Origin of the sequence: Comamonas sp. JUb58 (genome assembly GCF_004364775.1) — a bacterium.
In the GTDB taxonomy this organism is placed as follows: domain Bacteria; phylum Pseudomonadota; class Gammaproteobacteria; order Burkholderiales; family Burkholderiaceae_C; genus Comamonas.
This window is the reverse complement of sequence record NZ_SOAL01000008.1, coordinates 56,592-114,262: the sequence shown is the minus strand read 5'-3', so window position 1 is coordinate 114,262 and position 57,671 is coordinate 56,592. Positions and strand designations below refer to the sequence as shown.

Genomic DNA, 57,671 nt, shown 5'->3' with positions numbered 1-57,671 from the left:
CAACATCGCCCACGACCTGCACGACGGCCTGGGTGGCATGCTGATCGGTAACATCACCACCTTGGAGCGCACACGCGGCTCGCTGCCGCCCGACCAGGTGCTGGGCATGCTCCGAGGCATGCGCGATGACCTGCGGCTGATCATCGACCTGGCCTCCGCCCAGCACTATGGCGAGCTGTCGCTGGGCGAGCTGCTCGCCCCCATGCGCTACCGCATGAGCCAGCTCTTCGAGGTACATGACATCGAGGTGCATTGGCAGCTGAGCCATATCGACCAGCTCCACCTGCCCACCAGCGCCAGCCTGGATGTGCTGCGGATTCTCCAGGAGGCCCTGACCAATGCCTTCAAGCACAGCCACGCCAAACGCGTGGACGTGGTGCTGGCCCGCGAGGCCGGCCAGCTGCTGCTGCAGGTACAAGACAACGGCGTGGGCCTGCCTGCGGCCAAAGCGGCCAACAGCCCCACGCACGGCACCGGCCTGCGCAGCATGCAGGCCCGGTCGCAGCGGCTGGGCGCTCAGTTGTCGGTGGGGTCACAAGGGGGGCTGACAACGGTGGTATTGCGCGTGCCGCTAGCGGCTGAGACGGAAGTCCGAGACATATCCGAGGTCTGACACCCCTGCGTAGTCAGCTATTTGAGATACGACTGGATTAGACTAAGAAATCATTCAACAAATTAGAAGAATCGCTCGCTACCAATGTCCCGCGCATCAAAAACGTTTTTAAGCTCCATCGAAGACGCAGCCACGCTCCTCGCGTTTCGACGCACTCAATAAACAAAACGCGGAATCCGCAGAGGTTCTAAAACGAGCGGGTCTGGTGATGGCACTCACCGCATGGGAGACCTATGTAGAAGATCGTGCTATCGAAGCTGTGACCGCCAGATTAAAAGCTGTGAACGGCAGTCCAATCGGGGATTTTGTGAACAACAAACTCACGGAGGAATTGAAGCGCTTTCACAACCCCAATGCGGAGAAGACCAAAAGGCTGTTCCTGGATTATTTGCAGGTCGATGTGACTGCAGGGTGGGTATGGCTTCACTACGACACTGCCTTAGCCAAAAAGCCACTGGATCATCTCATCAGCCGCCGTGGAGATGTAGTTCATCGCTCGAAACAAGTAACGGTCGGGGCACCGCTCCCTCATTTGGTCAAGCGCGACGACTTAGATAAGGCCATTCGTTTTTTAACTGGCTTGGTCAACGCCACGGAACATGCTCTTGAGGGTGAATGACGGCCCAAGCTTCATAAAGACTAACGGCTGACCTAGCATTCACTGCCAAGCCAGCCGCGCTCATAGGGCCGGTCACCCTGCCCTCCTGCACCACCTCCACCTCTGCTTATTCACAACATCTCGGCGCCAGGCACCCGCAATGCAGGGTGGCCCGGCATCCCACGACTCAATCCGCCTTGCGCGCCACCACACGGCGCCCGACCAAGCCCATCCCGCCCATCAGTGCTGCCAGCAAGGCCAGCGCCCAGCCCGACAGCGCAGGGACCGCAATCGGGTTGGTGCCGCCGTTGCCCGGAGGCGCGGTGACGACCACTTGCGACGGGGTCAAGGTCACAGCGCTGGCGTTGTTGGTATCGCCGCTGTAGCTGACGGTGATGGAACGCTCGCCCTGGGCCAGTGCGGTGGTGCTGCAACTGGCGGTGGCGGTATCGCCCACAGTCACCAGGGCCACTGGGCCGCCGCAGAGCACGTTGGGGCCATCGCTGAAGGTGACGGTGCCGCCAGGGGCGCTGCCGATGACCGTGGCGGTCAAGATTACCGCTTGGCCCTGCTGCACTTGCTGCGGGCTGGCCTCCAGGCTGACTTGCGCGCCGGCTTGGCCGACAGCAAAGCTGGCGCTGGTGTTTTGCAACACGGCCGGCTCGGCCAGGTTGGGGTTGAGCGCCAGGCTGGCGACCAGGCTGTGGCTGCCGGCTTGGGCAAACTCCAGATCCTCAAACACGGCGGTGCCGGTGGCGGTGGCCAGGTCTACCGATACCGGCGTTTCGGCCAACACCAGCTTGGCCAGGCGGCCCGTGCCCGGGCCCTGGGCCAGTTGCACGCTGCCCAGCGAGGCGAGCGTAGCCAGGTCTGGGTAGCTACTGCTGTTAAAGGCGCGGCCGTTTTCTTGCACGGTCACTTGCGGCGCTGGCAGCATGGGCGTGTTCAGCTCCATGGCCAAAGGCTGAACGCTGAACTGCATCGCATAACGGCTTTGCACGGCGCCCGCGTCCACACAGGATGCGGGCACCAGGCCGTTGGCCGCATAAGGGCGTGCGGCGCCGCGCTGGTCTTGCGTAGACACCGTCACCCCAGCCGCGCTGGCCACGCCCGCGCAAATGCTGCGCGAGCCCGGCAGCGCCAACAGGGTTTGGGTATTGCCGCCGTAGTTGCCCAGCGGTGCCAGGCCGGGGTCGATGGTCGTAGGCGTGTCCTGGGTAAAGACATTGCCATCGCCGTCGCTGACGGTCAGGCCCGCGCTGCGGATGTCTGCCACTTGCCCAGCGCCGCCGCTGTTGCCGGCCACGATGCTGTTCACCAGGGTCAGGCTGGGGGTATCGCTGCCGTCGGCCGCCCCACTGATACCACCGACATTGCCACTGCTATTGCCTGCCACCGTGCTGTTCACCACCACCAAACGGCTCAGGCCCTGGCTGAACAGGGTGCCACCTTGGCCGGCCGCATTCGGGCTGGCATTGGCGCTGAAGCTACTGTTCTCAATCTGCACCACACTGCCCAGGTTGGCCAGCGCACTGCCGCCCAAGTCGCCCTGGTTGTTCACCCAGGTGCTGCCGCGCAAGGTGGCAGTGTTGCCCGATGCCACCAACAGGCCGCCGCCCAGTTGCGCAGCGCTGTTGTTGTCGAAGGTGGAGCCTTCCATCTCCAACGTGCCCGTGCCATCCGAGTACACCGCGCCGCCCGAGCCGGCCTGGGCCAGTGTGGCATTGCCACCGCTGTAGCCAGCAGGCGTGGCGGCATTGTTGGCCAGCACCAGGTTTTGCAGCTGCACCAAGCCGCTGGAATGGTTGAGCACCGCACTGCCGCCGTTGGAGCTGCCTTGTGCCAGGGTCAGGCCCGCCACGCGCACCGGTTGGGCAGCGGCCTCGATCTGCAACACACGGCTGATGCCGCCACCACTGATGGTGACTGCATCCGCGCCCGGCCCTTCAATGGTCATGCTTTTGGCCAGGCTGATCTGGCCGTGTGCCAGGGTGATGGTCTGCGGTGCAGCAGCGCTGAACACGCTCGGATCAAACTGGATCACCGGCGCGCCGCCCAGCATATTCGCCTGCAGCACCGCATCGCGCAAGGTGCAGGTCTGGGCATTGCCTTGGGCACAGGCTTGCGGATTGCTGCCATCGTTGTCGCCGGGGTTGTTGACGACATAGCTGGCGGCAAAGAAGTGCAGCACGCTGGCTGGCGTGATCGGGCTCATGCAGTTGGTCGCCGGCGGAGCCACATAGCAGCCCTCGGTAAATACCTGTACTGCTGCATCGTTGCCAGCCGTACCGTCGGGCGCCTCAAAACTGAGCGAGGTGGGCGTCACGTTGAAAGGATCGATATAGGTAAACCCAGCGAATTGCACGCGGGCCGTGGCATCGAAGTTGCTGCCGGTCACCGTCACCACCGTACCGCCGGCGGCATCGGCCAAGGCGGGCGTCAGGCCTGTGACGGTGGGCGGCAACAGCAGGACCTGGGTGCTGGCCGAACCTTGGATGACAGGGTTGGTCACGCTATCCGCCACGGTGATCTGCTGGCTGCCGATCGCGCTTAACGTGGCATTAAAGCTGCCTTCACCGGCGGTCAGCGCGGAATCTGCAGGCAACAGCGCGCCACCATCACTGCTGCTGAAGTGCACCGTGCCACTATAGCTGGGCATGGGGTTCCCAGCGATATCGAGTGCACTGACAGAAACATTGAACGCCTGGCCCGCAGCCACTGGTGTCGGCAAGCTGATACCAAAGCTACCCAACTGCTGAGCGGCCACGGTAAAAGCCGAGCTGGTCGCAGATGCCGCACCCAGGAAAGCGCTCAAGCTGACACCGGTGACCGGTGTTGCGCCTGCCAATGTGAAGGTGACCGTGCAAGCAGCCTGCCCGCTAGCATTGCTGGGCGCGCAGCTGGCCGTAGCGCTCAGGCCCGCATGTACGCTGGCGCGCAATGCGGGGGTGACACCCGCCAGTGGCTGCTCCCCACTTTGCACACTCACCGTCACCGGCAATGCTGCGCCCGGTGCCACTTGGCTGGGGAAAGGCGAAGGGCTGGCAATGGTCACGGTATAGCCCTGGCCTTGCACGGCACCTGCGTCAATGACCGCACCCACGGTTGATGGGCGCGGTGCACCGACCTGGTCAAGGTCCAACTCGCCTGCCACAAAGCGGCCCAAGGCCAGTGCTGGCGAACCCGCCAATGGAGGCATCGTGGGCATGGTGCCGCCGTAGGCGCCCAAAGGCGCCAAACCCGACAGCACTGCATCTTCCATCCGAACTACGTTGACAAAGCTGCTTTGTACGACGAATGACGAGCCCCCTGCAACATCGGGATAGCTATTGGTAAGTGCAGTGTTGCCACGAATGATGGAGTTGACCACCAACGGGGTACTGCTTGCCTCTTTATAAAAGCCGCCGCCCCAACCGCTAGAGGCCCGATTGCTACTGATCGTGGAGTTGTGGATGACTATGCTGCCGCCCGAGCTGCTATTTATGCCACCACCCTGGCGAGCCGTATTGTTGGCAATGGTGCTGTTCTGGATCACCAGCGCCGTGGCTGATGGATCATTCTGGATACCGCCGCCATAGCCGAAAGATGCATGATTGGCGACGTTGTTGGACACCGTGCTGTTCAGCAATGTCAGGCTGCCTCGGTTCTGGATACCGCCACCATTGCTTGCGCTAGTGTTGGTGTTGCCATCGATCCAGCAACTGTCAACCGTGAGCTTGGCTGCGCTGTTGATACCCTGGCGGGCGCCGCTGATGCGAAGCCCCGCAAGGCGAACCTCCAAGGTGCTTCCCGTACCACTGGCACCTTGTCCAGCGCTCATCAAAAACATGGTCTGTGAGCTGCTGCCCCTGAGGGTCAGCAGATGCGCACCCGGGCCCGCAATGTCCACGCTGTACCGTGGTACCAATTGCCCCACCACAATGGTCTGCGGAGACGAGAACAAGCCTGCATCGAACTCGATGCGCGCCGCCACGCTGCTGTTCGCATCTGCATTGAGCGCCAGAATCGCATTGCTGAGGGTGCAATTGCCAACGTTGCCAGCATCGCAGCCAGACGCATTGACTGTGGAACTGGTCACCGCATTCACCACATAGGTCTTGGCCTGCGCCGCCAACGGCAGTGCCGAAGCGACGACCAAGCCACCCAGCAAGACCAGCCGACGCAAGCCACTGCCAGCCGCTCTGTGCGGCTTGGCGTCTTCAATCTCCGTCCGCAGCCCCACCCCGCTGCATTGATCCCACTGGTCGGCGTTACCAGCGCTACTAAATCTAACCATAGTTACCCCCAGTCTTGTATTGAGGGCAGACTAAAGGGGCAAGCGGGTTTTGCCATCCCGTAAATTAGTGATTCGACTGCAGATGGCCGAATTCAGGGAGATGGCATTGAATGCAGAAGGCTTGACGGCCACGGCGCCGAGATGTCGTCGGGTCTGCACATCCTTGCTCGCCCGACTCAGGCTTACTTCAAATCAAAGGTAGTGACCTTGGAAATCTCCCTTTGCGTATGGGTCTCGGGCTCACCTTCACGCTGCGACGTAATGTCATATTTCAGGATGAGGCCGCGGTAGGGAGCAGTAGCTGCGACCCACTGCGTTAGGCTGCTTGAAATAACGCGCTGCGTCGGCTCGTCTAGCCCAAAGGTGGATTTCCGATTGATCTGGAAACGACAGGCTTCAAAGCGGCCCAGCGCAGTCTCCACTATTTCACGCCCTACATAGGTTTTTTCAGCTTCGGAGCGCGTTTTTCCGTAGGGCGTATCAGGCGCGATATTGTCATACGTGTTGGAAATGGTGTCTGAGCGGAAGACGTCACCGACTTGCATTCGGTTGGGACGACGCACAGGAGGAGTAATCCATTGCGTTGCAACATCTCCGAAAGTGGCGCCGTGCTCCACAACAAAGTCTTGCTCTACGCTGTACAAAACTGCAGGGTTTCGGTCTAACAACAGACCTGTCCAGTACTGCACCATAGGCACTGAACTGCGCGTCGACGTGTATGGCTGTACGGTGATGATCACCTCTTCACTTTCGCCAGCGCTACCCACATTGACATACTCGACGAACGTCCCCGCGGTATAGAGAGCCTTGTTCACGCAAGCTTCAGAATCGGCTTGAACCGGTGCGGGTACAGAAGGGTTCGTCTCGTCGCCGCCACCTCCGCCGCCGCAGGCGCTAAGAAGTGCTGACCCCAAAACACTGGCAATCACTGTTAGATGTAATTTTTTTTGACTCATATAAAACTTAACTGCTATTTAAGCTGATGCAGTAAAAGGCAAGACTCGGCCGTATGGGAAAGATTTTTAACGACAGGTCACACCTTCTTTGGTGGCCTGGCGGTCGAAAAGCCGGCAGCAGTTTGCCTGAATTTCTTACCTCCAACTACATTTGTTGCGAAATAGCAGCATCAGTCCATCACGATGCCTGGTCGTCAAGCATCCCGAAAAAGCGGCCCTTGGCACCGGGGCAAAGCGTTCATTGACAAGCAACGCAATGAAGCCTTCGGATGGTTCGGCCTCCAAAACGCCAAGACCATCAGACCATCAATCGCCATCTTTATTGGTTGACAAACTGCCCTCAGTCGGTGGTCCGGACCTTTGCGATAAACGCTGTGTCAGCTCATCAATCTTGGCGTCGATCAAGGACAAACGCGCATGGTCGCTGGTACCTGGCGCTGGCCTGCGGGCCAGCAGCTCGGCGCCTTCGTCTCTCAGCGCAGCCAATCTTTGTGCGACATCCTGGTGGTCTGCATCAGCCTTAGACATTTGGTTTTTTGCAAGCTTGTTTGGAAAATTGACTTTACATATTTATTTGACGAAATCTATCTAAGATTTCAAAAACTACAAAATGAAGCGATTTGCGCTTACAAGAGGCCCGTGCAAGCGGGTTGAACTTTGCATGCACTATGCACTCTCCTAGCTCCTCTTCTGCATAGAAGAATCCAATGCCCTGCCATCTGTCTGAGGCTGGGATGCGCCAAAACAGCAGCGGCATGCAAGCTGGGCGCTGACAGCCAGCCGCAAAGCACAGGCCTACGCTCAGGCCATCCGTTCTTCCAATGCACAAAGGCCGCCAACATGGTCAGACCCCAGAAGCCGCTGGCTTATGTGACAGATGCCTCGCCCGGTTGGCAGCGCGTCAAACGCGGCGATGGCTTTGCCTACCAAAACCAGCGCGGGCAGGCCATCCGCAATCCACGCCAGCTGGAGCGCATACGCCTGTTGGTGATTCCGCCCGCCTATACCGATGTGTGGATATGCCCCGATCCGCAGGGCCATCTGCAGGCCACCGGCCGCGATGCCCGGGGGCGCAAGCAGTACCGCTACCACCCGCTGTGGCAAGAGCAGCGCAAGCAGACCAAGTTCGATCGCATGGCGGCCTTTGCGGCCAAGCTAGGCTTGATTCGCCGACGCATCCAGCGCGATCTCAAAGCGGGAGATACCACGCAGACCTCGGTCGCGGCGGCTGTGGTGCGCTTGCTCGACACCACGGCACTGCGCATTGGCAACGACAGCTATGCGCGCGAGAACGGTTCGTTTGGACTGACGACCCTGCGCAACCGCCATGTGAAGATGCGTGCCTCGCGCATCCGGCTGGCGTTCAAAGGCAAGAGCGGCGTGGAGCAGCAGGTCGAGCTGGAAGACCCGCGCGTGGCGCGCATCGTGCGGCGCTGCCAGGATCTGCCGGGCCAACGGCTGTTCCAGTACCTGGATGACGAGGGCGAGCGCAAGCAACTGCGCTCCGAGCATGTGAATGCCTATCTACATGAGATTGCCGGTGAAGACTTCAGCGCCAAGGACTTTCGCACCTGGCATGCCAGCGTGCTGGCCCTGTCGCTGGCGTTGCAGTCGCGCGGCAGCGATACGCCGCTGACGGGGCCTGACATCGTCAAGCAGGTCGCCCAGCACCTGGGCAATACCGTGGCAGTCTGCCGCAAGTTCTATATCCACCCGCTGGTGATGGAAGTCTGCGAAGGCCCCGAAGGCGGGGCGCGCTGCGATGCCTACGCGGGCAGGCTGCGGGGCAGCACGGGTTTGCATGCGGCCGAGCGCACATTGATGGCGTTTTTGACAAGCGGCAAACGCAAGCGCAAGAACTAGCTTTTAGGCAGCGTACCCTGCAGCGCCCCTCGCCCAAGCAGGCCATGTCACCTGCTTGCTGCAGGGCCCGCGTATCCGTCTTTACACTACGGCCTCCGATCCTATAAGCGTCTGGCCCCGCCAGCTGTCAATGCATAACAAACTTGGTTTCACCATCGCTGCTCTGGCGATGGCCATAGCGTTTCCTGCGTCTGCGGCCCCTAAAACTTCTGGCAACGCTGTCTCTGCACGAGATCTATGGGTAGAGCCGCCCACCCTCAAATCGATTGGCGTTGAATGGCGCATCGACGGAGACAACAACCGCAATGCCCAGGTTGAGGTGCAATACCGCGCCAAGGGCCAAAGCGACTGGCGCCCTGCGCTGCCACTGGTGCGCTCGCAGGGCGAGCGCGTGGGCAACCTGGTGCCGCCGCGCGCCAACTTCCACCCCGATCCCAACCGCTACACCAACCCCAATATGTTTGCGGGCAGCATTTTTGATCTGGAACCGGACACGGCCTACCAGGTCCGCCTGCGCCTGACGGACCCGGATGGCGTGCGCGGCACTGCTACCCGCACGGTAGAGGTACGCACCCGCCCCGAGCCCATGCCCGCGGCCGGTGGCAAGGTCTACCATGTCTACCCCATCGACTGGACCGGCCCCAAGGAAGAGCCCGCCTTTACCGGCCTGATGGATGCCTACTACGAAGGCTCGGCGAGTTCCGACTTTCAGGGCACCTACCCGGCCCGCGTCAAACCCGGTGATGTGCTGATGGTGCATGCCGGCGTGTACGAATCGGACCGGGTGAACTACCTCAACGGCCTGCCCAAGCCCGGCTACAAGGCGCTGAGCACCCTGTTTGACGGCACCTACTACCTGACGGCCAGCGGCACGGCCGAGCGCCCCATCGTCATCAAGGCGGCGGGCGATGGCGAGGTCATCTTTGACGGCGCCGGCGCGCAGACCTTCTTCAACCTGATGGCTGCCAACTACAACTACTTTGAAGGCATCACCTTCCGCAATGCCAACCTGGTGTTCCTGCTGGGGCTGAAGAACATCGCCGGCGCCAGCGGCTTCACGCTCAAGCATTCGCGGCTGGAGAACATTGGCCGGGGCGTGCAGGATGACTGGTCGGGCTCCAAGAATTTCTACATCGCCGACAACGTCTTCATCGGCCGCCATGACCAGCAAAAGATGATGGGCTGGCGTGGCGCCGAGTGGGAAAAGCTGCCCGGCTTTCCTGAGAAGCTCGGCGGCCCTGACGGCTCCGAATACGCGATCAAGCTCTATGGCCAGGGCCATGTGGTGGCGCACAACTATGTGGCCCATTGGCACGATGGCATTGACGTCGCCACCTACGGCGACCCCGACGCCGATGAGAACGGCCTGGAAAAGCGCGACCGCGTGCCCGTGTCCATCGACTTCTACGGCAACGACATCTACAACATGGGTGACAACTGCATCGAGGCCGATGGCGGCGCGCACAACATCCGCGTGTTCGACAACCGCTGCTTCAACAGCATCAGCGGCGCTTTGAGCGCCACGCCCTTGCTGGGCGGCCCGGTCTACTTCTTCCGCAACCTGGTCTACAACACTACCACCGAAGGCGTGATGAAGGTCGGCACCGCCGCCAATGTGCTGGTGCTGCAGAACACCTTTGTTGGCGAAGTGCGCATGGATGCGCCCAACCAGACCGTCATCAACAACCTGGTGCTGGGCGTCAACCGCAAGGCACCGCTGATGCGCATCAACAGCTACAGCAACTACTCGGTGGCGGAGCACAATGCCTACCGCTTCAACCCCGAAGCGCCGCATGCCTATGAGTGGGACACGCCCGCACTGGACATCGGCATGGACTGGACCAAGCCGACCGAGAAGCGCAAGTTCAAATCCTTGGCCGAAGTGCAGGCCGCTGTGGGCCAGGAGCACGGCAGCATCCAGGTGGACTACCAGGACCTGGTCCGTGCTTCGTCGCCCGTGCGTGAAGATGTACAGCGCCTCTATAAGCCCGAGGACTATGACTTCAGCCCGGCCCCCGGCTCGGCGCTGATCGATGCCGGCAAGCTGCTGCCCACCATCAACGATGGCTACCAGGGCAAGGCACCGGACATTGGCGCCCTTGAGGCCGGCGCAGCACCCAAGCAGTACGGCCCGCGCGGCATGCAGGCGGCCAAGCAGTAAGGTTTGGGTGGCGGGGATAGCACCGTATCTAAGTGCTTTCCCCCTCCCCTGGCTTGACTCAGCTTTGGATGGAGTCGTTACACTCACTCACAACCAAAGAAAGGGAGACCGTGTTCAGGCCCGTCATCTATCTGCTGATCGCATTAGCCGCATGGACGGTGTACAGCCGCTATGAGCAGCAGCAGGCTGCATCGCTGCGGGATTCCGAGCCGGCTCTCTCCGAGCCCGAGCCACCCGAGGCAACTGCGAACAGTGCGCCCAACCCGCTTTTCAAATGCGATGGCCGCACCCACTGCTCGCAGATGACCTCCTGCCAGGAGGCCAAGTTCTTTCTGAAGAACTGCCCGGACACCAAGATGGACGGCAACAACGACGGCATCCCCTGCGAGCGGCAGTTCTGCAACGTCAACAGAAGACCATGAACCAAGAGCCTGCGCTGCAGGCTCTTTTTTCGTCTAGAACTTGCCGTTCAAGGTCAGCATCGCATTGCGTGGCAGCGCCTGCATATTGCCGTTGTAGACCGAGCTGACGGTCTGGTAGTAGGTCTTGTCAAAGACATTGTTCAGGTTCAGGCTCAAGGTCCAGGTCGGGTCAAAGCGGTACTGCAGCATCAGATCCCAGGTCGCATAACCGCCCTGTGTGAACTTGTAGGGCTGGCTCTCGCCGCTGCTGCTGGTGACCGAGCCGCTCACATACTGCGTGCTCTGGATACGGCCACTGCCACCCACGCGCCAGTTAGACAACGCACCCGGCAAGGTATAGACGGTGGACAGCTTGAACAAATGCTTGGGCGTGATGCTGCTGAAGACCGTGCCTTCGGTCTTGTCCCGCGTCTGGTTGAAGGTATAGCCCGCCGCCAGCTGCCAGCCGCTGGAGACCTCGCCCCCCACTTCCACATCAAAGCCCCGGCTGGTGACCTTGCCCTGCGGCAGGTAGCAGCAGCTGGCACCCCAGAGGCTGTAGTTCTCCGCATAGCGCTCATCCAGCACTGCGGTGCCGGTGCGCTCCACGTTGAAGACGCTGAAGGTCGCGTTCATGCGCCCATCCATCAGCTCACCTTTCAGCCCCGCCTCATAGCTCTTGCCCTTGATGGGGTTCAGTGGCGTACCCGGCTGCGGGCCCGCCAGGTTGAGCGCCTGGGGTTTAAAGATCGACGAATAGCTGACATAGGCCGACCAATGCGGGTCCAGGTCATAGATCACACCGCCATAGGGCGTGAGCTTGGCGCTTTCCTTGAACGATTTGGCAGACCAGGGGCTGGTGTTGCCAGCGGTGTCGATGATGTCGGACATGGTCTGCGTGAACTCATAACGCGCCACGCGGGCGCCAGCAATCACATGCAGCTTGTTGGTCGGGTGCAACCGCACAACACCATAGGCGCCCAGCTGCTCCTGGCCCCAGGGGCCGTAGCGCTCGCTGAGGTTCAGGTTGAACTGGTCAAACGCCGGGTTCCAGGGCTGGATGTCAAACACATTGCCGCCCACCGTGCCGCTGTCGGCAAAGCTCATGTTCTGCCAATGGCTGCGCACCCGCTGCCAATCGGCCCCAATGAGCAGCTCATGGCTGCGGCCCAGCAGCGAGAAGGGGCCGCTCAGGTTCAGATCCACCATGTCCTGGGTGTTGGACGAGTCCAGCACACCGCCGCGCCATACCGGCCCGGTCAGGGTTTGCGGGTTGACCGCGCCGGATAAGGTGCTCCAGCGGCGCTGCTGCTCGGTACGCGCATGGGTGGCGTTGAGCTTGAACTTCCAGTGGTTGTCAAAGCGGTGCTCCAGCTGGGCAAACACCTCCTCGTTCTGGTAGTGGAAGTAGGCCCAGGGGTTGGAGAAGGCCGTGCTGCGCGGCAGGCCCAGGCTGCGGCCATCGGCAAAGCGTGGCAGGCCGGCATAGTCGCCCTTCTGCCGCACTTTGCCGTAGGAGCCACCAACGGTCAGCAAGGTGTCGGCCGTCAGGTCGGCCTCCAGCACGCCATAGAGCGAGGGCTTTTCCTGGCTGATGTAGTCAAAGTAGGAGTCGCCCTTTTGGTAGCTCAGCACCGTACGGCCCCGGATGCGGCCATCCTGCGTCAGAGAGCCGGTGGCATCGACCTCGGTACGCTGGTTGCCCCAGCTGCCCAGCGATTGCGACACCTCCACCTGTCGCTGCGCCAAAGGCTTTTTGCGCACCAGGTTGATGATGCCGCCCGGGTCGCCCACCCCGCCCAGCAGGCCGGAGGCACCACGCATCACCTCCACCCGGTCGTAGGAGCCCATGTCCTGCTGGGGCTGGTAGGTGTAGGCACCCAGGGCCATCGGCGCGCCGCCATCGATCTGCATGCTGGTGATCTGAAAACCGCGCGAGAAGTAGCGGCCGGAGTTGTCGGCCACGATGACGCCAGGCGTCAAGGTCAGGGCCTGCTCCACATCCACCACCCGCTTGTCGTCCATCAGCTGCCGCGTCACCACCGACACCGACTGCGGAATCTCGCGGAAGGACTGGTCGGTCTTGGAGGCAATGCTGGTCACCTGGTTGGTGTACGAGCCCGTGCCCTCGGTCGTGCCATTGGCCGAGCGCCGCGCCGTCACGCGGATCTCGGCCAAGGAGCGCTCGGGCGCCAGCGCCGCAGCCGCAGCGACCGGTGCGGCCGGTGCAGGCGTGGTGCTGGCTGGCTTTTTGACAACCAGGTAGCTACCGCTGGCCTGCTGCACCGCCTGCAGCCCCGTGCCTGCAACCAAGGCAGCCAGGCCATCTGGCACCGTATGCCTGCCTTGCAAGCCGGGGCTGCGCAGGCCCTCGGTGGTATCGGGGGTGAAGGACAGCAGCACGCCGCTCTCCTTGGCAAAGCGGGTCAAGGCTGCATCCAGCGGGCCGGCGGGAATGGCATAAGCCTGGGCGCTCTGCCCCGCTACAGAGGCCTGTTCTTGGGCCTGGGCATGTGCGGCAGGCGGCAAGATAGCGGACAGCGCTAGCGCCAATGCGCTAGGGATGCTCTGCAAAACCCTCGCCAAGCGGAATGGGCGCGGATCGGGATGAGACGCAAGGCGTCTTTTGCAGTCGATAGCCGTAGCTATTGACAAGGAAGACAACGCAGCGGATCGCCCGAGTCCGCGTTCAGACCACGGCAGGGAGTTTTGCAGAGGGTCCCTAGGGATAAGAACGGTGGAGCGGCCGCCAAAGCGGCGCGCGGATGTGCGGTGATGGGCCATGGATGCAATACTTTCTGTTCGCCACGGAGGCGACGGCGGTCAAGAGGAAGCTCGGATCAACAATGCGATCTCCTCTTCTTGAAACGCTGCTCGGCCAAACAGCTCAGCCCATCCCCATTATTTTTTCGGCTCTGCCCGCACCAAGCGGTACGATGCCGCGCGCCAGCCCCATAGCCGGCTGACGCTGTGCACCTGCAAGGACAGCAGCCCGGCCACGTTGTCCAGCACCTTGGCAATGTCGCCCAAGGGGTAGGCACCCGACAGCCGCAGGCCCGCCACGTTGTCATCGCAGGACAGCGGATGGACGCTGTAGCGCCCCAGCTCCTGCAAAAAGTCGTCTAGCCGCATATCCCGCGCAACCAGCACCCCATCCACCCAGGCCGCATCGCTGTCCTCGCGGGCCGGCCGGGCATCGCCGATGTGCTGGCTATCAAAGCTGCTCTTCTGGCCGGCCTGCAGCACCAGGCTGCGCTGGCCGTCCACCGGTGCCAGGCGCACCGCGCCTTCGTAAACGCCCACCCGGGTCGGCCCGTCCGCATCCAGCCGTACGGAAAAACGGGTGCCCAGCGCCGTCGCCAGCCCATGCGGCGTCTCCACCAGCAAGGGCCGGCCATCGCCCGCCTTGCCGCTCTGCACCAGAATCTCGCCGGCAATCAGGCGCAGCCTGCGCTCACTGCTGCCAAAGCGGACATCGAGCATGGTGGATGCATTCATCACCACCCGCGTGCCATCCTCCAGATCGATCGTGCGCCGCTCGCCCACGCCGGTGCGCTGGTCAGCCAGCACCTCGCGCCAGCGGGTCTGGCGGTAACCCGTCCAGGCCGCGCCGCCAGCAACAACCAGCACCACCAGCGACTTGACCATATGCCTGCGCCGCGCCGAGCCCTGCGGTGCCAAGGCGGCTTTGGCAAAGTCCAGGGTATCGGGCCCGGCCATCGCGCCCAGCCGGCCGTTGACGGCCTCAATGCGCTGCCAGGCCTGTTCATGCAGCGGGTCTGCCGCAAGCCATTGCTGCCACTGTTGTTTCAGATCAGGGCTGGCATCCGGCGATTGCAGCTCCACCATCCATTCCACGGCCTGCTGGGCAACGGCCCGGGGAATCGCCGCCTCAGCCATGGACGGCGAAATAGCACTGCATGCCCGCTTGCACGATGTAGCGCTTCACGGTAGACAGCGACAAGCCCAGTGCCGCCGCAATCTCCAGCTGGGGCATGCCCTCCAGCTGCGCCATCAAGAATGCCTGGCGCACGGCGGCTGGCAATTGGTCCAGCATGCGGTCGATCTCGTCCAGCGCCTCCAGCAAGAGCGCCCGCTCCTCGGGCGACATCGCCATCACAGCCGGCGCCTGCGCCAAGGCCTCCAGGTAGGCCTGCTCCAGGCGCTGGCGACGGTAGTGGTTCAGCAGCGCATGCTTGGCAGCGGTGGTCAGAAAAGCGCGTGGCTCCTGCGCCGCCACCGGCTCATCGCGCAACAGCAGGCGCAGAAAAATATCATGCGCCAGGTCGGCCGCATGGTGCGCATCACCCAGTTTGCGGCGCAGCCAGGCACGCAGCCAGCTGTGGTGGTCGCGGTAGAGCGTGCTGACTTCCAGTCGCACGCCAGGGTGCACACTGGCATCTTGGGACATAAAAAGGGGAGCCCGCGCAGGTGCCCCCTCATGTATTGCAAATGATTCGTATTCTATTTGAATTTGTAATCTGCAGTTTGATCGGGCTTTGGATGTCGGTGCCTGCCCGCGCGGATCAGCCCAACGCCGAGGTCAGCGGGCGGTTGACCACCACATCCTTCATGACCAAGGTCGAGGTCATGCGCTGCATCCCAGGCAAGGCCGTCAGCTTCTCGTCGTAGAGCTTCTGAAACGCAGGCAAGTCCTTGACGACGATCTGCAGCAGATAGTCGGGGTCACCAAAGAGCCGCTGGGCCTGGATGACGTTGTCCAGTTCCGCGACCGCTTTTTCAAAATCGCGCACCACCTTGCTGCTGTTGAGCGTGACGAACACGATGGCGGCAAATTCCAAGCCCAGTGCCGCAGGAGCCAACTCTGCACGGTAGCCTCGGATAGCACCCGCCTCCTCCAAGGTGCGCACACGACGATGGCAGGAGGACAAACTCAGCCCCACCTGCGCAGCCAGGTCTGTGAGGCTCAAACGCCCATCTAGCTCCAGTGCTGCAAGAATTTTCCGATCCAATGCATTCATTCTTTAATAGCTTCCAGTTTTCTCTTGTTTATCGGAATTAATGGGAAGCACATTCTGCTACATCCTGCCTACCCTTCTCTCCTTTGTTTGACGAGAGAAGTACTGTGCCTTTGACCGCTGTAGCCGCCTTCTGGGCGGTGTCGTTTGCGTTGGTGATCACCCCGGGGGCCGATTGGGCCTATGTCATTTCTGCAGGCCTGCGCGGTCGCCGCCTGGCTTGCGCTGCGGTCGTCGGTCTAGCCTGCGGCGCCTTGCTGGCCACTGCAGCCGTGGCCGCAGGCGTTGGCGCGCTGGTCGCCAGCCACCCCATGGTGTTGACGGTGCTGACGGTGGCCGGCTCCGCCTATCTGCTCTGGATGGGCGTGGCCATGTTGCGCAGCCCTGCGGCCAGCGTCAGTGCCAATCCCGAGCTGGTGGGTGGAGGATGGAAATGGGCATGCAAGGGCGCAGGTATCAGCGGCTTCAACCCCAAGCTGATTCTCTTGCTCCTGGCCTTGCTGCCGCAGTTTGTACACGCCGAGAGTGCATGGCCCGTCGCGCTGCAGATCATGGTGCTGGGTGCCGTGCATGCATTGAGCTGCTGTGGCGTGTATCTAGCGGTTGGTTTTACAGCGCAGCGCGTGCTGGGCACGCGCCCAGGCGCGGCACTGGTCGTATCTCGTGTGTCAGGGGCGCTGATGGTTGGCATCGCGTTGCTGCTGCTGGCTGAACGGGCGATGCATTGATAGAGGCTGCGGCTGCCGATGGCTGCCATGGCACAGCCGGTTTGCGGCTCTGCATGGTCAGCACATAGCTGCCCCATTGATCTCTGGTGTTGCTGAGAGCGGCTATTCTGAAATCTTGAATCGAATGACGCTACTCACTGGTCGTCCAGTATCGGCCAACAGCGGTCAGCCGCTTAGGCTGGTGAAGGCTGATTGCAGTCTTTCAACTCCACAGCCTTGATGGCTTATGCCATTGAGTACGTTGTCTTAGCCACCGTGCGCGCGAACTCGTCGAGCGGCGTGCTCACAAGAGACTTGATCGAAGTAGCTAAAAGATCGCGGATGACGGACGCAGGATCAGCGCCGAAAGAATCGGTAGCGATTCCGGCGACATAAATGTCTGGATTTGAAGGTCACCGTACGAAGCGCTTGCGATACTCCACAAGACTTACGCCCAGACGGCGGCCGAATGCACGCCGGAAGCCGTCGACATTGGCATAACCCACGGCATCGGCCACGCGTTTGGCGGGCCAGTCGGACTCTTCGGCCATGCGACGCGCAGCGTCTATCCTGGCCTTCTCCACAAACTCGGCGGGCGTGGTGCCGGTTTCGCTACGGAAAAGCCTTGCAAAGCTTCTTTCGCTCATGCCGGCATGTGACGCCAGTGCGGGCACGGACAGGTCGCCCTTCAAATGGGCAAGCACATGGTCCTGCACGTTGCGCACCTGCGAACGTTCCGACGTTTGGGCAGCGAGGTGGGCGCTGAACTGGCTTTGGCCTCCGGGACGCTTCATAAACATAACCAGCTCACGCGCCACCCGCAACGCCAGTTCACGGCCGTGGTCCTCTTCCACCATCGCCAGCGCGAGGTCCATGCCGGCAGTCACACCGGCAGAGGTGAATAGATTGCCGTCCTTCACGTAGATCGCATCCGCTTCCACACTGGCGTCGGGATAGGCAGCAGCGAGGCGAGCGACCGAGTTCCAGTGGGTTGCCACACGCCGGCCATCCAGCAATCCCGCTGCCGCCAATACGAAGGCGCCCGTGCATACCGAGCCAAAACGCCGCACGCTGTGCGACTGACGCGTGAGCCAGGCTTGCAATTGCAAGTCGCTGGTCATGTCCTGGATGTTGGGGCTGCCCGCCACCAGCAATGTATCAATGCGCCCGCGATGCGTTGCCGCTGTGGCGTCGGCTGCCAGACACAGCCCGCCGCTGCTCTTTAGCATGCCTTCCTGCGAGGCAATGACCTGCACCTCATATGCACGGGGCTTGCCGAGCTGGCGCGCAGCTTCAGCAAAAACATCGGCAGGCCCGGCGACGTCCAGCAATTGAAAACGAGGAAAGGCGAGTATGGCGATACGCATGGCAGACATGACCCAATGATTGGCAGAAAACGTCTCAGCTTGATGCAGACAGTTTCTGCAGTTTGGCAGAAACTAACAATTCATGCAAATTCAGCCAAAGGAAACTGCCGTGCCAAGCCTGCCCATAATCCCATCGCTAGCGATGCCCTCTGTCCCAACTGAAAGCTCAGTGCGCAATCTGCCTGTCAACCTGTTTGCTGCTGTCATGGGGCTGTCCGGGCTGGCACTTGCCTGGCGCATGGCGCACAACAGCCTGGGTGTTCCAGCAGCTGTAGGGGAGGTGATTGGCGCTTTTGCCCTGGGCATCTTCCTGATGTTGTCGACGGGCTACCTGATCAAATTTGCGAAATACCCAGAAGCCGTGCGCTCAGAGTTTCACCATCCCGTGTCGGGCAACTTCTTTGGCACGATCGCCATCTCCATGCTGCTGTTGGCCGCTGTCCTGGAACCGCACAGCGCAACTCTCGCGCAGGTAATCTGGACAGCGGGGACCATGACGACCTTCGTGCTGTGTTACCTCGTCGTGTCCCGGTTGCTGAGGGGCCAAGTCGACGCATCGCACGCCGTTCCTGCCTGGATCGTCCCGTGCGTGGCCACACTGGACATTCCCGTCACCAGCACCAACATACCTATGGGCTGGGTTGCCGAAGTGAATTTGCTTGCGGGCGCAGTGGGGGCGGTGCTGGCGCTGGTGTTTTTCACGATGATCGTTCAGCGGCTCGTGCACCGGGATTCGCTGGCGCCCGGCATGACACCATCCTTGATGATTCTGATGGCGCCGTTTGCAGTGGGCTTCCTCGCATACAGCAACATTGTGGGAAGTGTGGATCGCTTCGGCGCCCTGCTTTTCTACTTTGCGCTGTTCCTGTTCGCAGTGCTTTCACCCAAAGTGTTTCGCCCCGGAATCCCATTCTCCGGTGCCTGGTGGGCGATCAGTTTCCCGATAGCGGCACTGGTCAATGCGGCGCTGAAGTATGCAGAGTTCCGGGCCAGCCCTCCGCATTGGATTCTCGCTACCGTGCTGTTGGGTGCATTGAGCGTGGTGTTGGCAATTCTCACTGTGCGAACAGCCATGGCCGCCTTCAGCGGAGCGTTGTTCCGATAATCCGATGTCCGCCTGACGAATCAGCAGGGGGGGGCGAGACGGTGGCTTCAGGTCGCCGAATTCACAAGAGCCGAAATTCGCTCTGGATCGTTAGCCTCCATCAAATTCATCAAGGCCTCTTCTATACGATCAAAGCAACAGCCCCGAGCGCTCACTCAATCCGCAACGGAGACTCCAGAGCGCATCAATTCCCTTCATCTCTTCCCAACCCGCTTATACATCTCCCCCGCCGGAAACGCATTCGTCTCAAAATCCAGCCAGGGCGGGTTCTGCGCATACATCTCGGCCGTCAGCTCCTTGATCGCAGCGATGTACCAAGAGTCATCATTGACGCGGTGGCTCAGGATGATCGGTGAGGTAGCGCGCTCGTCGTCGATCAGGCGATAGACCAGGTCCGAGCGCAGGCGTGCCGCTGCGGGCACGATGCAGACGCCCATCTCGGCGGCGACCAGGCCCAGGCCGGCCTGCAGTTCGCGCACCTCATGCACCTCAGCGGGTTGTATGCCCTGGTCATGCAACAGGCCCAGCACATGGTCGGCAAAGCTGGGGCGCGGGTCCTTGGGGTAGACGATGAGGCGCTGGCCTACCAGCTCGGGCAGGCGGATGCGGCCAGTGTCGGCGGCCAGCGGGGTGCCTGGCGCAATGGCCAGCACCAGCTTTTCTTCGCGCAGCACGGTGCGCGCCACCGAGGTGTCATTGGTACGGATGCGGCCAAAACCCAGGTCGATGCGGCCTGAGCGCAGCTCCTGGATCTGCTGGATCGAGCCCATGTCCACCAGGTGCACATCGGTATCCGGGTAGCGCTTGCGGAACATGCGCACCAGCATCGGCAGGCCGCCATACAAGGTGGAGGCCACATAGGCGATCGAGATCGATTGCCGCTGGTTCAGCCCCACCTGGCGGGCCGCGCTTTTCATCTGGTCCACCCGCTGCAGCACCTGCAGCGATTGCTCGTAGAACAGGCGTCCGGCCTCGGTCAGGCGCACCGGGCGGCTGTTGCGCTGGATCAGTTGCACGCCCAGCTCGTCCTCCAGCTGCTGGATCTGGCGGCTGAACGGTGGCTGCGCAATATGCATTTGCTCAGCCGCTCGGGTGAAGTTGCGGGTAGTGGCCACGGCCACAAAATACCGGATATGGCGCAGATCCATCAGGGAAAACCATAGATATGGGAATGCAGCGATTTTAAGTCATTGTTTTTTAATATTCAAACTACACACCATACCTGCAAGGTATGAAACAAGACAAATTCGGTGTTGGATCAAGTGGTGCACTGCGTCGTTCAATAGCATCCATGCAAAACACACACCCACCCCATGACAGCGCCCGACCTGCGGCATACACGGCAGCAGGCTGCGTTGTCGTCGAACAGGTGGAGACCTTGCTGGTCGATCTGCCCACCATCCGCCCCCACAAGCTGTCGATGGCCACGATGAACGGCCAGACGCTGATGCTGGTGCGCGTGCGCTGCTCCGATGGCACGGTGGGCATTGGCGAGGGCACCACCATTGGCGGCCTGGCCTATGGCGCCGAATCGCCCGAGGGCATGAAGCTGGCCATCGATACCTATTTTGTGCCGCAGATGGTGGGCGCCAACGCCAACCGTGTGCCCGCGCTGATGGCCCGGCTGAACCAGGCCATCCGCGACAACCGCTTTGCCAAGTGCGCAGTCGAGACGGCGCTGTTCGATGCGCTGGGCCAGCGCACCGGCCTGCCCGTGTCCGAGCTGCTGGGCGGCCGCCTGCGTGACCGCCTGCCCGTCGCCTGGACCCTGGCCTCGGGCGACACGGGCCGCGACATCGAAGAAGCCCAGCGCATGCTGGAGACGCGCCGCCACCAGATCTTCAAGCTCAAGATCGGCCGCAAGGCCGTGCGCGATGATGTGGCCCACGTGGCGGCCATCAAGAAGGCGCTGGGCGATCTGGCATCCGTGCGGGTCGATGTGAACATGGCCTGGAGCGAGCTGGAAGCGCACCACGGCCTGGCCGGCCTGGTGGATGCCGGCTGCGAGCTGGCCGAGCAGCCGGTGGCCAGCGCCGATGTGCTGGCCCGCCTCAAAGGCCGCTACCCGATTGCCATCATGGCCGATGAATCGCTGACCGGCCCGGCCTCCGCGTTGGCACTGGCGCGGGTTGCCGGCGCCGATGTGTTTGCGATCAAGACCGAGCAATCGGGCGGGCTGCAGGCTGCGCAACAGGTGGCTGCCATTGCCGATGCGGCCGGCATTGAACTGTATGGCGGCACCATGCTCGAAGGCGGCGTGGGCACCATCGCCTCGGCCCATGCGTTCTCCACCTTCCGCGAGCTGCAATGGGGCACTGAGCTGTTTGGCTCGCTGCTGCTGACCGAAGAGATTCTGGCCACGCCGCTGGAGTACAAGGATTTCCACCTGACCGTGCCCACCGCACCGGGCCTGGGCATCACACTGGATGAAGACCGCGTGCGGCATTTCCGCAGAGACCGCAGTTGTGTGAGCGTGCCGGTGGCCGCCTGATGCGATAGACGGATAGCCGTATAGACAGATAGATTGACCCCAAGAATTTACGACAAGGAGACTACGATGAGCGCCCCTATCTTCAACACCCCCGACGTGCAGGATTTTCTGCGTCTGGCCAGCGGCCTCAACCAGGACGGTGGCAACCCGCGTACCAAGCAGATCATCCACCGCATCCTGTCCGACCTGTTCAAGGCCATTGAAGACCTGGACATCACCTCCGACGAATACTGGGCCGGCGTGGCCTACCTGAACCAGCTCGGCGCGCGCGGCGAGGCCGGCCTGCTGTCGCCCGGCCTGGGGCTGGACCGCTACTTTGACATGCGCATGGATGCCGAAGACGCCGCACTGGGCGTGGCCAACGGCACGCCACGCACTATTGAAGGCCCGCTCTACGTGGCAGGCGCGCCCGTGGTGCAAGGCTATGGCCGCCTCGATGACGGCAGCGACACCGCCGGCCACACCCTCATCATGCATGGCACCGTCTACGGCGCCGATGGCCAGCCAGTGCCCGGTGCGCAGGTCGAGGTCTGGCATGCCAACACCAAGGGCTTCTACTCGCACTTTGATCCCACCGGCGAGCAAAAGCCGTTCAACATGCGCCGCACCATCATTGCCGATGCGCAAGGCCGCTACAAATTCCAGAGCATCGTACCCATGGGCTACGGCTGCCCGCCCGATGGCCCCACCCAGGCCCTGCTCAACCAACTGGGCCGCCACGGCAACCGCCCCGCGCACATCCACTTCTTCGTCACGGCCGATGGCCACCGCAAGCTCACCACGCAGATCAACATCGATGGCGATCCGCTGGTGTTTGACGACTTTGCCTACGCCACCCGCGAAGGCCTGGTGCCCCCGCTGACCGAGCACAGCGACGAGGCCAGCATCCGCGCCCAGGGCCTGAGCGGCCCCTTTGCCGAGATCGTCTTCGACATCACGCTCAGCGCGCTGGTCGGCGGTGTCGACAACCAGATCGTGGAACGCCCACGCCTGGCGGCCTGATCGCCTGACGCCCCACGGCCGGGGTGCCGCCTAGCAGGCAGTGCCCCCAGACCCATCCTCCCTCCCCTAGCCATTCGCGCCGCGACCAGCGTTGCGAGGCGGAGCTGTACCCCAGGAGACCTCACCATGACCACGATTGCCTCTACCGACACCTTCGGCGCCGTCGAACAACTGCTGGAGACAGCCCTGCACGACGACAAGGAAGCCGGCATCTTCCGCTGCCGCCGCGACATCTTCACCAACCCCGAGCTGTTCGAGCTGGAGATGAAGTACCTGTTCGAATCGAACTGGGTCTACCTGGCGCATGAGAGCCAGATCCCCGACAACAACGACTACTACACCACGTCGATCGGCCGCCAGCCCATCATCATCACCCGCGACAAGCAGGGCGAGCTGCATGCGGTGATCAATGCCTGCGCGCACAAGGGCGCCATGCTGTGCCGCAAAAAGCATGGCAACAAGGGCAGCTTCACCTGCCCCTTCCATGGCTGGACCTTCAGCAACGCCGGCAAGCTGCTCAAGGTCAAGGACGAGAAGACCACCGAGTACCCCATCACTTTCAATAAGAACGGCTCGCACGACCTGACCAAGGTGGCACGCTTCCAGAACTACCGGGGCTTTCTGTTTGGCAGCCTGAACGCCGATGTGCAGCCGCTGGAAGACTACCTGGGCGAGACCCGGGTCATCATTGACCAGATCGTGGACCAGGCGCCCGAAGGCCTGGAAGTGCTGCGCGGCAACTCCAGCTACATCTATGACGGCAACTGGAAGATGCAGATGGAAAACGGCTGCGATGGCTACCACGTCAGCTCCGTGCACTGGAACTATGCCGCGACGATGAGCCGCCGCAATGCCGAGGGCACCAAGGCCACCGATGCCAACAACTGGAGCAAGTCGGTCGCCGGCGTCTATGGCTTCGAGAACGGCCACATCCTGCTGTGGACCAACACCTTGAACCCCGAGGTGCGCCCGATCTGGAACCAGCGTGAAGAGCTGGCCCAGCGCGTGGGCCAGGAGCGCGCAGATTTCATCGTGCGCCAGACCCGCAACCTCTGCCTCTACCCCAATGTGTTCCTGATGGACCAGTTCGGCACCCAGATCCGCGTGGCCCGCCCCTTGAACGTGAACCAGACGGAGATCAGCATCTTCTGCTTTGGCCCCAAGGGCGAAAGCGCGCAAGACCGTGCCACCCGCATCCGCCAGTACGAGGATTTCTTCAACGTCTCGGGCATGGGTACGGCCGATGACCTGGAAGAGTTCCGCGCCTGCCAGGCAGGCTATGCCGGCAGCGCAGTGCGCTGGAACGACATGAGCCGTGGCGCGCCGCTGTGGATTGAGGGCCCCGACGAAAACGCGAAGAAGATGGGCATGACCCCTTTGCTCAGCGGTGAGCGCAGCGAGGACGAAGGCCTGTTTGTCTGCCAGCACGACTACTGGGCCAAGACCATGCGCAAGGCCGTGCAGCAAGAGCGCGCAGGAGCCCAGCCATGAGCAACGATAGCCACAGCAACGCAGTTGACCACCGCGCCATCTGCGCCTTTCTGTACCGCGAGGCCCGCTACCTGGACGACCGCGAATGGGAGCCCTGGCTGGCGCTCTACGCGCCCGATGCCGAGTACTGGATGCCCGCCTGGGACGACGATGACCAGCTCACCGACGACCCGCACAGCCAGATCTCGCTGATCTACTACCCCAACCGCAATGGGCTGGAAGACCGGGTCTTCCGCATCAAGACCGAGCGCTCCAGCGCATCGATGCCCGAGCCGCGCACCAACCACATGATCACCAATGTGGAGGCGCTGGCCGAGCAGGCCGATACGGTGGAGGTGCGCTACAACTTTCACACGCTCAGCCACCGCTACAAGCAGACCGATCACTTCTTCGGTACGGTCTTCCTGACCCTGCGCAAAGTGGCGGACAGCTTCCTCATCGCCCGCAAGAAGATCGTCCTCAAGAACGACTACATCCGCCAGGTCATTGATGTCTACCACATCTGACACGCCAGGAGACCACCATGAACAGCTATCGCATTGCCCTGAACTTTGAGGACGGGGTCACCCGCTTTGTGGACTGCGGCGCCCACGAAAAAGTGCTGGATGCCGCCTTCCGCAACCGCATCAACCTGCCGATGGACTGCTCGGACGGCGTCTGCGGCACCTGCAAGTGCAAGGCCGAAAGCGGCACCTACGACCTGGGCGACGACTACATCGACGACGCGCTGACCGAAGACGAGGCAGGCCAAGGCCTGGTGCTCACCTGCCAGATGGTGCCCCAGTCCGACTGCGTGATCGCCGTGCCGGTACCCTCCACCGCCTGCAAGACCGGCACCAGCCAGTTCAACGCCACGGTGAGCGCCGTGCAGCCCTTTGGCGATGCCGCCTATGAGCTGGTGCTGGATGTGGCGGAGGCCGCACCCGCGTTTTTGCCGGGCCAGTACGTCAATATCGGCGTGCCGGGCAGCAGCCAGCACCGCTCCTATTCGTTCAGCTCCGCACCCGCCGATGGCCGCATGACCTTTCTGATCAAGCAGGTGCCCGGCGGCCTGATGAGCAGCTGGCTCCAGGGCGCCAGCCAGGGCGAGCCGCTGCAGATGACCGGGCCGCTGGGCAGCTTTTACCTGCGCGCAGTCACGCGGCCGCTGCTGTTCTTGGCGGGCGGCACCGGCCTGGCGCCCTTTCTGTCGATGCTGGAGGTGCTGGCCCGCAACGGAGCAACCCAGCCCATCCACATGGTCTATGGCGTCACCCGCGATGCGGACCTGGTGCTGGTCGAGCGCCTGCAGGCCTATGCGCTGCAGATCCCGGGCTTTACCTTCAGCACCTGCGTGGCCGACCCGCAAACCGGGCATGAGCGCCAGGGCTATGTCACCCACCACCTGCCCGCCCAGGCGCTGCATGGCGGCAATGTCGATGTCTACCTCTGCGGCCCGCCGCCCATGGTGGATGCGGTGCAAAAGCATTTCAAGGCCGAAGGCATAGTGCCCGCCAACTTCCATTACGAAAAGTTCACGCCCACCCAGCCGGTGGCCGCCGTGGCGGAGGCCCTGGCATGAACGCGCCCCTGCAAGCCGCAAGCTACCAGCGCTTTGCCGGCAAGGTGATGGTGGTGACCGGCGCGGCCCAGGGCATTGGCCGGGGTGTGGCGCTGCGCGCCGTGGCCGAAGGCGCCAAGGTGCTGTTGGTCGACCGGGCCGACTTTATTGCCGAAGTGGCGGCCGAGGCGGGCAGCCCCAATGCCGCTGGCCTGGTGGCCGACCTGGAAACCTACGAAGGCGCGCAGGCCGCCGTGACCCAGGCCGCGCAGCTGTTTGGCGGCATCGACATCCTCATCAACGGCGTGGGCGGCGCGATCCGCATGCGCCCTTTTGCCGAGTTTGAGCCTGCACAGATCGATGCGGAGATCCGCCGCTCGCTGATGCCTACCCTGTATGCCTGCCATGCCGTGCTGCCGCATCTGCTGGCACGCGGCGGCGGCACCATCGTCAATGTGTCATCCAACGCCACACGCGGCATTCGCCGGGTGCCGTACTCGGCCGCCAAGGGTGGCGTCAATGCCTTGACGCAGTCGCTGGCGATGGAATACGCGCCACAGAACATCCGCGTCGTCGCCTCCGCCCCCGGCGGCACCAATGCGCCACCCCGGCGGGTGCCGCGCAATGCCGCAGGCGACAGCCCGCAGGAGCAGACCTGGATGCGCGAGGCCGTGCAGCAGGTGACCGAGTCCAACTACTTCAAGCGCTACGGCAGCCTCGATGACCAGGTCGGCCCGATCCTTTTCCTGGCCTCCGACGAGGCGGCCTACATCACCGGTGCGGTGCTGCCCGTGGCCGGTGGTGACAACGGCTGAGCACACCCGCCGCCAACCGCCCTACCCACTCTAAAAAAGAAAAACCGCGCCCGCGCAGCACCGCAAAGCTGCGGCGATGCGCGGGCCCAGGAGACACCATGACTGATCGCCAAGCCATTGTTCCGCCCGGCATGGAGGCGGTGTACGAGCAGATCGGCTACGCACCGGCCATCCGGGTCGGTAACACCGTCTATGTATCCGGCCAGATCGGTCGCAGGCCCGACCTGCAACTGGTCGAAGACCGCGAAGCCCAGATCACGCAGGCCTTTGCCAACCTGCAGTTGGTGCTGGAGGCCGCAGGCGCCAGCCTGGCCGATGTGGTTGATCTGACCAGCTTTCACACCGATATGCGCGACCTGCCCTTGTTCATGCAGGTGCGCAACCGCTTTTTGCACAGCCACCCGCTTCCCGCCTGGACGGCGGTGGGCGCACACATGCTGGGCGGCGCGCCCGGCTACATCGTGGAGATCAAGGCCATTGCAGTGATACCGGCCCATGAAGCCAAACCGGGCTGAACAACCCAGCCCCTATAAAAGGAGACAGAGATGAAAACCTTGGACGTCAACCAGGTCATAGACAACGCCCGCTTTACGCGCTTCCACTGGATGGTCACCCTGCTATGCGGCTTGCTGCTGGTGTTTGATGGCTATGACCTGTTCATCTACGGCGCCGTGCTGCCCGTGCTGATGAAGGAGTGGAGCCTCTCGCCCGTGCAGGCCGGTGCCTTGGGCAGCTATGCGCTGTTCGGCATGATGTTCGGCGCCTTCATCTTTGGCCCGCTGGCCGACCGCATCGGCCGCAAAAAGGGCGTGGCCATCAGCTTTGTGCTGTTCAGTATCGCCACCTTCATGAGCGGCTTTGCCACCTCGCCCACCGAGTTTGGCATCTTCCGCTTTATCGCCGGCTTGGGCTGCGGCGGCCTGATGCCCAATGCCGTGGCCCTCATCAACGAGTACGCGCCCAAGCGCGCCCGCAGCACCCTGGTGGCGCTGATGTTCAGCGGCTATTCGCTGGGCGGTGTGCTCTGCGCGGGCCTGGGCATCTACATGCTGCCGCGCTTTGGCTGGCAGTCCATGTTCTTTGCCGCAGCCCTGCCGCTGGTGCTGCTGCCGCTGATCTTGTGGAAGCTGCCCGAGTCGGTGGGATTTTTGCTGCGCCAGGGCCAGCAGGCCAAGGCGCGGCAGATGCTGTCGCAGGTAGCGCCCGATGTGGCCATGGGCAGCGATGTACAGCTGCTGCAGACCGAAGCCAAGGGCGCCGGCGTGCCCATGCTCGATCTGTTCCTCAAGGGCCGCGCCATGGGCACCTTCATGATCTGGCTGTCCTTCTTCTGCTGCCTGCTGATGGTGTATGCGCTGGGCTCCTGGCTGCCCAAGCTGATGGCGACGGCCGGCTACAGCCTGGGATCGAGCCTGTCGTTCCTGCTGATGCTGAACTTTGGCGGCGTCGTCGGCGCCATTGCCGGCGGCTGGCTGGGTGACCGCTTCAGCCTGCCCAAGGTGGTGCTGGCCTTCTTTGCGCTGGGCACCGTGGCCATCGCGCTGCTGGGCTTCAACAGCCCCATGCCGGTGCTCTACCTGCTGATCGCCATTGCCGGCGCCACCACCATTGGCACGCAGATCTTGCTGTATGCCAATACCGCCCAGTTCTACCCGCAGGCCATCCGCTCCACCGGCCTGGGCTGGGCCTCGGGTGTGGGGCGCACCGGCGCCATTGTGGGCCCGCTGCTGGGCGGCTGGCTGATGGCCGCAGCGCTGCCGCTGCAGATGAACTTCCTGGTGTTTGCCGTACCGGGCCTGGTGGCGGCGTTCGCCATCGGCTTCTTCATCCTTTACTACCGTGGCAAGCAAGAGGCGCCCCAAGTCGTCGCTGCTGCCGTTCGCCCCGCCGTCTGATCCCGTCTTAGGAAAAAACCCATGCTCTATCTTGTCCATATGGTCGTCAACATCCCCGCCAGCGTGCCCGCCGAAGAGGCCGCGCGCATCAAGGCTGCGGAAAAAGCCTATTCGCAGCAGCTGCAGGAATCCGGACAATGGCCGCACCTGTGGCGCGTGGTGGGCGAGTACGCCAACTACAGCGTCTTCGATGTGGCCAGCAACGACGAGCTGCACAACACGCTGAGCCAGCTGCCGCTGTTCCCCTACATGCAGATCACAGTGACGCCACTGGCCAAGCACCCCTCTTCCATCCGATAAGCAGACAGGCAAAAGCAGATGACGATGCAACGGCGAACCCTAGCCCTGCTGCTGGCAGCTCTGGCGCTGCCAGGCGCCGCGATGGCGCAACCCGATGCCGCCTGGCCGGCCAAGCCCATCAAATGGGTGGTGCCCTTTCCGCCCGGTGGCGCGATGGATGTGATTGCCCGCACCTTGGGGGATAGGGCCGCGCGCGAGCTGGGCCAGCCCTTTGTGATCGAGAACCGGCCCGGCGCCGGCGGCAATATTGGCGCCGACTATGTCGCCAAGCAGCCTGCCGACGGCTACACCATCATGATCACCTCGATCGGCATGGCCACCAACCCGGCGCTGTATGCCAAGCTGGCCTACGACCCAGTCAAGGACTTTGCGCCCATAAGCCTGCTGGCGGTGGTGCCCAATGTGCTGGTGGTCAATGCCGCCCGCAGCCCCGACAAGGCGGTGCAGGATGTGTTGGCCCATGCACGCCGCAACCCCTGCAAGCTCAGCTATGCATCCGCTGGCAACGGCACCTCCATCCACCTGGCGGGTGAGGTGTTTGCCTCCACCGCCGGGGTGGAGCTGATGCATGTGCCCTACAAAGGCAGCGGCCCGGCCATCACCGACATGCTGGGCGGCCAGGTCGATCTGATGTTTGACAGCATCACCTCGGCGCGGCCCCATATCCAGTCGGGCAAGCTGCGCGCGCTGGGCGTAACCACGGCCAAGCGCTCCTCCGCGCTGCCCGATGTGCCCACGATTGCCGAAGCCGGCCTGCCCGGCTACGAGGTATCGCCCTGGTTTGCGGTGTTTGCGCCCGCCGGCACACCGCCCCAGGTGGTGGCCCGGCTCAACCAGGTGCTCAACGGCGCGATGCAGCAGCCCGATACCCTCAAAAAGCTCGAAAGCGTGGGCGCCGAGCCCATTGGCAGCACGCCCCAGGCACTGGCCACGCACCTGCAGCAGGAGTTGGCGCGCTGGGGCAAGCTGATCAAAGAACGCGGCATCCACCTGGATTGATGCCGCAGCCTGGCAACGGATAACAAGGGCCAACCCCATGAACCTCAACGACACCCGCAGCCATGCCGAGCAGGCCATTGGCGCCGTGCTGCCCCAGCGCAGGCAGGATCTGGCGCGCCTGCGCGTGCTGGCCGAGCGCGGCCTGCAGCCCGTCGTCACCGTGGTGGGCAAGTACAACCACGGCAAGAGCCGCCTGCTCAATGAGCTGATCGGCAGCCCCACCTTTGCCGTGGCCGACCGGCGCGAGACCCTGGCCCTGTCCGGCCATGTGCATGACCAGGTGCGCTGGCTCGACGCACCGGGGCTGGATGCCGATGTGGACCAGGCCGACGACGACCACGCGCACCGCGCCACCTGGCTGGAGTCCGACATCCGCCTGTTTGTGCATGCCGCCAAGGAAGGCGAGCTCGATGCCCGCGAGCGCAGCCTGCTGCAGGCGCTGCACGCCGATGCCGAGCGCACCCAGCGCCAAACGCTGTGCGTGCTCACCCAGATCGACCAACTGTCCGACGATGCCGCCCAGCAGCAGGTGAACGGCGCCATCGCCGCGCAGGCCACTGGCCAGATGTGGCTGGCCGTCTCGTCCACCCGCTACCGCCAGGGCGTGGATGGCGCCAAGAAACTGCTGCTGGAAAAAAGCGGCATCCCGGCGCTGCAGCAGACCCTCAAGCAAGCCCTCGCCCAGGTGCCCCAGGCGCGCAGCCATGAGAAAGCCCTGCTGCTGCAGGAGATTCGCAGCCAGCTCCATACCCTGCATGCCGACCGCCAACAAGGCCTGGCCCAGCTGCGCCAGCTGCAGGCAGAGCAAGGCCAGCGCTTTGCGAGCGACCTGGCCGCCGTGCAAGACAAGACCGGCCAGGACATCCAGGCCGTGCTCGATGTGCCAGGGCCGGACCATTCGCTCACGCCCGACAGCTTTGCCGACCAGTTCAAGATGACGCCCGGCAAGCTGGAGCGCAACCGCCTGCAGGTCGCCTATTCCAAAGCTTGCATCAGCATCAGCGCCATCCTGACCAAGCATGGCGTGGTGGAACTGCCGCTGGAACAACAGACCCAGGTCAAGAGCCTGGACAGCGTGATGGTCGCCGTCATGGGCGTCTCGGTGAAATACCGCCAGGACCTGCGCCGCCTGTTTTGCGAAGCCGCCGGGCGCGGCGCACTGGCGCAGGCCTTTACGCGCTACTTTGAGCTGTCCGCCGACCGCCAGGCCTTGGTGCAGCGCATGGCCAACCAAGAAGCCCAGGTGCAAGCCAGCGCCCAAGCGTTGGCTGCCTTTAGCGCGCTGGAAGCACTGGAGACCGCCGCATGAATGCCATGGCCGGCGAGCAGCAGTTTCTGGCCCATGCGGGTGGTGGCTCAGCCGAGCCCGCCACTTCCAACGATCAGGCCGGGATGGCGCGACTGCATTCCCAGCTGCAACAGCTGCAAACCTGGCAAACCCAGCTGCAACAAGGCTTGGGCAGCCCCCTGGCGCCAACACCCGGCTTGCAACCCAGCCACCCGCTGGCACAACAAACCCAGGCCATCCACCAGCAATGCCAGGATCTGCAGGCGCGCTGGGCGCAGCAATGGTCTGCGCTGCAGCCCGCACGCAGCCTGGCCCAGGATTTTGAGCAACGCGTGATCCTGCTGGTGTTTGGCAAGTTCAATGCCGGCAAAAGCTCGCTCTGCAACTTTCTGGCCGAGCGCTTTGCCGCGCAGGGCCAGCCAGTGCGCTTTTTCCACCTGGCAGACGGGGCCATGGTGGAAAGCGACGAGCCCCTGCGCGAAGGCGCCACCGAAACCACAGCACGGCTGCAAGGCCTGTGCCTGGGCAATGGCCTGGTCTTGCTGGACACCCCCGGCCTGCACTCCGTCACCCCCGAGAACGCCGCGCTGACCCAGCGCTTTACCGAAAGCGCCGACGGCCTGCTCTGGCTCAGCAGCTCCACCTCCCCCGGCCAGGTGCAAGAGCTGGACGAACTCGCCCGGGAACTGCGCCGCAACAAGCCCTTGCTGCCGGTCATCACCCGCAGCGACCTGATCGAAGAAGACGAGGTGGACGGCGAGATCCAAAAATGCCTGCGCAACAAAACTCCAGCCAACCGCGCGCTGCAAGAGGCCGACGTGCAGACACGCGCCCAGGACAAGCTGCGCCAGCTGGGCATTGATGTGTCGGTGCTGAAGCACCCCGTCTCCATCTCCGTTCACGCCGCACGCAGCCAGCCAGGCCCCGACGCGCTGGCCGACGCCGGCCTGCTGCGCCTCTACACCGCCATCACCGAGGTACTGGCCCCCGCCCAGGCCTATAAACAGCGCAAACCGGCCGAAGTGCTGCTGCACCACCTGGAAGAAAACGTACAAGGCGCTATCGACGCCGAGTTGCTGCCCAAGCTGCAAGACCTGCAACGGGCCTTGGCCCAGGAGCAAGAGCGGCTGCAGCAAAGCAAGGCTGCCATGCTGCGCGCCGCTTGGCGCCAGGCCATTCCTGCGCTGCCGGGGTTGCTGGAGGAATATGCGGACCAGTTGCCTGTGTTGTCTGCTGAGGTTACTGCGCTGGTGCGAGCAGAGATCAGTGAGCAGCTGCGTGGGAATCTGGGTGGCTATGTGTTGCCTGTGCTGCCAACGGAAGCCGCTGCTGTGGTGCTGCCAGCGGCTATCGCTGGCCCTGATGCGCTCTACGCGGCTTTGCAAAATGCTGTGCGCGTGCAGATGGAGGCTGCGTTTGCTGCTGCGGTGGATGCTTGCAGCCATGCGCTGGAACCCGTGCTGTTGCAAACCGAGAAGATGCGGGCGCACTTGCGGCAGTGCGCGCAGGGTCTGCAGGCGTTAGGCGCAGCGCTGAGGGCCTGACTGCAAACGGCCTCAAATCTCCCACATCTCTCCTGTCCAGGTACCGAGGGATGCTCTGCAAAACCCTCGCCAAGCGGGATGGACGCGGATCGGGATGAGGCGCAAGGCGTCTTTTGCAGTCAATAGCGAGCTATTGACAAGAAAGACAACGCAGCGGATCGCCCGAGCCCGCGTTCAGACCACGGCAGGGAGTTTTGCAGAGGGTCCCGACAGTCATCGCTTGAAATCCCATTCGGGCTTCGGGCAACAACATGCCCATGTTTTTTCCAAGGTGTGGACGATGCTCAAGAGCTGTATGGTTGGGTGTTCGCTGGTCGTATTTCTCAGCGGCATGGCCTATGCCTCTACTTTTCCTCATGGCGGGGCTAGGATGCAATGCTGGTGAGACTAGTCCATAGTTACGACTACGATCGAATTGATGATCGATTTATCCTTCGACCCGTAACAAATGACACTTGAAAAGTTGACGCCGCACCCCATCCAGTGAGAGAGCGCTTCAAAATTGAAATTGAGCACTTGAAAACTGATTGAACCTCGACGCAACTCCACGCCGGGCATCGTGCTGATTAATAATGCAATACATTAACCCTGATCATAGAGTGAATTTCAGAATCAGCATAAATAACCCCCTTACGCATAAAAATTTGTGAGAATCACAGGAGTATGATTGCCTACTAAACAAATTATCATCAATAATTTCAAATTATAGAGCCCGATCGGCCAATGATTCACATGCAATATTTGGAGCACTGCACAAGTCTAAGCACACGTATTCAAAATGTGACATACCAAATAGAAATTTATCCACATTCAATTTCAAATATATTCATTAGACAATTAAATATAATTGCATGATTCCAGCTAACCTTTTCAATATATCATCATATGTCTCGATAGATATTTCGATATCCTGAGAATTTCTGAAAAATATATTAGTTTAACTATTAAAAATATTAGACTCATCAGACATGGATTATTCAAAACTCAGCAGACTGGAGTTCGAGAAACTCTGCGTCCGATTATTAAAGGCATCGGGCTATTCATTGAAGCCTCAAGACGCAAGAAGCACAGATATCGGCGTAGACTTTACGCTCACTGATTCTTCAGGAAAAAACTGGGTTACCGAAGTAAAGCACTTCATACGACCAAGAATTGGGACAATAGTACTCAAGCAAGCAGCAGTTCAACTCAGCTCTGCAAAGCAATTAATTGGTACTACAAATGCCTTACTGATTGTATCAATGATGCTCCCTCAGAGCCTTATAGAGGATATCGAATCACGCGAGGGCATCACCGTATGGGACTCCCATCGGCTTAATGAAATTCTTGCAGACAGTCCTCAAATTGAACAAGAATTTCGCCTGCAATCGAATTCACAAACTGGCGCATATCGCAGTTTTGAGCAGTCACCACCGCTTGACCCGAGGGCAAAGGAGTTGATTGATCAACTAGATGCACTTCCTCCTGGAATAAACACATTTCGTGATTTCGAAAATCTATGCGTAGAAATTCTTAACTACGCATTTTTTCCTCAACTAGGTGTTCCATCTATACAAAGTAGAAGCGACGATGGTCTTGATATACGAGACGCCGTCTATCCAATTTCAAGTGACTACGCCTTCTGGCAAGAAATCAAACGAACCTGCTCCACTCGCTTCATGGTCGCCGAGTTCAAGAATTACACGGATGGAGTCAAGCGACGCGAAGTGGAGTCTATTGAGCATTACCTTTACACGAAGGCTATGCGCATGTTTGGAGTGCTGTGCAGCCGGAAACAACCGTCGGAATCAGCCCTCCTGGCTCGACGACGCGCTTGGGTTGAATCAGACAAGCTCATTCTTTTTCTTTCTGACGAAGAGCTGAAGGACCTTATTCGTGCGAAGTCATATGGAGAGAAGCCGACAGAAGTGCTGGACGTCCAACTAGAGGAGTTCTTTCTAAGACTCACACCCTGATTGAAAATCGCAATCCAACTTTTTTGTGAGGCTGCAGCGCAACAATAAAGACTATATCATCGCCAAACCTTGAAAGTAGTCTGCGCTTTCAAACACCAAGCCATTTAGAAGATATTTTCAACAACTCGCACATTGCAAATATCAAATACAATTTTCAATTTCACATTGAAATTATTTTAAATTCACCTATCTTTTAATTAAAATAGCTAATGCTCAAGCTCAATTTACCTGCCCAAATATATATTGAAGAAGGCTCCAAGATAGAAGCAGCATTCATCGAAGCATGTGAATGGTTGAAATCTCTAGGAGTCTTCACCGCATCTAATCGCTTTGCAACATACATGAAGGTGCTGCATGACTTCAAGAGCGCCGAACCAGATTCACTTCAATCGGATGAGGGCTTCAAGAACTACATTATTGCACTCACTGAGGCATCAGATCTCATCCGCATTCGAAAATGGATGGAACGAATTGACTCAGCAACATATCTGCAGCAGCTCAAAAAAGTGACATCAGGAACACCTTTCAAATCGAAAATTGGAGCTGACCCATCTCGTGACTTTGCTTTTGAACTATCCATCTCTGCGCGCTTTATCGCTGCCGGATACCCCGTAGACGTTACGAGTATAGCCGACACAATCACATGGGTGGGGAAGCATAAGATATACGTAGAGAGCAAACGAGTTCAATCGGCCTCAAAAGTCTTAAAGCGTATAGGCCAAGCTCGAGATCAGCTAGGCATTCGGCTTAAGGCGGATGCTTCATCTAAGTCTCGAGGATTGATAGCATGCAAGATTACAGATGTGCTAAACCCCGGGTTACAGATCGCCATCTATCCCCACGCCATGGATTTTCGCCACGTTAGTGAGAATGCTTTACAGAAATATGTGCAAAATAATGACGATCAGTTGAAGCTTTGCATAGGCAAGAAGCAACTAGGCGTTCTTTTTGAGAACAGTTTGCATGGGTTGGCATATAACGAAATGGATCCCACATCAGAGCCAGCATTCGTTAATTGCAGAGGAGCGGTGTTGTACCAGCACGGACTTGGCACGGAAGATGAGAGCCTTGTGATAGAAATGGCACCTAACTTATCGAACCAGAATGTCATATGACACATAGACGCCTAAGTAAAATCTCAATATAATAATCGAATGCGCTGTCGCATTGGTTATTACAATCACCAATATTATAAGACGCCTAATCCCTGACCCTCAAAACCCCCTCCCCCCCACCTCCAAAAACAACATCTCCCCCGCCATTACCGGCGCCAACCAAGCCTGCACCAGCGGCAGCTCATACGCGTAAAAGTAGCGCGCGCAATCGAGCTTGCCCTGCAAAAAGGCCTGCCGCCCCGCTTCGGCATCCGCCATGCCCGCATGCGCTTTGACGGCGACATCCAGCCACAGCCAGGCCAGCGTGACATGGCCGAAGGCGGTCATGTAGGCGGTGGCGTTGGCGAGGGCCAGTTGGGCGTTGCCGCTGGACCAGGCGGCTTCGGTGGCGGCTTGTAGGGCTTGGGTGGCGGTGGCTAGGTGGTCGGCCCAGGGGGCGCATGCGGGGACCTTTCTGGCAGCGGCGACGGTTTGTGCGATCTCGGCCTGCAGCAAGGACCAGGCGGCGCCGCCGTCCATGCGCAGCTTGCGGCCCAGCAGGTCGAGGGCCTGGATGCCGTGGGTGCCTTCGTGGATCATGTTGAGCCGGTTGTCACGCCAGTGCTGCTCCACGGCGTAGTCGCGCGTGTAGCCATAGCCGCCGAGCACCTGGATGGCAAGGCTGTTGCCCTCCTGGCACCACTGGCTGGGCCAGCTTTTGGCGATGGGGGTAAGCACCTGCAGCAGCAGCTGGGCGGCATCGGCCTGCTGCTGCTCGCCAGCGCGCTGGGTATCAACCAGCTTGGCGCAGTACAGCTGCAGCGCCAGCGCGCCTTCGGCATAGCTTTTTTGCGCCAGCAGCATGCGTTTGACATCGGCATGCTCGGCAATCGGCACCTGGGGCTGCTGCGCGTTCTTTACCACCTTCTGGCCGGCAGCGACCGGGCGGCCCTGGGGGCGCTGGCGGGCATAGTCGCGCGATTGCAGATAGCCGGCGTAGCCCAGCATGGTGGCGCCCAGCCCCACCTGGATGCGGGCCTCGTTCATCATGTGGAACATGCACTGCAGGCCCGCGCCCAGCGCGCCCACGCGGTAGCCAATGGCCCCACCCTGCTCGCCATAGTGCAGCAAGGTGTTGACGGTGCCCCGGTAGCCCAGCTTGTGGTTCAGCCCGGCCAGTGCGATGTCGTTGCGCTCGCCGGTGACCCGGCCTTCGGTATCGACCATGTATTTAGGCACGATGAACAGCGAGATGCCACCCACGCCGGCGGGCAGTCGGCCGCTGTCATCAGGCACCTTGGCCAGCACCAGGTGGACGATGTTCTCGCCCATCGCATGCTCACCGCCGGAGATCCACATCTTGCGGCCCGTCAGCCGGTAGCGCGGGCCCAGCGGGTCGTCGGCATGGTCGGCACCATCGGGCACGGCACGCGTCGTGATGTCCGACAGGCTGGAGCCGGCTTGCGGCTCGCTGAGGTTCATCGTGCCAAAAAAGCGGCCTTGCAGCTGGGGCAGCGCAAAGGCCTTTTGCTGCGCGGGCGTGCCATGGGCCATCAGCAGGCTGGCATTGGCCGCCGTCAGCATTGAGTAGGCCTTGAGGGCGATGCTGGCCGCCGAGACCATGCTGTTGGCCGCCATCTCCACCACGCAGGGCAGCTGCATCCCTCCCACCTCGTAGTCGTGCGATGCCGCCAGCATGCCCGATTCGGCATAGGCAGCGCATGCCGCCGGTGTGCAGTCGGGCAGGTGCAGCTGCTGGCCGTCAAAATGCGGCTCCTGCTGATCGACCAGGCGGTTGAAGGGCTCAAACTTGTCGGCGGCCAGGCGCTCGCACATGTCCAGCACAGCGCCGTAGGTCTGGCGGTCGTGCCCGGCATAGCGTGCATGGCGGCTGAGCGCCTCTACCTCTAGCCAGTCATAGAGCAAAAAATCCAGGGTCTGGCGGATACTGGCGTAGTCGAGTTGCATCTCACGCGACCTCAAACAACGCAGCAGCCCCCATACCGCCGCCCACGCACATGGTGGCCACCACATAGCGCACACCCCGGCGCTGGCCTTCCAGCAAGGCGTGGCTGGCGATGCGGGCGCCCGTCATGCCATAGGGGTGGCCGATGGAGATACCGCCGCCATTGACATTGAAGCGCTCAGGATCGATACCCAGCTGGTCGCGGCAGTACAGTGCCTGGCAGGCAAAGGCCTCGTTCAGCTCCCACAGACCAATGTCTTGCACACTCAGCCCGTGCTGGGCCAGGAGCTTGGGGATCGCATAGATGGGGCCGATGCCCATCTCTTCCGGCGCGCATCCTGCTACCGCCATGCCCCGGTAAATGCCCAGCACCTCCAGGCCCCGGCGCTCGGCCAGCACCGAATCCATGACCACGCAGGCCGAGGCGCCATCCGACAGCTGGCTGGCATTGCCGGCGGTGATGACGCCGCCCTCGATCACCGGCTTGAGCGCGGCCAGCCCTTTCAGGCTGGTGTCGGGGCGGTTGCCTTCGTCGCGGGCCAGGGTCACGTCCTGCAGGCTGACTTCCTTGGTGAGCTTGTCGGTCACCGCCATCTGGGTGCTGAAGGGCACGATCTCGCGGTCGAACAGGCCAGCGGCCTGGGCGCGCGCGGTGCGTAGCTGCGACTCCAGCGCATAGGCATCCTGTGCCTCGCGGCTGATGCGGTACTTACGCGCCACATGCTCGGCCGTTTGCAGCATCGGCATATAGGCATGGGCCGCATGGGCGATAACGGCTGGATCGCGCTCGCGGCTGGCCCATTCCATATAGGGGGTCTGCACGGCCGTGATGTTGTCGCAGCCGCCCGCCACCACCACCTGCATGCCATCAACCAGCACCTGCTTGGCCGCCGTGGCAATCGCCATCAGGCCCGAGGCGCATTGCCGGTCTATCGTCTGCCCGGCCACGATCATCGGCAGGCCTGCGGCCAGCAAGGCATTGCGTGCCAGGTTCATGCCGGCCGTGCCCGCCGTCAGCACGCAGCCGACCACGACATCGTCCACCTCTGCCGGGTCGACCCCAGCACGCGCCACCGCGTGCTGGATGGTGTGGCCCATCATGTGGGGCGAGCGGGTGTGGTTGAGCGAGCCCTTGTAGGCCCGGCCGATGCCCGTGCGGGCGGTGGAAACAATGACGGCGTCTTTCATGGCGGTGCTCTTCAATGTTGATGGTTAAGCCTTCCGGCCTTCAGGCCCTCAGGCGGCTTGCAGGCTGTCAAAGCCCTGGCGCTGTGCGGCCAGCCGCTGCAGCAGTGGCGATACCGTCCAGTAGCCATAGCGGTTGCCGCGCGTTGTGGCCTGGTGCTCCAGCCGCTCCACGATCTGCGCCAGGCCAATCTCCTCGGCCATGAACATGGGCCCGCCCCGAAAATCCGGAAAGCCATAGCCGGCGGCCCAGACCACATCGATATCGCTGGCGCGGTAGGCAATGCCCTCGTCCAGAATCTTGCAGCCCTCGTTGACCATGCTGTACAGCAGGCGCTCCACAATTTCCTGCGCCGCAATATCGCTGCGCTGGGCAATGCCATGCGCCTGCGCCAGCTCGGCCGCAATGCGGCCGGCCTCCGGGTCAGGCAGCGCTTGGCGGCCCTCGTAGCGGTAGTAGCCCAGGCTGGTTTTCTGGCCAAAGCGGCCCAGTTCAAACATCTTGCGCACCACCGCGCGATAGCTGGCATCGGGCGGCAGGCCGCCGGCCTTGTCGCATTCGATGACGGTCTTGGCGCCCACATCGAGCCCGGCCATATCCAGCATGCGGCAAGGGCCCATCGCCAGGCCCAGCGCCTGCACCGCCTCGTCGATCTGTGCCGGGGTGGCGCCTTCCATCAGCAAGAACTCGGCCTCGCGCAGGTAGACCTCAGCCATGCGGTTGCCAATAAAGCCAAAGCAGACGCCCGATACCACCGGCGTCTTGCCGATCTTGCCGGCCAATTCGATAACGGTCTTGAGCACCTGCGGGGCGGTTTGCGCGCCGCGCACCACCTCCAGCAAACGCATGATGTTGGCCGGGCTGAAGAAGTGCATGCCCACCACATCGGCAGGCCGCCCGGTGGCCTGGGCCAGCGCATCCACATCCAGGGTCGAGGTATTGCTGGCGATGATGGCTCCGGGTTTGCAGACCTCGCCCAAGCGGCGGCAGACCTGCAGCTTGAGGGCCATGTCCTCAAACACCGCTTCGATCACCAGATCGCAGGGCGCCAGCGCCTGGTCGTCCAGTGAGGTGGTCAGCAAGGCCAGGCGCGCACTGGCCTGCTCGGCGCCCATGCGGCCCTTGGCTACCTGGGCTTCGTAGGTGGAGCGGATCAGCTGCAGCCCGCGCTCCAGGCCGGCTGCTGCGGCATCCACCAGCACAGTGCGGATGCCGGCATTCAAAAAGCACATCGCAATGCCGCTGCCCATGGTGCCGGCTCCGAGAATGCCCACCTGCTCGATCTTGCCTGCCGGCACCTGGCGCTCCAGACCCGGAATCTGCCGGCTGCGGCGCTGTGCAAAAAACAGATGGCGCAGTGCGCGCGACTGCGCCGATGGCAGCAAGCGGTTGAAGGCATCCGCCTCAGCGCGGGCGCCGCTGGCAAAGTCAGCGGTAAGCGCCTGCTGCACGCACAGCACGATGGCCTCTTTGGCGGGGTACTGCGGGCTCTTGCGCGCAGCCTCCAGCGCTGCCGCAATCGCCTGGCTGTGCTCGCCGGGCGGGGCAGGTTGCGCGCTCAGGCGGCGTGGCTGGCCGCCACTGGCCAGCAGTTGGCGGCCAAAGGCCAGGCCGAACGCCAGCGGGTCGCCCTCCTCTACCGCATCTACGATGCCGCTGGCCAGCGCCTCTTGCGCAGGTACCGGGCGGCCGCTCAGCATCATGTCCAGCGCCAAGCTTGCGCCCACCAGGCGCGGCAGGCGCTGGGTGCCACCGGCACCGGGCAGAATGCCCAGTTTCACCTCAGGCAGGCCCAGCTTGCTTCCCTTTTGTGCCACGCGGTAGTGGCAGGCCAAGGCCAGCTCCATGCCAGCGCCCAGCACCGTGCCATGCAAGGCCACCACAACCGGGCGCGTCTGCGCCTCGATGCGGTTGAGCAGCGCATTGATGGCCTCGGCAGAAAAGGCCGGGTTGTTGAACTCGGCGATGTCCGCGCCCGCCACAAAAGACTGGCCCTCGCAGTAGATCAGCAACAGCGGCAGCGAGGCATCGGCCTCAAACTGCGCCAGCGCGGCGCTCAGCCCCGTCAGCAGGCTGTGCGAGAACAGGTTCAATGGCGGGTGGGAGATGCAGATACGGCCTATCCCGTCTGCGCTGTGAAAGGTGACGTTGCTCATGGCTGGCAGCTCTTGGTGGAAGATAAAAATGCCTAGGGATCCTCTGCAAAACTCCCTGCCGTGGTCTGAACGCGGTCTCGGGCGATCCGCTGTGTTGTCTTCCTTGTCAATAGCTACGGCTATTGACTGCAAAAGATGCCTTGCGTCTCATCCCTATCCGCGTCCATCCCGCTTGGCGAGGGTTTTGCAGAGCATCCCTGGCTGCAGGACGCAGGCAGGCACAGCCCCCGGGGCCATGCGGCCGTCCAGGGGCTTGAAAACCCAGGTTATCAGTGCGCGGCGTTTTCCACTGTTGCGCTGGCGTCTGCCGCGCGCTCGCATTCGCGCTTCTGCGCAAAGTGGTAGCCGCTGAAGCCCTTCTGGATGGCGGCGTTGCAATGCTCGCGGTACTTCTGGAAGCCGCCGGTAAACATGGTCAGGCCCGGGGCCTTGCCCTGCACATTGGCGCCCACATACCAGGTCTTGGCCTTGGACAGCAAGGTGCGCGGCGCCAGCGAATGGACCAGGTCCATCCAGGCCTGCTCCTCTTGCGCGCTGGGCTCGATGCTACTAAAACCCTGGGCCTGCATGTGGCGGATGGCGGCTGCCGTCCAGTCCACATCGTTCTCGCTGGTGCGCACCACATTGGCCAGGGCCGATGGGCCGTTGGGCCCGGTGGTCATGAACAAATTGGGGAAGCCATGCATCATGATGCCCAGGCAGGAGGTCGCACCCTCCTTCCACTTCTGCTGCACCGTCAGGCCATCGCGCCCTTCCACCTCAAAGGCCAGCAGCGCGCCGGTCAGGCCGTCGTAGCCGGTGGCAAAGATCAGCACATCCAGCTCGACCTCGCCCGATTGCGTGCGCACGCCCTTCTCGGTGATGGACACGATCGGGTCGCTGATGCAGTCGCGCAGATGCACATGGGGCTGGTTGTAGGTTTCGTAGTAGCCGGTGTCCAGGCAGGGGCGGCGGGCAAAGATGGGGTACCCGCGCGGCTTCAGCGCCTCGGCGGTGGCTGGGTCGTCTACCGCCTCGCCAATCTTGCCGCGCACAAACTCGGCCACTTCCTCATTGGCCTGCTCGTTCTGCATCAGGTCGGCAAAGGTGCCCAGCATGGCCAGGCCGCCTTGCAGCCAGGCATCTTCCAGCAGCGCCTGGCGCTGCGCCGGCGTCACGCTGAAGAAGGGGCGGCTCGACTGCGGCCGCACGCCACCCACATTGCTGTTGCGCGCCAGCTCGCGGATGCCGGCATAGTGGCGCTTGACCTGGGCGACATAGTCCGCCTCTAGCGGTACATTGCGCATCGGCATCGTAAAGCTCGGCGTGCGCTGAAAGACAAACAGCTCGCAGGCCTGCTTGCCCACTTCCTGCACGATCTGGATGCCGGTCGATCCGGTGCCGATCACGCCCACGCGCTTGCCACTGAAATCCACCGGCTCATGCGGCCAGCGCGCCGCGCGCAGGATCTGCCCGCCAAAGCGCTCAATGCCTTCAATCTCGGGCTCCTTCGGTACCGACAGCGGCCCGGTCGCCATGATGCAGTAGCGCGCCTCATAGCAATCGCCCCGGTTGGTGCGCACCACCCACAGCTGGCGTGCCTCGTCCCAGCGGGCGCTCTCCACGCGGGTGTTGAACTGGTAGTGCTTGCGCAGGTCCAGCCGCTCGGCGACAAAGTTGAAGTAGCGCATCAGCTCGGGCTGCGCGGCAAACTGCTCGGACCAGGTCCATTCCTGCTCGACCTCGGGCGAGAACGAGAAGCTGTAGTCGATGCTGGGCAGGTCCACCCGCGCGCCGGGGTAGCGGTTCCAGTACCAGACGCCGCCCACATCGCCGCCGGCCTCGAAGGCCTGGATCTTCAGCCCCATCTCCCGGAACTTGTGCACTGCGCACAGACCGCCAAAACCGGCGCCCACGATGACCGCATCCACCTGGTGGATTGTGTGATTGTCCATTGCTCTTTGTCTCCTGCTGGCTGGTGCCGGCCGCCCCGCCACACCGCAGCGGGGCACCGGCTCGATAGGGGATGGCAGACCGCCTCCGCCTTGTTCTCGCTGCATCATGCCTACTTGCCGACCGGTAAACAACAGGGTTTCCCCGCAAGCGTTTTGGAGGGGACAAGTCCAGGGTAATCCCGAGCTTGCAGCGCTGCTGCGGCTGCTAAACTTTTTACCTGCCGACAGGTATATAAAACAAAACAAGGAGCAACATGCAAGGGCTAATGCAGCAGCGCGCGCTGCGGATTTCCGGCTTGCTGGAACATGCAGCACGCTTTCATCCCCAGGTGGAAGTCGTCTCCCGCACGCCGGACGGCGAGCTCACGCGCTCGAACTGGCTGACCGTGTCCCAGCGCTCGCGGCGCCTGGCCGCCGCCCTGCTGCGCCAGGGCATGGCCAGCGGTGCACGCGTGGCTACACTGGCCTGGAACACGCACCGCCACCTGGAGCTGTACTACGCCGTATCGGGCGCCGGCGCGGTGCTGCACACCGTCAACCCGCGCCTATTTGCCGACCAGATCCGCTACATCATCAACCATGCGGCCGATGATTATGTGTTCTTTGATTTGAGCTTTGCCGGCATGGTGGCCGAGCTGGCGCCCAGCCTCAAAACGGTGAAGGCCTTTGTGGCGCTGTGCAAGCCCGACCAGATGCCGGCCATGGACCTGCCCGCCCCACTGCTGTGCTACGAGGACCTGGTGGCCGAAGACGCGGGCGATTTTGACTGGCCCGAGCTGACCGAGGACAGCGCCTCGTCGCTGTGCTACACCTCGGGCACCACCGGCAACCCCAAGGGCGTGCTCTACAGCCACCGCTCTACCGTGCTGCATTCCTGGGTGGTCTGCGCGGCCGATGGCCTGGCCCTGCGTGCCCGCGATTGCGTGCTGCTCACCGTGCCGATGTTCCATGTCAACGCCTGGGGCCTGCCCTATGCCAGCGCCATGTGCGGCGCCAAGCTGGTGCTGCCCGGGCCGGATTTGAGTGGCAAGGCGCTGTACCAGCTGATGCGCGACGAGGGCTGCACCTTCTCGCTGGGCGTTCCCACCGTCTGGATGGGCTTCTTGCAATATGTGGAAAGCCTGCCCGCCGGCGACAAGGATGCCTTGAAGCTGGAACGCATCATGATGGGCGGCTCTGCCGCGCCCCGCGCAATGATCGACCAGTTCGACAGCCTGCTGGGTGTGACCGCCAACCAGGCCTGGGGCATGACCGAGACCAGCCCGGTAGCCACCGTCAGCACCCTGCTGCCCCAGCATGAGGCACTGGCCCGCGATGAGCGCATTGATGTGCGCGCCCGCCAGGGCCGGCCCATGTATGGCGTGGATGTGGCCATCTTCAATGACGAGGGGCAACAACTGCCGCCCGGCGACCCAGCCCCTGGCGAGCTGCGTGTGCGCGGGCCCTGGGTCATCTCCGCCTATTACGGGCAAGAGGCCGGCTCGGCGCTGGACGCGCAAGGCTGGTTGAACACCGGCGATGTGGCCCGGATCGATGAAGAAGGCTTTGTACAGATCACCGACCGCGCCAAGGATGTCATCAAGTCCGGCGGCGAATGGATCTCGTCGATTGACATCGAGAACCTGGCGCTGGCCCACCCCGCTGTCAAAGAAGCCGCCGTCATCGGCGTACACCACGAGCGCTGGCAGGAACGCCCGCTGCTGGTCATCGTGCGCAAGCCCGGCACCGATGTGAGCGGCCAGGAAGTGCTGGACTTTATGAAGGACCGGCTGGCGCGCTGGTGGCTGCCCGATGCGGTGGAGTTTGTCGATGAGCTGCCCCACACCGCGACCGGCAAGCTGCTCAAGACCCGGCTGCGCGAGCAGTTCAAAGGCTACCAACTGCCAGCGGCACCCGTCGCCAACAGATAAAAACCCGCCCGGTACGCGCACGGCCCCACCAGAAAAGGCCGGCGCAGCCGCAGCAGCCAGGCCCCCTTGGCTGCCCGCACCAGGAGACAAGACATGAACGCCCTCACCGCGCCGGCGTTGGCCGCGCGCATCCATCCTCTGCTGCCCCAGCGCGATCTGCTGGGCGAATGCCCGCTCTGGGATGTGGCCACGCAATCGCTGTACTGGATTGATGGCCGCGCCCAGTTGGTACACCGCTACTGGCCGGCAGACGGCCGGCAGCAGCAGTGGGCGCTGCATGCACATATCGGCTCGATCGCACTGTGTCGCAGCGGGCGCCTGTTGCTGGCGCTGGAGGATGACTTCCATTTTCTGGACCCGGACAGCGGCCAGATCACGCCAATGGGCGTGCAGGTGCAGCACAGCGCTGAGCGCATGCGCCTGAACGATGGGCGCTGCGACCGGGGCGGCCGCTTTGTGGTCGGCTCGATGAGCATGACGCCGCAGTCCCCCACCGGCAAGCTCTACCAGCTGAGCGGTGATGGCCGCCTGCGCGAGCTGGACCAGGGCTTTCAGGTCGCGAACGCCACCTGCTTCAGCCCCAACGGCCGCTGGCTGTACTTTTCCGACAGCCCGGCGCGCCAGATCTGGCGCTATGCCTATGACCCGGCCACCGGCGCCTGCGGTGCGCGCGAGGCCTTTATTGACACCGCTGCGCTGGGCCTGGCGCCCGATGGCGCCACCGTTGATGCCCAGGGCTATCTCTGGGTGGCCATGGTGCTCAACGGCCAGCTGGCCCGCTTTACGCCCAGTGGCGAGCTGGCGGCCACGGTGGATTTTCCCGCCGATGCCTACGTCACCTGCCCGGCCTTTGGCGGCCCGGCGCTGCAGACCATCTACCTCACCTCGATCAGCAACAGCGGCAACCTGCTGCGCTCCAGCCACCCGGATGCGGGGGCCGTCTTCGTCATCGACGGCCTGGCGGCGACAGGGTTGGAAGAAGCGCGTTTTGACGACAGCCAGAGCCCGCACTGAGACCGGCGCGGCGAACCCTATTTTTATTGATACCAGGAGACAAACACCATGACACAACGCTTTGCAGGCAAGGTTGCACTCGTGACCGGCGGCGCACAAGGCATCGGCCGCGCCATCGTCCAGGCCATCGCTGATGAGGGCGGCAGCGTCGGCATTCTGGACCGCGCCGAGGACAAGGCCGCCGAGGTGGCCGCAGCCATCGTGGACCAGGGCGGCCGCGCCCATGCCTATGGCGGCAATGTGGCCGACCGCGACAGCTTCAGCAGCGCGATTGCCGATCTGAAGCAGCGCTACGGCCGCTTCGACATCATGGTCAACAACGCCATCTGGGTGCGCTACGGCCCGATTGCCGACATCACGCCCGAAGCGCTGCAGCGCATGGTGGGCACCGGCTTCAACTCCATCGTCTGGGGCATCCAGACAGCAGCGGAGGCGATGGACGACGGCGGCAGCATCGTCAACATCGCCTCGGCGGCGGCCTTTATCGGCATGCCCCAGGGCATGGTGTACTGCGGCGTCAAGGCCGGGGCACTGGGCCTGTCGCGCGCAGCGGCGGCGGAGCTGGGGCCACGCGGCATCCGCGTCAACTCGGTCTGCCCCGGCTCCATCCCGACCGAAGGCGTGGGCATCAATGTCGATGCAGAAAAAGTGCGGCTGCGCATCGCCAAGACGCCGATGGGGCGCTTGGGCACGGTGCAGGACATTGCCCGCGCCGCCTGCTTTTTCGCGTCTGACGACAGCCGCTTTGTCACCGGCGAATCGATGCTGGTCGACGGCGGCGCCACCCAGTCCTTCATCTGATCGGAGGCGCCGCGATGACTGCTCCCCCCGAGGCCGATGCCCCCATCCTGGAAGCGCGCCAGCTCTGCCGCCAGTTCAGTGGCTTCTATGCCGTCAAGGACGTGAACCTCAAGGTCAAGCGCCACTCGGTTCATGCGCTGATCGGCCCCAATGGGGCCGGCAAGACGACCTGCTTCAACCTGCTGACCACCTTCTTGCGTCCCAGCTCGGGCCAGGTGCTGTTCAACGGGCGTGATATCTCGCGCAGCGACCCGGCCAGCGTGTCGGCGCTGGGCCTCGTGCGCTCGTTCCAGATTGCGGCCGTCTTCAGCCACATGACGGTGCTGGAGAACGTGCGCATCGCGCTGCAGCGCAAGACCGGCGGCACTTTCACCTTCTGGCGCTCGGTCAAGGTGCTGAGCGCGCTGGACGAGCGTGCGATGGACCTGCTGGACAGCGTGGGCCTGACGCGCTGGAAAAACGTCAAGGCCTGCGACCTGCCCTATGGCCGCAAGCGCGTGCTGGAGCTGGTCACCACGATCGCGATGGAGCCCGAGATGATCCTGCTGGACGAGCCCATGGCGGGCCTGGGCCATGAGGACATCTGGCCGGTGGTGGAGCTGATCGGCAAGGTGGCGCAGGGGCGCACCGTGCTGATGGTGGAGCACAACATGAAGGTGATATCGCACTTGTGCGAAACCGTCACCGTGCTGCAGGCCGGCCAGGTGCTGGCCGAAGGCAGCTATGACGAGGTCTCGCGCGACCCGAGGGTCATTGAAGCCTATGTCGGAGGGGCCGCCCATGCCTGAGAACAACAACACCAACAACAGCAACAGCAACAACACCGCGCCGCGCCAGATGCTGCAGGTACAGAACCTGCGCGCCTGGTATGGCGAAACCCTGGCGCTCGACGGCATCGACCTGCATGTCGGCGAAGGCGAGGTCGTATGCCTGCTGGGCCGCAATGGCGCCGGCAAGACGACGACCTTGCGCGCCATCATGGGCCTGCTCAAAAAGCGTGAGGGCCAGATCAGCATTCAGGGCAAGCCCACCGAAGGCCTGCCACCCGAGGCCATTGCCCACCTGGGCGTGGCCTATTGCCCGGAGGAGCGCGGCATTTTTGCCAGCCTCAGCACCGAAGAAAACCTGATGCTGCCGCCTGTGCTGCACCCCGGCGGGCTGACGGTGGAAGAGATCTACCAGGTCTTCCCCAACCTGCAGGCGCGCCGCAAGAGCCCGGGCACCCGCCTGTCGGGCGGAGAGCAGCAAATGCTGGCCATTGCCCGCATCCTGCGCACCGGCGCCCGCCTGCTGCTGCTCGATGAGGCCACCGAAGGGCTGGCACCGGTCATCGTGCAGAAGATCGGCCAGACGCTGGAGATGATCCGCGCGCGCGGCTACACGGTGCTGATGGTGGAGCAGAACTTCCGCTTTGCCGCATCGGTGGCCGACCGCTTCTACGTGATCGAGGAAGGGCGCGTGGCCAGCCACTTCCACCGCGCCGAGCTGGAGACGCGGCGCGACGAGATCGAAGCGCTGCTGGGACTGTGACAGGCGGAGACAACACTATGGATACTCTTTTCGGAATCCCGACAGCCGCGCTGATCGGCCAGCTCGTGGTGGGCCTGATCAATGGCTCGTTCTACGCGCTGATGAGCCTGGGCCTGTCGATCATCTTCGGCCTGCTGCATGTGGTGAACTTTGCCCACGGCGCGCAGTACATGCTGGGCGCCTTTGTGGCCTGGGGCCTGCTGCACTACCTGGGACTGAGCTACTGGTGGGCGCTGATCCTGGCGCCGCTGGTGGTGGCCGCCTTCGGCATCCTGCTGGAGCGCACCATGCTGCGCCACCTCTATGCGGTGGACCATGTCTACGCGCTGCTGCTCACCTTCGGCATCTCCATCCTGATGGAGGGCGCCTTCCGCCTGTGGTTCGGTGTCAGCGGCCAACCCTACCCCAACCCGCTGCAAGGCGGCATCGATGTGGGCCTGAGCTTTTTGCCGATGTACCGCGTCTGGGTGATCCTGGCGGGCCTGGCCGTCTGCCTGGTGACCTGGTACTTCATCGAAAAAACCAAGCTGGGCGCCTACCTGCGCGCCGCCAACGAGAACACGCCCCTGGTGCGCACCTTCGGCATCAATGTGCCGCGCATGCTGACCCTGACCTATGCACTGGGCGTGGGCCTGGCCGGCTTCAGCGGCGTCATGGCCGCGCCCATCTACCAGGTCAGCCCGCTGATGGGCTCCAACCTGATGATCATCGTCTTTGCCGTGGTCGTCATCGGTGGCATGGGCTCGATCATGGGGTCGATCATCACCGGCTTTGCGCTGGGCGCCATCGAGGGCCTGACCCGCGTCATCTACCCCGAAGGCGCCGGCGTGGTCATCTTCATCGTGATGATCATCGTGCTGGCCGTGCGCCCCAACGGCCTGTTTGGCAGAGCGCACTGATGCGCCCGCACCGCCCTGCCCCCTGGGTATCCACCCAAGCTCTTGTCTTTCCCAAGGATTGAACATGCATTTCTTCTCACAACGCACCAACACCATCTTGCTGGTGCTGGCGCTGGTGGCCCTGCTGCTGGCGCCGCTGGTGGCCTACCCGGTCTTTCTGATCAAGCTGATGTGCTACGCGCTGCTGGCCGCATCGGTCAACCTGCTGATGGGTTACGCCGGCCTGCTGTCCTTTGGCCATGCCATGTTTTTTGGCACGGCCGGCTATGCGGCCGCGCATGCCATCAAGGTCTGGGGTTGGGACGGCTCGGCCGCCATCCTGCTCGCCATGCTCTGCGCCATGGCCGTGGCCGTGGTCACCGGGCTGCTGGCCATCCGCCGCCATGGCATCTACTTCTCGATGATCACCTTGGCCTTCTCCCAGGTCATCTACTTCTTCGCGCTGCGCCTGCCCTTTACCGGCGGTGAGGATGGCATCCAGAACGTGCCCCGGCCGGAGGTGTTTGGCTTTATCTCGCTGGCCGACAACACCACCCTGTACTACTTTGCCGCCACCCTGGTCGCCGCCGCCTTCTGGCTCATCTACCGCATCGTCTACTCGCCCTTCGGCCAGGTGCTGCGCGCCATCCGCGACAGCGAGGCGCGTGCCCAGTCGCTGGGCTACCAGGTGCTGCGCTACAAGCTGGTGATCTTTGTGCTGTCGGCCGCGCTCGCCGGCCTGGCTGGTGCACTCAAGGTCATCACCTTCCAGCTGGCCACCCTCAACGATGTGAACTGGACCACCTCGGGCGAGGCGCTGCTCATCTGCATCGTCGGCGGCCTGCAGACCTTGCTGGGCCCCGTCATTGGCGCGGCCATCATCGTCAGCATGCAGAACTACCTGGTCGCCATGGCCGAGTGGGTGCTGATCATCCAGGGCCTCGTCTTTGTCGTCGTCGTGATGCTATTCCGCAAGGGCATCATCGGCCAGCTCTACGCCTGGCTGGAAACCCGCCAGGCACGCCAGGCCGCACCGCAGCTGGAAGCCCAAAGCCAGGCCGAGCGCCAAAGCCGCAGCCAAACGGGACAAGGAGCATGAGCATGAGCGAACCAATATCCGTACCCGCACAAGTCCCTGCCCAAGCCCAGGCCCCCAGCCATTTCCCCGAGACGCCCGGCTTGCTGCAAGGCCGCCTCGCCCTCATCACCGGCGCGGCCAGCGGCATCGGCCAGGCCATTGCCATCAGCTTTGCCAAGGCCGGCGCCCGCGTCATCGTGACGGATCTGGACACTGCACGCTGCGCCGACACCCTGGCCCAGGTAAAAGCCGCAGGCACAGACGGCTGGGCCTTTGCGCTGGATGTGACCGATCTGGAGGCCTGCCAGGCGCTGGCCGCCCGCATCGGCAGCGACATCGGCCCGGTGGACACCCTCGTCAACAACGCCGGCCTGCTGATCCGCGAAGGCATCGACCACCCCCAGGCATCGCGCCACCTGCGCCAGGTCATCGATGTCAATGTCTTTGGCCTCTACAACATGGTGCAGTCCTGGCTGCCCGCGCTGCGCGCCACTCGCGGCTGCATCCTCAATATCGCCTCCGGCGCGGCCTTTATCGCCCAGGGCAATGCCATGGGCTACTCCGCCTCCAAAGGCGCCGTAAAAATGGCCACCCAAACCTTGGCTCTGGACCTGGGCCGCGACGGCATCCGCGTCAACGCCCTGGCCCCCGGCGTCATCCACACCCCCATGACGGAAGCCACCCGCAACCACCCGCAGCGCCTGCAAGGCTTTATCCAGCGGACCCCTGCGGGGCGCATTGGTGTGCCGCAAGAGCTGGCAGGGCCGGCGGTGTTTTTGGTGTCGGGGTTGGCTAGTTATGTGAATGGGGTGACGTTGCCGGTGGATGGGGGGACGTTGGCGGTTTAGGGGGTTGTTGTTGGTGGGGTGACAAGGGGTTGGTTGGTGGCGGTCGGAAAGCGCATGAGCTTGGCAGTAAGTTGATACAACCTCTTGGCGGCACCTCGCAGTGGACGCAACAACATGGAGAACCGGAAGCGAAAAATTTATCCCGCAAAGAATGCGCGCAAAGCAGGGAAAACAGTATTCGCTGAAAGGTTGAGGCTATGAAGCCCAAGGCCCTCCCACGCCGTCGCAAGGATTCACGGAAAGCCAAGGATGCAGAGACCACAGGCTCTCAAAAGGAGGGAGTACGATTTAGCATCCTCTGGTGATAGCCTCGCCAACTTGCTTTTTGAGGCTGCCAAATAAATGTCCCGTAATAGCACTGCTACCACAGCTCGCTCTCACATGCTTGTATCCTGCCGCGGACGCTCCATTGTAGCGACGTCGGACTTCATGTCGGCGTAGGATCCATCGTGACGGACAGTCAAAGAATCACCTGCATCGAGGATGGCATCATCCGAAATAGACTAGCTAAGCAACCGCCGCAATAATGCTCCCCATTGCGGCGGCAGCTAGCCTTCAGACTAGGGTATTCTTAGGAGCGAGCTTAGACTTCTTTAACTGCCAAATAAACCCGCTTATACAACAAAAAATCCCGCAGATTTAGTAAAATCTCTCACGTTATATTTTCTTAGCACTATATAGTGAATCCAGAGCATTTGCTTTGCGCATCCCATTCGACTCAAACTTAGCCCAATCATCCAAATCATCCGGGCTTAATGGAGTCAAATGAAGCAAATCTGTCGGATAAATAACACTTAAATCTTTGGATTCTTGCAGATGCTCCAGCGATAGACTAGCAGACTCTGAAGCATATTGACGGCGATGTTCCAAAGGTGACCTTTTCCTAAGCATCCGAGTCATTGCGATTTCCGAGTAAATCCATGGCGACTCTGTTTCCCCTCGAGTTTCAAAATAGTCATTTGGCGTAAATGAGCTCGGCGTGTTAACAAAAATTATGCACTCGCATTGATCAATCATACCCATAAGTGCCGTTGAGAGCATCATATGAACGTGGCTTGTTGAACGATTCCTTTTTCTGTAAATGTATGTTTCTTTAGGCGGATCCATGCAATATTCATCGTCTATCAATCGCAGAAGTTCGTCGGAGTAACCCCATACAATTGAGTCGATAAATGACTCTATACCGAACGTCTCTTTGAGCCAGCCAGCAAGACCGACAACAATGTCCTCATCCTTGTGCGAATGAGAAAGGAAAACACTTGCCTTTAAAGCTGGAAACCAACTCTCAATTATTTTAGTAGCCTCAAGAATACCGTCTGCATTCTTGAGCTTGCCCAAATTAGATTTGACAATATTTTTATTTGCTGAATGAATTTCCTTTCCTGCCTTTAAATACTTCAACCAACTCTTTCCTCGAGGATCAAAATTAAAACCAACGTGCATATCGCATACTCCTTAGACGCTTTAACTTATCTAATTCTAACAACATTCATGCGAATCTGTTCTTTTTTATAACAAGTTCACCAACTGATAATTCTTGCTTCATACATAAAATTTCCCGATGCGGGTTAGACGCGCTTAAGTCGAATCCTAGGGATGCCCTGCAAAACCCTCGCAAAGCGGGATGGACTCCGATCAGAATGAGCCGCAAGGCGTCTTTTGCAGTCAATAGCCGTAGCTATTGACAAGGAGGACAACGCAGCGGCTCGCCCGAGCCCGCGTTCAGACCACGGTAGGGAGTTTTTCAAAGGATCCTCAGACACTTCTTATACGCGTATTTCAAGTGGCAAATGATCTGCATCAACCGGTTCTTGAGTGAGTTTCGAGTGGAAGGGGTGTGGCATCTATACAGAACCACCCGCCAACTACCCAGCGCCAATAGCGATGTCGCCTTTCTTCAACCTATACGGTGGGGTGACATGCAAAGGCGCGAATTCGCCTTCTGCGTCCAGAATCACGGCCTTTGACACATGCTGTAATTGGGTATTTGAGTTTTGCTGTCACCGTGTCGTCATGTCCAGACCCTCGGTTTCGCCAGTTCAGCAACCAAAAGTCGTTATGCTATTCGAACGCGAAGCAATGGTCGATGTGTACATGGTCCTTCTCATTACGAAGAACGCGATCTATTGAAATCCTCCGCCGATTTTATAGATTCGGAGTTCAATTCTCGGTAGTTCGGTGCTGGCCGCGCGAGTAACTCAGTTTCCCCTGTTGCCTCAGGTGGTATTGAGTTCATTGCATTTGGCGGCTAGTAGCCAAGCTCTGCGTGGCATTTAAGTGCGGTCGTCAGTCGCAGCCGATGACATGGCTTGACGCGAGTTGGCGGCCCACGGTATCAAGCTAAGCCGAGAGCAACGTGATGGAGTCCCAAAAGACGGCTCGACGACGTGCAAACATCACGCGCGCCTTCAGGCTGGAAGCAGGAAGGCGTCTAGGCGTCAACGCTAAAAATGCGGGCAGATGTCAGTCTCGCCACGGATGATCAGCAGCGCGAAGCGCAGTCGCAGACACGCCTTTTCAGCTATCATTGCTAGGAAAATTTACACAAATAAAGTTGAAGTGTGAAAATTAATTGCAAATTCACTGAAGTAGTCATCGTAGTTCTCAATTCGACATCTGATTCATCGAAGCACCGACTATAAATGGAGGTAAGTCATGGCAAATAAATGCTTTTTAAGCTTTCACTACAAACAGGACAGCTGGCGCGTATCGCAAGTTCGGGAGTTCGGGACTGTCGAAAAGCAACCCTTGCTCACTCCGAACAAATGGGAAGAAATCAAGAAAGAAGGCGATGATGCCATCAAAAAATGGATCTCTGACAATATGAAGGGCAAAGAATGCCTTGTCGTGCTTGTGGGAGAGAAGACTGCTGGTCGCCGCTGGGTCAAACACGAGATTAAGAAAGCTTGGAAGGATGGGCTAGGTGTACTCGCAATCCATGTCCACAATCTGAAAGACTCAGACGGTAATCAATCATCAAAAGGATCCAATCCGTTTATAGGCCTCACGGTTGACGGGGAAAATATCACTGGCAAAGTCTATGATCCGCCATACACCACCAGCACGAATGTGTATGACTACATCAAGACGAATATCGAAACTTGGGTGAGCGTCGCTATAAAAGCGCGCTGAGCACCATATTAGTGCATCCTTTTACGCGTCATTCACTGTGGAGGATTCAGTCAGCCCTACAACCAATTATTTCAGGACTAAGCGCAATAGAGGCGCCAGAATGTCACGCAGAACATTATTTTCCTTTCATTATGATCCTGATGCTTGGCGCGCGTGAGATATCCGCAATATCTGGGTTGTGAGAGATGCCACCAAGAAAGCGAAGGGCTCTTTCATGGCAGCGTATTCAAGGCATCGAAAAAAGAGAGTGAAAATTCGTTAAAGACTTTCCTCCGCAAGGGATTAGAAAATACTTCTTTCCCTTGCATCCTTGACGGGGCTAACACTTGACCACACCATCACGTATGCTACGAAATTGCTCGCAGTGTTATCAAAGGAAATGGCTTACCGACCGTTTTCATTAATAATATTAAAAATCAAAAAAAAGATGTCTATAAAAAGCGCCAACCCATTAGCACAGATGGGACTTTACATAACAGATCACGGGACATTCCTCGCCGATTGAAAGGATTGAAAATGGGCAACCTATGCAGATTATACGATTACGATTCCCGAGGTCGGCATGAGCCCCCTAAACCTAAAATGAGTAGAGTAGTCCAACTATCAGAGTGCTGTCGAAGCTACGACTTTACAAGCGAAGGTGGAAGCAGTGATATCGGAGAATGGATTGAAACTACTGCGAGAATGGCTGGCCGATGAGCGAGAGCTTAAGCACACAATCACCCTATCAGCTCATATTATTAGGTGCTACTAATGGGAATGACGTTAACCTTCGCGAAAGCGTTGATCTAGCGCTTCAAGGGCTAGGAATTCCGACCAATGCAATTAATTTTATCAGTGATGCGAACGCGCATATGCGCAGCTTAAGATCACCGATTATGGCAATATTCTTTGGCTCCTCGGAAAATAATGTCGATACCGCACTTTTGACAGAGTTGATTGATGACTCAATTATTATTGCGCCCGTCGTCTCAGAGCTATCTCAGGTAGCTGCGGAAATTCCTCCTCAGCTCAGGCATGTCAATGCTATTGTATTGGACGCCAATGGTCATGGTATAGCCCGCCTCGTCACGCTGATCCTTGAAACATTTCGACTATTGCGACGTGAAAGACGACTATTCATTAGTTACAAGAGAGCAGGATCTCAGCCGCTGGCCGATCGTCTGTACGACGCCCTCGATGCTCGCGGTTTTGACGTTTTTATTGACGTAAGATCGGTGCCCCCGGCAGCAGATTTCCAATCGCAGCTCTGGCATAGAATGTCCGATTCCGATGTCGTTGTGCTGATTGACACACCAGGTTTCAGAGAAGGTCGCTGGACGGCAGAGGAATTGGCGCAAGCCAATTTGACCAATGTGCAAATCTTGCACTTACTATGGCCAGGTCAAAAGGAAGATCCTGCATCATCCTTCAGCCACTTCATGGAACTAAGGCGTCGAGATTTTTGGGGATTAATTCCAATGCGAGGACGCTGGGCCACGAAAGGCTTGGTGGCCAGAATTTGCGACCAAGTCGAACTATTGCGCGCGCCCGCAATTGCCGCCCGTCACCGATATTTAGTAGATAATTTTTGTGATGCTGCCCGCGACCAGGGACTTAGTCCAAGTGTTCAGATTGAGGGCTGGATTTCCCTCAAGACCGAGGGAAAACGAACACTTGCGATTGTACCAGCAGTTGGAGTACCGACCTCAGATCGTATCAACGACGTGTTCGAGGCAGTTGCCAACCCTGCTGTTGAAGCGAGAGAAATATGGGTGATTTACGACAATAGAGGTGTACTAAGAACGTGGCTCTCTCATCTAGATTGGCTTGACTCATATTTACCGATCCGAGCCGTGCAAATGTCGAAGGCACCACAACTTCTAAAGGAGTTCACCGCATGATAGATATATTTCTGTCAGCCAGCGTGCCATTGCCCGATCGCAATCGGGTCTTTTTCGAAACCGCTGATGTCCTTGCCATACGAGAAGCGATTAAGGCGTTGGTTGAAGTAGTGCTGCCGATTGGACGAATTACTTGCGGCGGCCATCCAGCGATTACGCCTCTATTGGCTCTCTTTACTCGCGAAGCAAACCTTGACTGCAATAGGGTGGCAATATACCAAAGTGAACTTTTCAAGGCGCAATTGCCCTCTGTGCTAGCTGATTTCGTAAACGTGCATATGGTGCCAGCGGTTGACAAAAACAGAGAAGCCAGTTTGACAGCTATGAGGCAAGCAATGATCACAAGTCGCAAGTTCAGCGCAGCGGTGATCGTTGGCGGTATGGATGGCATATATGAGGAGCATAAATTGTTCGTCAAACATCATCCCAACGCCGCAATCCTCCCGATCTCAACCACTGGGGCCGCCGCCCAAATAATTTATCAGAACGGAAAATATGATTCAATTTTTGCGCGCGATCGAACCTATTCCAGTTTATTTCGCCGAAAGCTTTTGCCAAAGGAATAGACGATTAATATAGCAATAACTTCGCGTATAAATTTATAAAAAAGGGGCTCTCTATGCAGCCCCTTAATTCAAAATAGCACCAGCATTGCAAAATGGTCGCATGTACTGTCACATCGACCCAATTCAGCGCACACACTTTCACCAACATCACAGACTTTCTCAGCCCCTGACCTTGTTAGTGCAGACGTAAATCTGGTCGGCTAAATCAGTGCAACTTTTATCTACCCCTTCCTCAGCAGACTAGCTGTGACGCGTCAAGAGATAATTTTTTAAAGTGAGCATAGGAGAGATGTCTCTTACTTGCCCACTGCAATAGCTGCAGTTTCAACCCAAGCGCCCAAATTCGCGCGGCCATCGTCCTTGTTCCAATAGTAGTGCTTGTATCCGGGCACACGCAGTGAACAACAGTCGGTTGTGATTCCCTGCAAATTGGCGATTTTGCTAATGTCAATAGTCAGCACGCCGTTTCCACGCGCGATGCTTTGATCGATCTCGTACTTGACCCATTTGCTCTTGTGAGTGTTGGCACCGACCAGCACCACAGTGACCGATGTTCCACTAAGCTGGTTGTCGATCCATGTCTGAATTGCTCGGTCACCCTCGCGTTCGACTTTTTCGAAATCGGCCTTATCGATAAATCCCGATTTCAGGACACCGCCTATGACATTGCTGTTACGCACATTCATCGCACGATGCACATCATCATATTTGAAACTGAAAAATACTTTGCGAGCCATTTGAATTTCCTTGATGCACTTAAGCGATTATTTATTCAATTGTTTGATAATCTGAGAAATGGTTTTCACCATTTCGTGAGACGAAGTTCTTGGGTCAACGAGTTTTTGAACCATGGGAATCACCCACCTATAACCACCGTAATACATATCTTGCTCAGCGGAAATATTATTCCAAAGCTCCTCGGCCATGTAGCCGGTGGCCGCGACCGGAATAGGCAATAGGTGGTGCTCCAATGCAATCTCGAACTCACGCCGCACGCCGTTAGCGTTCACAACCTTATCGCCCTCACGCTTGTTCCCGAAGAAAAATAAGGCGACGCCGGCTAAGCTGATCATTCGCTGCCGGTATTGCTCCCACAAGTCCTTTAGGTTGTTGCCATGCTGGGGGAATGGCCGCACGATCAATTGAGCCTCTGAGTATTTCTGCGGGTCGCCATAGATGGCCTCCAGCGCACCATTGATGACGGCACTACCCACGCCCCAGCCAAAACCGTTGACTACCCGGCAATTAGCTCGTATGCAATTAGCCGCCACTTCATGGATGAAGTTCTGCGCGTCCTGCCTGGTCCACTCGCCATACTCTTCGGCACTGCCCGAAAAGAACACGGTACG

Annotated in this window: 47 protein-coding genes and 1 pseudogene (2 of these 48 cut by a window edge); 33 read left to right on the top strand and 15 right to left on the bottom strand. The window is 60.8% G+C overall.

The annotated features are described in order from the left end of the window. Window positions 1-613 carry the final stretch of an ATP-binding protein gene (locus EDF71_RS10455; protein WP_133856523.1) on the top strand. The gene continues 1,334 nt to the left of window position 1, outside the view, so only the last 613 of its 1,947 coding nucleotides appear in the window; its start codon lies beyond the left edge, outside the window; it ends in the stop codon at window positions 611-613. Between the two features lie 154 nt (window positions 614-767). Then, a pseudogene (locus EDF71_RS10450) lies at window positions 768-1,232 on the top strand (HEPN domain-containing protein); the annotation flags it as partial. Window positions 1,233-1,398: 166 nt separating this feature from the next. Here EDF71_RS10450 and EDF71_RS10445 read toward each other — a convergent pair. Further along, complete coding sequence (locus EDF71_RS10445) at window positions 1,399-5,376, bottom strand: IPTL-CTERM sorting domain-containing protein (RefSeq protein WP_166656509.1); 3,978 nt, start codon at window positions 5,374-5,376, stop codon at window positions 1,399-1,401. 293 nt (window positions 5,377-5,669) lie between these two features. Continuing rightward, on the bottom strand, window positions 5,670-6,443 hold the full coding sequence (locus EDF71_RS10440; protein ID WP_133856521.1) for a hypothetical protein: 774 nt from the start codon (window positions 6,441-6,443) through the stop codon (window positions 5,670-5,672). 417 nt (window positions 6,444-6,860) lie between these two features. On the opposite strand from EDF71_RS10440, the gene EDF71_RS10435 reads away from it, so the two are divergent. From EDF71_RS10435 to EDF71_RS10420, 4 genes are all read left to right on the top strand, one after another. Further along, on the top strand, window positions 6,861-7,097 hold the full coding sequence (locus EDF71_RS10435) for a hypothetical protein (RefSeq protein WP_133856520.1): 237 nt from the start codon (window positions 6,861-6,863) through the stop codon (window positions 7,095-7,097). Between the two features lie 186 nt (window positions 7,098-7,283). After that, complete coding sequence (locus EDF71_RS10430) at window positions 7,284-8,306, top strand: DNA topoisomerase IB (RefSeq protein ID WP_133856519.1); 1,023 nt, start codon at window positions 7,284-7,286, stop codon at window positions 8,304-8,306. Between the two features lie 130 nt (window positions 8,307-8,436). Continuing rightward, window positions 8,437-10,467, top strand: coding sequence for a hypothetical protein (locus EDF71_RS10425; protein WP_133856518.1), 2,031 nt, complete (start codon window positions 8,437-8,439; stop codon window positions 10,465-10,467). Between the two features lie 110 nt (window positions 10,468-10,577). Then, window positions 10,578-10,889 carry an excalibur calcium-binding domain-containing protein gene (locus tag EDF71_RS10420; RefSeq protein WP_133856517.1) on the top strand — a complete coding sequence of 104 codons (312 nt, stop codon included), beginning with the start codon at window positions 10,578-10,580 and terminating at the stop codon, window positions 10,887-10,889. Between the two features lie 33 nt (window positions 10,890-10,922). Here the strand turns inward: EDF71_RS10420 and EDF71_RS10415 are convergent, their stop codons facing one another. The 4 genes from EDF71_RS10415 to EDF71_RS10400 form a co-directional block, all read right to left on the bottom strand. Beyond that, window positions 10,923-13,442, bottom strand: coding sequence for a TonB-dependent receptor (locus tag EDF71_RS10415; protein WP_243854257.1), 2,520 nt, complete (start codon window positions 13,440-13,442; stop codon window positions 10,923-10,925). Window positions 13,443-13,769: 327 nt separating this feature from the next. Then, a complete protein-coding gene (locus EDF71_RS10410) occupies window positions 13,770-14,768 on the bottom strand; it encodes a FecR domain-containing protein (protein WP_133856515.1) in 999 nt (332 codons plus the stop codon). Beyond that, window positions 14,761-15,279: a sigma-70 family RNA polymerase sigma factor gene (locus EDF71_RS10405; RefSeq protein WP_133856514.1), complete on the bottom strand. Its 519-nt coding sequence runs from the start codon at window positions 15,277-15,279 to the stop codon at window positions 14,761-14,763. Before EDF71_RS10405 ends, EDF71_RS10410 begins: the two co-directional genes overlap by 8 nt. A gap of 115 nt (window positions 15,280-15,394) precedes the next feature. Further along, window positions 15,395-15,850, bottom strand: a complete 456-nt coding sequence (locus EDF71_RS10400) for an Lrp/AsnC family transcriptional regulator (protein ID WP_133856513.1) — start codon at window positions 15,848-15,850, stop codon at window positions 15,395-15,397. Window positions 15,851-15,954: 104 nt separating this feature from the next. Here EDF71_RS10400 and EDF71_RS10395 point away from each other — a divergent pair, with 104 nt between their 5' ends. Then, window positions 15,955-16,575 (top strand): LysE family translocator, encoded by a 621-nt coding sequence (locus EDF71_RS10395; RefSeq protein WP_133856512.1) that lies wholly within the window; start codon window positions 15,955-15,957, stop codon window positions 16,573-16,575. A 392-nt stretch (window positions 16,576-16,967) separates the two neighbouring features. Here EDF71_RS10395 and EDF71_RS10390 read toward each other — a convergent pair whose 3' ends face one another. After that, window positions 16,968-17,921, bottom strand: coding sequence for a GlxA family transcriptional regulator (locus EDF71_RS10390; protein ID WP_133856640.1), 954 nt, complete (start codon window positions 17,919-17,921; stop codon window positions 16,968-16,970). A 142-nt stretch (window positions 17,922-18,063) separates the two neighbouring features. Here EDF71_RS10390 and EDF71_RS10385 point away from each other — a divergent pair, with 142 nt between their 5' ends. Further along, window positions 18,064-19,026: an SLAC1 anion channel family protein gene (locus EDF71_RS10385; protein WP_243854261.1), complete on the top strand. Its 963-nt coding sequence runs from the start codon at window positions 18,064-18,066 to the stop codon at window positions 19,024-19,026. Window positions 19,027-19,220: 194 nt separating this feature from the next. On the opposite strand, the gene EDF71_RS10380 is transcribed toward EDF71_RS10385, so the two are convergent. Beyond that, window positions 19,221-20,174, bottom strand: coding sequence for a LysR family transcriptional regulator (locus EDF71_RS10380; protein WP_133856510.1), 954 nt, complete (start codon window positions 20,172-20,174; stop codon window positions 19,221-19,223). Between the two features lie 143 nt (window positions 20,175-20,317). On the opposite strand from EDF71_RS10380, the gene EDF71_RS10375 reads away from it, so the two are divergent. The 14 genes from EDF71_RS10375 (at window position 20,318) to EDF71_RS10310 (ending at window position 35,461) form a co-directional block, all read left to right on the top strand. Beyond that, window positions 20,318-21,517 (top strand): muconate/chloromuconate family cycloisomerase, encoded by a 1,200-nt coding sequence (locus tag EDF71_RS10375; protein ID WP_243854256.1) that lies wholly within the window; start codon window positions 20,318-20,320, stop codon window positions 21,515-21,517. Window positions 21,518-21,583: 66 nt separating this feature from the next. After that, entirely contained in the window at window positions 21,584-22,519 is a 936-nt protein-coding gene (gene catA, locus EDF71_RS10370) for a catechol 1,2-dioxygenase (RefSeq protein WP_133856509.1), read from the top strand. A gap of 126 nt (window positions 22,520-22,645) precedes the next feature. Then, on the top strand, window positions 22,646-24,010 hold the full coding sequence (locus EDF71_RS10365; protein WP_133856508.1) for a Rieske 2Fe-2S domain-containing protein: 1,365 nt from the start codon (window positions 22,646-22,648) through the stop codon (window positions 24,008-24,010). Then, window positions 24,007-24,516 carry a benzoate 1,2-dioxygenase small subunit gene (gene benB / locus EDF71_RS10360; protein WP_133856507.1) on the top strand — a complete coding sequence of 170 codons (510 nt, stop codon included), beginning with the start codon at window positions 24,007-24,009 and terminating at the stop codon, window positions 24,514-24,516. The genes EDF71_RS10365 and benB overlap by 4 nt, the downstream gene beginning before the upstream one ends. A gap of 17 nt (window positions 24,517-24,533) precedes the next feature. After that, window positions 24,534-25,571 (top strand): benzoate 1,2-dioxygenase electron transfer component BenC, encoded by a 1,038-nt coding sequence (gene benC, locus EDF71_RS10355; RefSeq protein ID WP_133856506.1) that lies wholly within the window; start codon window positions 24,534-24,536, stop codon window positions 25,569-25,571. Beyond that, window positions 25,568-26,365, top strand: coding sequence for a benzoate diol dehydrogenase BenD (gene benD, locus EDF71_RS10350; RefSeq protein ID WP_133856505.1), 798 nt, complete (start codon window positions 25,568-25,570; stop codon window positions 26,363-26,365). Before benC ends, benD begins: the two co-directional genes overlap by 4 nt. Before the next feature lie 98 nt (window positions 26,366-26,463). Next, window positions 26,464-26,880, top strand: coding sequence for a RidA family protein (locus EDF71_RS10345; protein ID WP_133856504.1), 417 nt, complete (start codon window positions 26,464-26,466; stop codon window positions 26,878-26,880). A 30-nt stretch (window positions 26,881-26,910) separates the two neighbouring features. Beyond that, window positions 26,911-28,260, top strand: a complete 1,350-nt coding sequence (locus tag EDF71_RS10340) for an aromatic acid/H+ symport family MFS transporter (RefSeq protein ID WP_133856503.1) — start codon at window positions 26,911-26,913, stop codon at window positions 28,258-28,260. 21 nt (window positions 28,261-28,281) lie between these two features. After that, entirely contained in the window at window positions 28,282-28,560 is a 279-nt protein-coding gene (gene catC, locus EDF71_RS10335; protein ID WP_133856502.1) for a muconolactone Delta-isomerase, read from the top strand. A gap of 18 nt (window positions 28,561-28,578) precedes the next feature. Then, complete coding sequence (locus tag EDF71_RS10330; protein WP_133856501.1) at window positions 28,579-29,559, top strand: tripartite tricarboxylate transporter substrate binding protein; 981 nt, start codon at window positions 28,579-28,581, stop codon at window positions 29,557-29,559. 37 nt (window positions 29,560-29,596) lie between these two features. Next, complete coding sequence (locus EDF71_RS10325) at window positions 29,597-30,868, top strand: GTPase (RefSeq protein WP_133856500.1); 1,272 nt, start codon at window positions 29,597-29,599, stop codon at window positions 30,866-30,868. Next, window positions 30,865-32,391, top strand: coding sequence for a dynamin family protein (locus EDF71_RS10320; protein ID WP_243854255.1), 1,527 nt, complete (start codon window positions 30,865-30,867; stop codon window positions 32,389-32,391). Before EDF71_RS10325 ends, EDF71_RS10320 begins: the two co-directional genes overlap by 4 nt. Before the next feature lie 968 nt (window positions 32,392-33,359). Then, entirely contained in the window at window positions 33,360-34,346 is a 987-nt protein-coding gene (locus EDF71_RS10315; RefSeq protein WP_133856499.1) for a restriction endonuclease, read from the top strand. Between the two features lie 209 nt (window positions 34,347-34,555). Beyond that, complete coding sequence (locus EDF71_RS10310) at window positions 34,556-35,461, top strand: hypothetical protein (RefSeq protein WP_133856498.1); 906 nt, start codon at window positions 34,556-34,558, stop codon at window positions 35,459-35,461. Window positions 35,462-35,560: 99 nt separating this feature from the next. On the opposite strand, the gene EDF71_RS10305 is transcribed toward EDF71_RS10310, so the two are convergent. The 4 genes from EDF71_RS10305 to EDF71_RS10290 form a co-directional block, all read right to left on the bottom strand. Then, the gene (locus EDF71_RS10305; protein ID WP_133856497.1) at window positions 35,561-37,408 is read right to left on the bottom strand and encodes an acyl-CoA dehydrogenase; all 1,848 of its coding nucleotides are present in this window, start codon (window positions 37,406-37,408) and stop codon (window positions 35,561-35,563) included. Between the two features lies 1 nt (window position 37,409). Then, window positions 37,410-38,594, bottom strand: coding sequence for an acetyl-CoA C-acyltransferase (locus tag EDF71_RS10300; protein WP_133856496.1), 1,185 nt, complete (start codon window positions 38,592-38,594; stop codon window positions 37,410-37,412). Between the two features lie 48 nt (window positions 38,595-38,642). Next, window positions 38,643-40,748 (bottom strand): 3-hydroxyacyl-CoA dehydrogenase NAD-binding domain-containing protein, encoded by a 2,106-nt coding sequence (locus EDF71_RS10295; RefSeq protein ID WP_133856495.1) that lies wholly within the window; start codon window positions 40,746-40,748, stop codon window positions 38,643-38,645. A 269-nt stretch (window positions 40,749-41,017) separates the two neighbouring features. Then, window positions 41,018-42,682 (bottom strand): NAD(P)/FAD-dependent oxidoreductase, encoded by a 1,665-nt coding sequence (locus EDF71_RS10290; RefSeq protein ID WP_133856494.1) that lies wholly within the window; start codon window positions 42,680-42,682, stop codon window positions 41,018-41,020. A gap of 254 nt (window positions 42,683-42,936) precedes the next feature. On the opposite strand from EDF71_RS10290, the gene EDF71_RS10285 reads away from it, so the two are divergent. The 8 genes from EDF71_RS10285 to EDF71_RS10250 all read left to right on the top strand — a co-directional run bounded on the left by EDF71_RS10285 (window position 42,937) and on the right by EDF71_RS10250 (window position 50,741). Then, the gene (locus EDF71_RS10285) at window positions 42,937-44,592 is read left to right on the top strand and encodes a long-chain fatty acid--CoA ligase (RefSeq protein ID WP_133856493.1); all 1,656 of its coding nucleotides are present in this window, start codon (window positions 42,937-42,939) and stop codon (window positions 44,590-44,592) included. A gap of 93 nt (window positions 44,593-44,685) precedes the next feature. Next, window positions 44,686-45,606, top strand: a complete 921-nt coding sequence (locus EDF71_RS10280) for an SMP-30/gluconolactonase/LRE family protein (RefSeq protein ID WP_133856492.1) — start codon at window positions 44,686-44,688, stop codon at window positions 45,604-45,606. A 48-nt stretch (window positions 45,607-45,654) separates the two neighbouring features. Further along, complete coding sequence (locus tag EDF71_RS10275) at window positions 45,655-46,407, top strand: glucose 1-dehydrogenase (protein ID WP_133856491.1); 753 nt, start codon at window positions 45,655-45,657, stop codon at window positions 46,405-46,407. A gap of 14 nt (window positions 46,408-46,421) precedes the next feature. After that, the gene (locus tag EDF71_RS10270; RefSeq protein ID WP_133856490.1) at window positions 46,422-47,195 is read left to right on the top strand and encodes an ABC transporter ATP-binding protein; all 774 of its coding nucleotides are present in this window, start codon (window positions 46,422-46,424) and stop codon (window positions 47,193-47,195) included. Further along, window positions 47,188-47,937, top strand: coding sequence for an ABC transporter ATP-binding protein (locus tag EDF71_RS10265; RefSeq protein ID WP_133856489.1), 750 nt, complete (start codon window positions 47,188-47,190; stop codon window positions 47,935-47,937). Before EDF71_RS10270 ends, EDF71_RS10265 begins: the two co-directional genes overlap by 8 nt. Window positions 47,938-47,954: 17 nt before the next feature. Then, window positions 47,955-48,836, top strand: a complete 882-nt coding sequence (locus tag EDF71_RS10260) for a branched-chain amino acid ABC transporter permease (RefSeq protein ID WP_021028133.1) — start codon at window positions 47,955-47,957, stop codon at window positions 48,834-48,836. A gap of 64 nt (window positions 48,837-48,900) precedes the next feature. Further along, window positions 48,901-49,914, top strand: coding sequence for a branched-chain amino acid ABC transporter permease (locus EDF71_RS10255; protein ID WP_133856488.1), 1,014 nt, complete (start codon window positions 48,901-48,903; stop codon window positions 49,912-49,914). A gap of 2 nt (window positions 49,915-49,916) precedes the next feature. Continuing rightward, complete coding sequence (locus tag EDF71_RS10250) at window positions 49,917-50,741, top strand: glucose 1-dehydrogenase (protein ID WP_133856487.1); 825 nt, start codon at window positions 49,917-49,919, stop codon at window positions 50,739-50,741. A gap of 657 nt (window positions 50,742-51,398) precedes the next feature. Here EDF71_RS10250 and EDF71_RS10245 read toward each other — a convergent pair. Next, the gene (locus EDF71_RS10245; RefSeq protein ID WP_133856486.1) at window positions 51,399-52,184 is read right to left on the bottom strand and encodes a hypothetical protein; all 786 of its coding nucleotides are present in this window, start codon (window positions 52,182-52,184) and stop codon (window positions 51,399-51,401) included. A 1,212-nt stretch (window positions 52,185-53,396) separates the two neighbouring features. On the opposite strand from EDF71_RS10245, the gene EDF71_RS10240 reads away from it, so the two are divergent. The 3 genes from EDF71_RS10240 to EDF71_RS10225 all read left to right on the top strand — a co-directional run bounded on the left by EDF71_RS10240 (window position 53,397) and on the right by EDF71_RS10225 (window position 56,322). Further along, the gene (locus EDF71_RS10240) at window positions 53,397-53,873 is read left to right on the top strand and encodes a TIR domain-containing protein (protein WP_133856485.1); all 477 of its coding nucleotides are present in this window, start codon (window positions 53,397-53,399) and stop codon (window positions 53,871-53,873) included. A 695-nt stretch (window positions 53,874-54,568) separates the two neighbouring features. Further along, window positions 54,569-55,756: a toll/interleukin-1 receptor domain-containing protein gene (locus EDF71_RS10230; protein WP_133856484.1), complete on the top strand. Its 1,188-nt coding sequence runs from the start codon at window positions 54,569-54,571 to the stop codon at window positions 55,754-55,756. Continuing rightward, window positions 55,753-56,322 (top strand): hypothetical protein, encoded by a 570-nt coding sequence (locus tag EDF71_RS10225; RefSeq protein WP_133856483.1) that lies wholly within the window; start codon window positions 55,753-55,755, stop codon window positions 56,320-56,322. The genes EDF71_RS10230 and EDF71_RS10225 overlap by 4 nt, the downstream gene beginning before the upstream one ends. A gap of 296 nt (window positions 56,323-56,618) precedes the next feature. Here EDF71_RS10225 and EDF71_RS10220 read toward each other — a convergent pair whose 3' ends face one another. Both EDF71_RS10220 and EDF71_RS10215 read right to left on the bottom strand, forming a co-directional pair. Then, window positions 56,619-57,059, bottom strand: coding sequence for a TIR domain-containing protein (locus EDF71_RS10220; protein WP_133856482.1), 441 nt, complete (start codon window positions 57,057-57,059; stop codon window positions 56,619-56,621). 27 nt (window positions 57,060-57,086) lie between these two features. After that, window positions 57,087-57,671 carry the 3' end of an SIR2 family protein gene (locus tag EDF71_RS10215; protein WP_133856481.1) on the bottom strand. It continues 837 nt past the right edge of the window, so only the last 585 of its 1,422 coding nucleotides appear in the window; its start codon lies beyond the right edge, outside the window — the gene reads right to left on this strand; it ends in the stop codon at window positions 57,087-57,089.

Coding starts and splice junctions, on each gene's coding strand:
- EDF71_RS10440 (WP_133856521.1), bottom strand. CDS start 6,443: ATGAGTCAAAAAAAATTACATCTAACAGTGATTGCCAGTGTTTTGGGG.
- EDF71_RS10435 (WP_133856520.1), top strand. CDS start 6,861: ATGGTCGCTGGTACCTGGCGCTGGCCTGCGGGCCAGCAGCTCGGCGCC.
- EDF71_RS10430 (WP_133856519.1), top strand. CDS start 7,284: ATGGTCAGACCCCAGAAGCCGCTGGCTTATGTGACAGATGCCTCGCCC.
- EDF71_RS10425 (WP_133856518.1), top strand. CDS start 8,437: ATGCATAACAAACTTGGTTTCACCATCGCTGCTCTGGCGATGGCCATA.
- EDF71_RS10410 (WP_133856515.1), bottom strand. CDS start 14,768: ATGGCTGAGGCGGCGATTCCCCGGGCCGTTGCCCAGCAGGCCGTGGAA.
- EDF71_RS10405 (WP_133856514.1), bottom strand. CDS start 15,279: ATGTCCCAAGATGCCAGTGTGCACCCTGGCGTGCGACTGGAAGTCAGC.
- EDF71_RS10400 (WP_133856513.1), bottom strand. CDS start 15,850: ATGAATGCATTGGATCGGAAAATTCTTGCAGCACTGGAGCTAGATGGG.
- EDF71_RS10390 (WP_133856640.1), bottom strand. CDS start 17,921: ATGCGTATCGCCATACTCGCCTTTCCTCGTTTTCAATTGCTGGACGTC.
- EDF71_RS10385 (WP_243854261.1), top strand. CDS start 18,064: ATGCCCTCTGTCCCAACTGAAAGCTCAGTGCGCAATCTGCCTGTCAAC.
- EDF71_RS10380 (WP_133856510.1), bottom strand. CDS start 20,174: ATGGATCTGCGCCATATCCGGTATTTTGTGGCCGTGGCCACTACCCGC.
- EDF71_RS10375 (WP_243854256.1), top strand. CDS start 20,318: ATGCAAAACACACACCCACCCCATGACAGCGCCCGACCTGCGGCATAC.
- catA (WP_133856509.1), top strand. CDS start 21,584: ATGAGCGCCCCTATCTTCAACACCCCCGACGTGCAGGATTTTCTGCGT.
- EDF71_RS10365 (WP_133856508.1), top strand. CDS start 22,646: ATGACCACGATTGCCTCTACCGACACCTTCGGCGCCGTCGAACAACTG.
- benB (WP_133856507.1), top strand. CDS start 24,007: ATGAGCAACGATAGCCACAGCAACGCAGTTGACCACCGCGCCATCTGC.
- benC (WP_133856506.1), top strand. CDS start 24,534: ATGAACAGCTATCGCATTGCCCTGAACTTTGAGGACGGGGTCACCCGC.
- benD (WP_133856505.1), top strand. CDS start 25,568: ATGAACGCGCCCCTGCAAGCCGCAAGCTACCAGCGCTTTGCCGGCAAG.
- EDF71_RS10345 (WP_133856504.1), top strand. CDS start 26,464: ATGACTGATCGCCAAGCCATTGTTCCGCCCGGCATGGAGGCGGTGTAC.
- EDF71_RS10340 (WP_133856503.1), top strand. CDS start 26,911: ATGAAAACCTTGGACGTCAACCAGGTCATAGACAACGCCCGCTTTACG.
- catC (WP_133856502.1), top strand. CDS start 28,282: ATGCTCTATCTTGTCCATATGGTCGTCAACATCCCCGCCAGCGTGCCC.
- EDF71_RS10330 (WP_133856501.1), top strand. CDS start 28,579: ATGACGATGCAACGGCGAACCCTAGCCCTGCTGCTGGCAGCTCTGGCG.
- EDF71_RS10325 (WP_133856500.1), top strand. CDS start 29,597: ATGAACCTCAACGACACCCGCAGCCATGCCGAGCAGGCCATTGGCGCC.
- EDF71_RS10320 (WP_243854255.1), top strand. CDS start 30,865: ATGAATGCCATGGCCGGCGAGCAGCAGTTTCTGGCCCATGCGGGTGGT.
- EDF71_RS10315 (WP_133856499.1), top strand. CDS start 33,360: ATGGATTATTCAAAACTCAGCAGACTGGAGTTCGAGAAACTCTGCGTC.
- EDF71_RS10310 (WP_133856498.1), top strand. CDS start 34,556: ATGCTCAAGCTCAATTTACCTGCCCAAATATATATTGAAGAAGGCTCC.
- EDF71_RS10305 (WP_133856497.1), bottom strand. CDS start 37,408: ATGCAACTCGACTACGCCAGTATCCGCCAGACCCTGGATTTTTTGCTC.
- EDF71_RS10300 (WP_133856496.1), bottom strand. CDS start 38,594: ATGAAAGACGCCGTCATTGTTTCCACCGCCCGCACGGGCATCGGCCGG.
- EDF71_RS10295 (WP_133856495.1), bottom strand. CDS start 40,748: ATGAGCAACGTCACCTTTCACAGCGCAGACGGGATAGGCCGTATCTGC.
- EDF71_RS10290 (WP_133856494.1), bottom strand. CDS start 42,682: ATGGACAATCACACAATCCACCAGGTGGATGCGGTCATCGTGGGCGCC.
- EDF71_RS10285 (WP_133856493.1), top strand. CDS start 42,937: ATGCAAGGGCTAATGCAGCAGCGCGCGCTGCGGATTTCCGGCTTGCTG.
- EDF71_RS10280 (WP_133856492.1), top strand. CDS start 44,686: ATGAACGCCCTCACCGCGCCGGCGTTGGCCGCGCGCATCCATCCTCTG.
- EDF71_RS10275 (WP_133856491.1), top strand. CDS start 45,655: ATGACACAACGCTTTGCAGGCAAGGTTGCACTCGTGACCGGCGGCGCA.
- EDF71_RS10270 (WP_133856490.1), top strand. CDS start 46,422: ATGACTGCTCCCCCCGAGGCCGATGCCCCCATCCTGGAAGCGCGCCAG.
- EDF71_RS10265 (WP_133856489.1), top strand. CDS start 47,188: ATGCCTGAGAACAACAACACCAACAACAGCAACAGCAACAACACCGCG.
- EDF71_RS10260 (WP_021028133.1), top strand. CDS start 47,955: ATGGATACTCTTTTCGGAATCCCGACAGCCGCGCTGATCGGCCAGCTC.
- EDF71_RS10255 (WP_133856488.1), top strand. CDS start 48,901: ATGCATTTCTTCTCACAACGCACCAACACCATCTTGCTGGTGCTGGCG.
- EDF71_RS10250 (WP_133856487.1), top strand. CDS start 49,917: ATGAGCGAACCAATATCCGTACCCGCACAAGTCCCTGCCCAAGCCCAG.
- EDF71_RS10245 (WP_133856486.1), bottom strand. CDS start 52,184: ATGCACGTTGGTTTTAATTTTGATCCTCGAGGAAAGAGTTGGTTGAAG.
- EDF71_RS10240 (WP_133856485.1), top strand. CDS start 53,397: ATGGCAAATAAATGCTTTTTAAGCTTTCACTACAAACAGGACAGCTGG.
- EDF71_RS10230 (WP_133856484.1), top strand. CDS start 54,569: ATGAGCGAGAGCTTAAGCACACAATCACCCTATCAGCTCATATTATTA.
- EDF71_RS10225 (WP_133856483.1), top strand. CDS start 55,753: ATGATAGATATATTTCTGTCAGCCAGCGTGCCATTGCCCGATCGCAAT.
- EDF71_RS10220 (WP_133856482.1), bottom strand. CDS start 57,059: ATGGCTCGCAAAGTATTTTTCAGTTTCAAATATGATGATGTGCATCGT.